The organism is Serinicoccus sp. CUA-874, from assembly GCF_001942225.1.
Taxonomy (GTDB): Bacteria; Actinomycetota; Actinomycetes; order Actinomycetales; family Dermatophilaceae; genus Ornithinicoccus; species Ornithinicoccus marinus.
In genome coordinates this window covers 277,814-330,682 of record NZ_MKJZ01000033.1, presented here as the reverse complement: position 1 = coordinate 330,682, position 52,869 = coordinate 277,814, and the positions used below count along the sequence as shown (strand labels likewise).

Annotated in this window: 66 protein-coding genes, 3 pseudogenes and 1 riboswitch (1 of these 70 running past the window's edge); of the genes and pseudogenes, 47 read left to right on the top strand and 22 right to left on the bottom strand. The window is 70.7% G+C overall.

All coding sequences use genetic code 11. The annotated features are described in order from the left end of the window. Positions 1 to 17: 17 nt before the first annotated feature. Together BJF80_RS10600 and BJF80_RS10595 are read right to left on the bottom strand one after the other, a co-directional pair. Entirely contained in the window at positions 18 to 1,016 is a 999-nt protein-coding gene (locus BJF80_RS10600; RefSeq protein ID WP_075813455.1) for an NAD-dependent epimerase/dehydratase family protein, read from the bottom strand. 45 nt (positions 1,017 to 1,061) lie between these two features. Continuing rightward, a complete protein-coding gene (locus BJF80_RS10595; RefSeq protein WP_075813453.1) occupies positions 1,062 to 1,469 on the bottom strand; it encodes a VOC family protein in 408 nt (135 codons plus the stop codon). 102 nt (positions 1,470 to 1,571) lie between these two features. Between BJF80_RS10595 and BJF80_RS10590 the strand changes: the two genes are divergently transcribed. Both BJF80_RS10590 and BJF80_RS10585 read left to right on the top strand, forming a co-directional pair. Further along, complete coding sequence (locus BJF80_RS10590) at positions 1,572 to 2,054, top strand: MarR family winged helix-turn-helix transcriptional regulator (RefSeq protein WP_075813451.1); 483 nt, start codon at positions 1,572 to 1,574, stop codon at positions 2,052 to 2,054. Positions 2,055 to 2,094: 40 nt separating this feature from the next. Then, entirely contained in the window at positions 2,095 to 3,495 is a 1,401-nt protein-coding gene (locus BJF80_RS10585) for an MFS transporter (RefSeq protein ID WP_237767542.1), read from the top strand. Between the two features lie 39 nt (positions 3,496 to 3,534). On the opposite strand, the gene BJF80_RS10580 is transcribed toward BJF80_RS10585, so the two are convergent. Further along, the gene (locus tag BJF80_RS10580) at positions 3,535 to 4,551 is read right to left on the bottom strand and encodes an LLM class flavin-dependent oxidoreductase (RefSeq protein WP_075813448.1); all 1,017 of its coding nucleotides are present in this window, start codon (positions 4,549 to 4,551) and stop codon (positions 3,535 to 3,537) included. A 23-nt stretch (positions 4,552 to 4,574) separates the two neighbouring features. Beyond that, a complete protein-coding gene (locus BJF80_RS10575) occupies positions 4,575 to 5,168 on the bottom strand; it encodes a rhomboid family intramembrane serine protease (protein WP_075813447.1) in 594 nt (197 codons plus the stop codon). A gap of 294 nt (positions 5,169 to 5,462) precedes the next feature. Between BJF80_RS10575 and BJF80_RS10570 the strand changes: the two genes are divergently transcribed. The 8 genes from BJF80_RS10570 to BJF80_RS10535 are packed head-to-tail and all read left to right on the top strand — an operon-like array spanning position 5,463 to position 11,144. Further along, complete coding sequence (locus BJF80_RS10570; protein WP_075813445.1) at positions 5,463 to 5,684, top strand: hypothetical protein; 222 nt, start codon at positions 5,463 to 5,465, stop codon at positions 5,682 to 5,684. A gap of 35 nt (positions 5,685 to 5,719) precedes the next feature. Then, positions 5,720 to 6,265, top strand: coding sequence for a stage II sporulation protein M (locus tag BJF80_RS10565; protein ID WP_075813443.1), 546 nt, complete (start codon positions 5,720 to 5,722; stop codon positions 6,263 to 6,265). 37 nt (positions 6,266 to 6,302) lie between these two features. Next, entirely contained in the window at positions 6,303 to 6,674 is a 372-nt protein-coding gene (locus tag BJF80_RS10560) for a hypothetical protein (protein ID WP_075813441.1), read from the top strand. Then, positions 6,671 to 7,051 carry a hypothetical protein gene (locus BJF80_RS10555; RefSeq protein ID WP_075813438.1) on the top strand — a complete coding sequence of 127 codons (381 nt, stop codon included), beginning with the start codon at positions 6,671 to 6,673 and terminating at the stop codon, positions 7,049 to 7,051. Before BJF80_RS10560 ends, BJF80_RS10555 begins: the two co-directional genes overlap by 4 nt. A 19-nt stretch (positions 7,052 to 7,070) precedes the next feature. Then, on the top strand, positions 7,071 to 8,594 hold the full coding sequence (locus BJF80_RS18875; protein ID WP_075813436.1) for a hypothetical protein: 1,524 nt from the start codon (positions 7,071 to 7,073) through the stop codon (positions 8,592 to 8,594). Continuing rightward, a complete protein-coding gene (locus BJF80_RS18870; RefSeq protein ID WP_075813434.1) occupies positions 8,591 to 9,238 on the top strand; it encodes an ABC transporter ATP-binding protein in 648 nt (215 codons plus the stop codon). Before BJF80_RS18875 ends, BJF80_RS18870 begins: the two co-directional genes overlap by 4 nt. After that, positions 9,235 to 9,942: an ABC transporter ATP-binding protein gene (locus BJF80_RS10540; protein ID WP_075813432.1), complete on the top strand. Its 708-nt coding sequence runs from the start codon at positions 9,235 to 9,237 to the stop codon at positions 9,940 to 9,942. The genes BJF80_RS18870 and BJF80_RS10540 overlap by 4 nt, the downstream gene beginning before the upstream one ends. Then, positions 9,933 to 11,144, top strand: a complete 1,212-nt coding sequence (locus BJF80_RS10535) for an ABC transporter permease (RefSeq protein ID WP_075813430.1) — start codon at positions 9,933 to 9,935, stop codon at positions 11,142 to 11,144. Before BJF80_RS10540 ends, BJF80_RS10535 begins: the two co-directional genes overlap by 10 nt. Before the next feature lie 2 nt (positions 11,145 to 11,146). On the opposite strand, the gene BJF80_RS10530 is transcribed toward BJF80_RS10535, so the two are convergent. After that, complete coding sequence (locus tag BJF80_RS10530; protein WP_075813428.1) at positions 11,147 to 11,833, bottom strand: response regulator; 687 nt, start codon at positions 11,831 to 11,833, stop codon at positions 11,147 to 11,149. 231 nt (positions 11,834 to 12,064) lie between these two features. Between BJF80_RS10530 and BJF80_RS10525 the strand changes: the two genes are divergently transcribed. Both BJF80_RS10525 and BJF80_RS10520 read left to right on the top strand, forming a co-directional pair. Further along, positions 12,065 to 12,304 carry a hypothetical protein gene (locus tag BJF80_RS10525; RefSeq protein ID WP_075813426.1) on the top strand — a complete coding sequence of 80 codons (240 nt, stop codon included), beginning with the start codon at positions 12,065 to 12,067 and terminating at the stop codon, positions 12,302 to 12,304. 126 nt (positions 12,305 to 12,430) lie between these two features. Beyond that, positions 12,431 to 13,486 carry a sensor histidine kinase gene (locus tag BJF80_RS10520; RefSeq protein ID WP_143554077.1) on the top strand — a complete coding sequence of 352 codons (1,056 nt, stop codon included), beginning with the start codon at positions 12,431 to 12,433 and terminating at the stop codon, positions 13,484 to 13,486. Positions 13,487 to 13,558: 72 nt separating this feature from the next. Here BJF80_RS10520 and BJF80_RS10515 read toward each other — a convergent pair whose 3' ends face one another. The 3 genes and pseudogenes from BJF80_RS10515 to BJF80_RS20840 all read right to left on the bottom strand — a co-directional run. Beyond that, complete coding sequence (locus BJF80_RS10515; RefSeq protein ID WP_075813422.1) at positions 13,559 to 14,548, bottom strand: aldose epimerase family protein; 990 nt, start codon at positions 14,546 to 14,548, stop codon at positions 13,559 to 13,561. 153 nt (positions 14,549 to 14,701) lie between these two features. Next, positions 14,702 to 15,427 carry a citrate/2-methylcitrate synthase gene (locus tag BJF80_RS20845; protein ID WP_269087401.1) on the bottom strand — a complete coding sequence of 242 codons (726 nt, stop codon included), beginning with the start codon at positions 15,425 to 15,427 and terminating at the stop codon, positions 14,702 to 14,704. Between the two features lie 122 nt (positions 15,428 to 15,549). Further along, positions 15,550 to 15,843 (bottom strand): annotated as a pseudogene (locus BJF80_RS20840) (citrate/2-methylcitrate synthase); the annotation flags it as partial. Between the two features lie 51 nt (positions 15,844 to 15,894). Here BJF80_RS20840 and BJF80_RS10505 point away from each other — a divergent pair. Further along, positions 15,895 to 17,190, top strand: a complete 1,296-nt coding sequence (locus BJF80_RS10505) for a citrate synthase (protein WP_083673605.1) — start codon at positions 15,895 to 15,897, stop codon at positions 17,188 to 17,190. 34 nt (positions 17,191 to 17,224) lie between these two features. Here the strand turns inward: BJF80_RS10505 and BJF80_RS18865 are convergent, their stop codons facing one another. Then, complete coding sequence (locus BJF80_RS18865) at positions 17,225 to 17,377, bottom strand: hypothetical protein (protein WP_158068521.1); 153 nt, start codon at positions 17,375 to 17,377, stop codon at positions 17,225 to 17,227. Then, the gene (locus BJF80_RS10500) at positions 17,353 to 17,802 is read right to left on the bottom strand and encodes a TIGR03086 family metal-binding protein (protein ID WP_083673604.1); all 450 of its coding nucleotides are present in this window, start codon (positions 17,800 to 17,802) and stop codon (positions 17,353 to 17,355) included. Before BJF80_RS10500 ends, BJF80_RS18865 begins: the two co-directional genes overlap by 25 nt. Positions 17,803 to 17,903: 101 nt before the next feature. Between BJF80_RS10500 and BJF80_RS10495 the strand changes: the two genes are divergently transcribed. The 7 genes from BJF80_RS10495 (at position 17,904) to BJF80_RS10465 (ending at position 21,619) form a co-directional block, all read left to right on the top strand. After that, on the top strand, positions 17,904 to 18,878 hold the full coding sequence (locus BJF80_RS10495) for a helix-turn-helix transcriptional regulator (RefSeq protein ID WP_075813420.1): 975 nt from the start codon (positions 17,904 to 17,906) through the stop codon (positions 18,876 to 18,878). A 217-nt stretch (positions 18,879 to 19,095) separates the two neighbouring features. Further along, a complete protein-coding gene (locus tag BJF80_RS10490) occupies positions 19,096 to 19,584 on the top strand; it encodes a DUF2087 domain-containing protein (RefSeq protein WP_075813418.1) in 489 nt (162 codons plus the stop codon). Positions 19,585 to 19,768: 184 nt separating this feature from the next. Further along, complete coding sequence (locus tag BJF80_RS10485; RefSeq protein ID WP_075813590.1) at positions 19,769 to 19,957, top strand: PspC domain-containing protein; 189 nt, start codon at positions 19,769 to 19,771, stop codon at positions 19,955 to 19,957. Positions 19,958 to 19,986: 29 nt separating this feature from the next. Further along, positions 19,987 to 20,226, top strand: a complete 240-nt coding sequence (locus BJF80_RS10480) for a type II toxin-antitoxin system CcdA family antitoxin (RefSeq protein WP_075813416.1) — start codon at positions 19,987 to 19,989, stop codon at positions 20,224 to 20,226. Between the two features lie 2 nt (positions 20,227 to 20,228). After that, positions 20,229 to 20,558: a type II toxin-antitoxin system PemK/MazF family toxin gene (locus tag BJF80_RS10475; protein WP_075813414.1), complete on the top strand. Its 330-nt coding sequence runs from the start codon at positions 20,229 to 20,231 to the stop codon at positions 20,556 to 20,558. Further along, positions 20,555 to 20,950, top strand: coding sequence for a VOC family protein (locus BJF80_RS10470; RefSeq protein WP_075813412.1), 396 nt, complete (start codon positions 20,555 to 20,557; stop codon positions 20,948 to 20,950). The genes BJF80_RS10475 and BJF80_RS10470 overlap by 4 nt, the downstream gene beginning before the upstream one ends. Before the next feature lie 36 nt (positions 20,951 to 20,986). After that, a complete protein-coding gene (locus tag BJF80_RS10465; protein ID WP_075813411.1) occupies positions 20,987 to 21,619 on the top strand; it encodes a sulfotransferase family 2 domain-containing protein in 633 nt (210 codons plus the stop codon). 10 nt (positions 21,620 to 21,629) lie between these two features. Here the strand turns inward: BJF80_RS10465 and BJF80_RS10460 are convergent, their stop codons facing one another. Beyond that, a complete protein-coding gene (locus tag BJF80_RS10460; RefSeq protein ID WP_075813588.1) occupies positions 21,630 to 22,331 on the bottom strand; it encodes a M50 family metallopeptidase in 702 nt (233 codons plus the stop codon). Positions 22,332 to 22,425: 94 nt separating this feature from the next. On the opposite strand from BJF80_RS10460, the pseudogene fdhA reads away from it, so the two are divergent. The 14 genes and pseudogenes from fdhA (at position 22,426) to BJF80_RS10390 (ending at position 32,175) form a co-directional block, all read left to right on the top strand. Continuing rightward, a pseudogene (gene fdhA / locus BJF80_RS10455) lies at positions 22,426 to 23,639 on the top strand (formaldehyde dehydrogenase, glutathione-independent). A 69-nt stretch (positions 23,640 to 23,708) separates the two neighbouring features. After that, complete coding sequence (locus tag BJF80_RS10450) at positions 23,709 to 24,278, top strand: mycothiol transferase (protein ID WP_075813409.1); 570 nt, start codon at positions 23,709 to 23,711, stop codon at positions 24,276 to 24,278. 1 nt (position 24,279) lies between these two features. Next, a complete protein-coding gene (locus BJF80_RS10445; protein ID WP_075813407.1) occupies positions 24,280 to 24,609 on the top strand; it encodes a TfoX/Sxy family protein in 330 nt (109 codons plus the stop codon). Then, on the top strand, positions 24,567 to 25,754 hold the full coding sequence (locus BJF80_RS10440) for a DNA glycosylase AlkZ-like family protein (RefSeq protein ID WP_237767541.1): 1,188 nt from the start codon (positions 24,567 to 24,569) through the stop codon (positions 25,752 to 25,754). The genes BJF80_RS10445 and BJF80_RS10440 overlap by 43 nt, the downstream gene beginning before the upstream one ends. 5 nt (positions 25,755 to 25,759) lie before the next feature. Next, positions 25,760 to 25,870, top strand: a pseudogene (locus BJF80_RS19340) (type II toxin-antitoxin system Phd/YefM family antitoxin); the annotation flags it as partial. Positions 25,871 to 26,015: 145 nt separating this feature from the next. Beyond that, complete coding sequence (locus tag BJF80_RS10430; protein ID WP_075813405.1) at positions 26,016 to 26,420, top strand: type II toxin-antitoxin system VapC family toxin; 405 nt, start codon at positions 26,016 to 26,018, stop codon at positions 26,418 to 26,420. 17 nt (positions 26,421 to 26,437) lie between these two features. Next, a riboswitch (cobalamin riboswitch) is annotated at positions 26,438 to 26,644 on the top strand. A gap of 41 nt (positions 26,645 to 26,685) precedes the next feature. Next, on the top strand, positions 26,686 to 27,768 hold the full coding sequence (locus BJF80_RS10425) for a homocysteine S-methyltransferase family protein (protein WP_075813403.1): 1,083 nt from the start codon (positions 26,686 to 26,688) through the stop codon (positions 27,766 to 27,768). Next, complete coding sequence (locus BJF80_RS10420; protein WP_022923582.1) at positions 27,765 to 28,283, top strand: acyl-CoA thioesterase; 519 nt, start codon at positions 27,765 to 27,767, stop codon at positions 28,281 to 28,283. The genes BJF80_RS10425 and BJF80_RS10420 overlap by 4 nt, the downstream gene beginning before the upstream one ends. Before the next feature lie 71 nt (positions 28,284 to 28,354). After that, entirely contained in the window at positions 28,355 to 29,170 is an 816-nt protein-coding gene (locus BJF80_RS10415) for a thioesterase family protein (RefSeq protein WP_075813401.1), read from the top strand. Between the two features lie 110 nt (positions 29,171 to 29,280). Then, a complete protein-coding gene (cobA, locus tag BJF80_RS10410; protein ID WP_075813399.1) occupies positions 29,281 to 30,516 on the top strand; it encodes a uroporphyrinogen-III C-methyltransferase in 1,236 nt (411 codons plus the stop codon). Continuing rightward, positions 30,513 to 31,223, top strand: a complete 711-nt coding sequence (locus BJF80_RS10405; RefSeq protein ID WP_075813584.1) for a sirohydrochlorin chelatase — start codon at positions 30,513 to 30,515, stop codon at positions 31,221 to 31,223. The genes cobA and BJF80_RS10405 overlap by 4 nt, the downstream gene beginning before the upstream one ends. A gap of 42 nt (positions 31,224 to 31,265) precedes the next feature. Beyond that, the gene (locus tag BJF80_RS21185) at positions 31,266 to 31,583 is read left to right on the top strand and encodes a LacI family DNA-binding transcriptional regulator (protein WP_083673601.1); all 318 of its coding nucleotides are present in this window, start codon (positions 31,266 to 31,268) and stop codon (positions 31,581 to 31,583) included. A 3-nt stretch (positions 31,584 to 31,586) separates the two neighbouring features. Continuing rightward, a complete protein-coding gene (locus tag BJF80_RS10395) occupies positions 31,587 to 31,976 on the top strand; it encodes a hypothetical protein (RefSeq protein WP_075813397.1) in 390 nt (129 codons plus the stop codon). Then, entirely contained in the window at positions 31,969 to 32,175 is a 207-nt protein-coding gene (locus tag BJF80_RS10390; protein ID WP_075813395.1) for a helix-turn-helix transcriptional regulator, read from the top strand. Before BJF80_RS10395 ends, BJF80_RS10390 begins: the two co-directional genes overlap by 8 nt. A 76-nt stretch (positions 32,176 to 32,251) precedes the next feature. Here the strand turns inward: BJF80_RS10390 and BJF80_RS10385 are convergent, their stop codons facing one another. Continuing rightward, positions 32,252 to 32,962 carry a B3/B4 domain-containing protein gene (locus BJF80_RS10385; RefSeq protein WP_075813393.1) on the bottom strand — a complete coding sequence of 237 codons (711 nt, stop codon included), beginning with the start codon at positions 32,960 to 32,962 and terminating at the stop codon, positions 32,252 to 32,254. 92 nt (positions 32,963 to 33,054) lie between these two features. On the opposite strand from BJF80_RS10385, the gene BJF80_RS10380 reads away from it, so the two are divergent. Genes BJF80_RS10380 through BJF80_RS10370 form a run of 3 tightly spaced genes read left to right on the top strand, consistent with a single transcriptional unit; the run spans position 33,055 to position 36,556 of the window. Then, positions 33,055 to 33,492, top strand: coding sequence for an MFS transporter (locus BJF80_RS10380; protein ID WP_083673600.1), 438 nt, complete (start codon positions 33,055 to 33,057; stop codon positions 33,490 to 33,492). Positions 33,493 to 33,533: 41 nt separating this feature from the next. Then, positions 33,534 to 35,822 (top strand): FdhF/YdeP family oxidoreductase, encoded by a 2,289-nt coding sequence (locus tag BJF80_RS10375; protein WP_075813391.1) that lies wholly within the window; start codon positions 33,534 to 33,536, stop codon positions 35,820 to 35,822. A 47-nt stretch (positions 35,823 to 35,869) separates the two neighbouring features. Further along, complete coding sequence (locus BJF80_RS10370) at positions 35,870 to 36,556, top strand: SDR family oxidoreductase (RefSeq protein ID WP_075813389.1); 687 nt, start codon at positions 35,870 to 35,872, stop codon at positions 36,554 to 36,556. Positions 36,557 to 36,725: 169 nt separating this feature from the next. Here BJF80_RS10370 and rimK read toward each other — a convergent pair whose 3' ends face one another. Beyond that, entirely contained in the window at positions 36,726 to 37,949 is a 1,224-nt protein-coding gene (gene rimK, locus BJF80_RS10365; RefSeq protein ID WP_075813387.1) for a 30S ribosomal protein S6--L-glutamate ligase, read from the bottom strand. A gap of 25 nt (positions 37,950 to 37,974) precedes the next feature. On the opposite strand from rimK, the gene BJF80_RS10360 reads away from it, so the two are divergent. Together BJF80_RS10360 and BJF80_RS10355 are read left to right on the top strand one after the other, a co-directional pair. Next, complete coding sequence (locus tag BJF80_RS10360) at positions 37,975 to 38,463, top strand: ATP-dependent zinc protease family protein (protein ID WP_075813385.1); 489 nt, start codon at positions 37,975 to 37,977, stop codon at positions 38,461 to 38,463. After that, positions 38,460 to 39,521: a succinylglutamate desuccinylase/aspartoacylase family protein gene (locus BJF80_RS10355; protein ID WP_237767540.1), complete on the top strand. Its 1,062-nt coding sequence runs from the start codon at positions 38,460 to 38,462 to the stop codon at positions 39,519 to 39,521. Before BJF80_RS10360 ends, BJF80_RS10355 begins: the two co-directional genes overlap by 4 nt. Positions 39,522 to 39,620: 99 nt before the next feature. Here the strand turns inward: BJF80_RS10355 and BJF80_RS10350 are convergent, their stop codons facing one another. Both BJF80_RS10350 and BJF80_RS10345 read right to left on the bottom strand, forming a co-directional pair. Beyond that, entirely contained in the window at positions 39,621 to 40,130 is a 510-nt protein-coding gene (locus BJF80_RS10350; RefSeq protein WP_075813383.1) for a putative immunity protein, read from the bottom strand. Continuing rightward, positions 40,127 to 40,615 (bottom strand): hypothetical protein, encoded by a 489-nt coding sequence (locus tag BJF80_RS10345; protein WP_075813381.1) that lies wholly within the window; start codon positions 40,613 to 40,615, stop codon positions 40,127 to 40,129. Before BJF80_RS10345 ends, BJF80_RS10350 begins: the two co-directional genes overlap by 4 nt. Before the next feature lie 113 nt (positions 40,616 to 40,728). On the opposite strand from BJF80_RS10345, the gene BJF80_RS10340 reads away from it, so the two are divergent. Then, on the top strand, positions 40,729 to 42,063 hold the full coding sequence (locus tag BJF80_RS10340) for a DUF418 domain-containing protein (RefSeq protein WP_075813580.1): 1,335 nt from the start codon (positions 40,729 to 40,731) through the stop codon (positions 42,061 to 42,063). Here the strand turns inward: BJF80_RS10340 and BJF80_RS10335 are convergent. Further along, on the bottom strand, positions 42,036 to 42,446 hold the full coding sequence (locus BJF80_RS10335; RefSeq protein ID WP_075813379.1) for a VOC family protein: 411 nt from the start codon (positions 42,444 to 42,446) through the stop codon (positions 42,036 to 42,038). The genes BJF80_RS10340 and BJF80_RS10335 overlap by 28 nt on opposite strands. A 707-nt stretch (positions 42,447 to 43,153) precedes the next feature. Next, on the bottom strand, positions 43,154 to 43,474 hold the full coding sequence (locus BJF80_RS10330; protein ID WP_075813377.1) for a hypothetical protein: 321 nt from the start codon (positions 43,472 to 43,474) through the stop codon (positions 43,154 to 43,156). 149 nt (positions 43,475 to 43,623) lie between these two features. Between BJF80_RS10330 and BJF80_RS10325 the strand changes: the two genes are divergently transcribed. Together BJF80_RS10325 and BJF80_RS10320 are read left to right on the top strand one after the other, a co-directional pair. Next, entirely contained in the window at positions 43,624 to 43,938 is a 315-nt protein-coding gene (locus BJF80_RS10325) for a hypothetical protein (RefSeq protein ID WP_075867890.1), read from the top strand. A gap of 80 nt (positions 43,939 to 44,018) precedes the next feature. Further along, positions 44,019 to 44,270 (top strand): hypothetical protein, encoded by a 252-nt coding sequence (locus BJF80_RS10320; RefSeq protein ID WP_075813373.1) that lies wholly within the window; start codon positions 44,019 to 44,021, stop codon positions 44,268 to 44,270. Positions 44,271 to 44,320: 50 nt separating this feature from the next. Here BJF80_RS10320 and BJF80_RS10315 read toward each other — a convergent pair whose 3' ends face one another. After that, positions 44,321 to 44,974, bottom strand: coding sequence for a hypothetical protein (locus tag BJF80_RS10315; protein ID WP_143554076.1), 654 nt, complete (start codon positions 44,972 to 44,974; stop codon positions 44,321 to 44,323). A 141-nt stretch (positions 44,975 to 45,115) separates the two neighbouring features. Between BJF80_RS10315 and BJF80_RS20835 the strand changes: the two genes are divergently transcribed. Further along, the gene (locus BJF80_RS20835; RefSeq protein WP_269087397.1) at positions 45,116 to 45,250 is read left to right on the top strand and encodes a hypothetical protein; all 135 of its coding nucleotides are present in this window, start codon (positions 45,116 to 45,118) and stop codon (positions 45,248 to 45,250) included. Between the two features lie 3 nt (positions 45,251 to 45,253). Next, complete coding sequence (locus BJF80_RS10305) at positions 45,254 to 45,607, top strand: type II toxin-antitoxin system death-on-curing family toxin (protein WP_075813367.1); 354 nt, start codon at positions 45,254 to 45,256, stop codon at positions 45,605 to 45,607. A gap of 65 nt (positions 45,608 to 45,672) precedes the next feature. On the opposite strand, the gene BJF80_RS18470 is transcribed toward BJF80_RS10305, so the two are convergent. Then, the gene (locus BJF80_RS18470) at positions 45,673 to 46,179 is read right to left on the bottom strand and encodes a DinB family protein (protein WP_075813365.1); all 507 of its coding nucleotides are present in this window, start codon (positions 46,177 to 46,179) and stop codon (positions 45,673 to 45,675) included. Between the two features lie 90 nt (positions 46,180 to 46,269). Here BJF80_RS18470 and BJF80_RS10295 point away from each other — a divergent pair, with 90 nt between their 5' ends. Then, complete coding sequence (locus BJF80_RS10295; protein ID WP_158068520.1) at positions 46,270 to 46,770, top strand: GrpB family protein; 501 nt, start codon at positions 46,270 to 46,272, stop codon at positions 46,768 to 46,770. Between the two features lie 58 nt (positions 46,771 to 46,828). On the opposite strand, the gene BJF80_RS10290 is transcribed toward BJF80_RS10295, so the two are convergent. Further along, complete coding sequence (locus tag BJF80_RS10290; protein ID WP_269087396.1) at positions 46,829 to 47,575, bottom strand: DUF6308 family protein; 747 nt, start codon at positions 47,573 to 47,575, stop codon at positions 46,829 to 46,831. Between the two features lie 199 nt (positions 47,576 to 47,774). Then, the gene (locus BJF80_RS18465) at positions 47,775 to 49,172 is read right to left on the bottom strand and encodes a CBS domain-containing anti-phage protein (RefSeq protein ID WP_075813577.1); all 1,398 of its coding nucleotides are present in this window, start codon (positions 49,170 to 49,172) and stop codon (positions 47,775 to 47,777) included. Positions 49,173 to 49,673: 501 nt separating this feature from the next. Between BJF80_RS18465 and BJF80_RS18460 the strand changes: the two genes are divergently transcribed. Beyond that, positions 49,674 to 50,879, top strand: a complete 1,206-nt coding sequence (locus tag BJF80_RS18460; protein ID WP_143554074.1) for a hypothetical protein — start codon at positions 49,674 to 49,676, stop codon at positions 50,877 to 50,879. A 459-nt stretch (positions 50,880 to 51,338) separates the two neighbouring features. Here BJF80_RS18460 and ald read toward each other — a convergent pair whose 3' ends face one another. After that, a complete protein-coding gene (gene ald, locus BJF80_RS10280; RefSeq protein WP_075813359.1) occupies positions 51,339 to 52,454 on the bottom strand; it encodes an alanine dehydrogenase in 1,116 nt (371 codons plus the stop codon). 127 nt (positions 52,455 to 52,581) lie between these two features. Between ald and hchA the strand changes: the two genes are divergently transcribed. Then, on the top strand, positions 52,582 to 52,869 hold the 5' end (the start) of the coding sequence (hchA, locus tag BJF80_RS10275; RefSeq protein WP_075813357.1) for a glyoxalase III HchA. Its footprint extends 570 nt past the window's final position; the window shows 288 of its 858 coding nt (coding positions 1-288); its start codon is at positions 52,582 to 52,584; its stop codon lies off the right edge, out of view.

Sequence of the window (52,869 nt, the reverse complement as noted above, 5' to 3'; positions counted from 1 at the left end):
GTGGTTGGCCGGTGGGATCAGGCGCGGGTGTCGGGGCTGTCCAGCCTGGCCCGGATCTCCTGCTCCTCGGCATCGGTGAGGCCGGCCGCGCGAGGGGCGTCGCGGGTCTCCTCCCAGGCCAGCGTGTCCGCGAGCGTCTCGGCCAGCGGCCGTAGCCGGAGCCCCGACGCGACGGCGCGCGAGATGTCCAGGGCCGTGGCCTGCCGCAGGTCCGGATCGTCGATCCACAGCGGCAGTGACCGTGGGCCCATCCACGCGTTGACCCCGAGCTCGGCGAGGGTCGGCAGGTCAACGGGCCGCGCACGGACCCTCGCGCCCGCCGCCCGGGCCGCGGCTGCGAGCACCTCACCCAGCGGCACCACCTCGCCGGTGACGTTGAAGGCCCCGTCCAGCCGCTGCTCCGCGGCGTCGACCAGCCACGCGGCGAGATCCCGGACGTCGATGACGGCCACGGGGAAGTCGGGGTCGTCCGGCACGATGACGTCAGGTCCGCTGGGGTGCGCGAACCGCCAGGGCCAGTAGCCCAGGCGCCCGGAGACATCGCCCGGCCCACCGATCAACCCGGCACGCGCCAGCGTTGCGCTCCCTCCGGCGGCGGCCATCCCCTCCCGCACCGCCTTCTCGCAGGCCACCTTGGCCGGGCCGTACTCCTCCATCGACCCCATCACGTCACCCGCCAGCGGCTCGACCAGCGCGTCGGTCTCGACCGGACGGACACCCGGCGCGGGGGCATAGACGTTGGCGGTGGAGACGAAGACCCAGTGCGGCGTGCGCAGCTCGGCCACCGCGCGCCGCACCTGGCCGGGCTGCCGCGTGACGTCGATCACGGCGTCCCACTCGTCCCGCACGTCGGCCAGGCCGTCCGGCTCGTCCCGGTCACCACGCACGAAGGTGACGTCGTCAGGTGGAGGTGCGCTGCCCCGGGCGAGGCAGGTCACCTCGTGGCCGCGACCCGCCGCCTCGATCGCGACGGCGCGGCCCAGGAAGGCGGTCCCACCGAGCAGCAGCAGTCTCATGGCTCAGGTCTACCAGCCCCGCCCCCTGGGCGGCCGGGGCCCCGCTCACCCCTCCCGCTGGATCACCGAGTGCACGTTGTCGGCCGGGTCGGTGAACCACGCGATGAGCGGGCCACCGCCGGTCATGACGCCGAGCTCGTCGTGCGGCATACCGTCGTAGCGCAGGAACTCCAACCCGCGGTCGGTGAGCTCCTGCACCGTCGCGCGCACGTCGTCGCTGGGGAAGTTGAGGACGGTATACGACGCCGGGGTGTGCGCCGGGCCCTTGGGGTAGACCAGGACGGACCGGGCGCCGAGGCGGAGCGAGAGCATGGCCATCGGCTCCTCGCTGCGCTCGACAGGTATGCCGAGCGTGTCGCGGTAGAACGCCTCCGCGGCGTCGAGGTCGTCGACGGAGAAGCCGTTGAAGGCGTCGTGCAGGCCGAGGAGGGCGGGAGGCAGATCGGTGCTCATGCCCCAGTGTGACCCCCAACTGGTGGGAGAATCATCGGTCGGGCCCGGGGACCGGGGCTGGACGCCGGGCGGTGATCCTGACAGTGCTTTTATATTACCGCTATGACATCACCCGACCCGACCCGTGAGAGCCGCTTCGAGCAGCTCTTCGCCGTGCTGGGGGACATGGATGCCGCGGTCGCTGCTGTCTATCGCGAGCGGGGCGAGGGGGAGGTGCGACCGCGCTTCGCGCTCCCTCTCATCCGGCTGGCCCGCCTGGGGCCGATGACGATCACCGCGCTCGCGGCCGAGGTCGACCGCAGCCACTCGGCCCTGTCCCAGACCATCGCGCAGATGCGCCGAGCCGGTCTCGTGAGCAGCGAGGCGGGTCAGGACGGCCGCACCCGCATCGTCACCCTGACCGATCGCGGTCGGGCGCTCGTCCCGTTCGCCGAGGCCGAGTGGCGGGCCACCGAGGCCGCGATCGCCGAGGTCGAGGCCGAGCTGCCGTATGCGCTCAGCCAGGCCGCCGCGGACCTGGCGGCGGCACTGGAGCGCCGGTCGTTCGCCGAGCGGCTGGCGGACCACCTGGGCGGGCCGGAGTGAGCCGCGCAGCCACCAGTCGCGACGCCCGGTGGGGCGGGAGGTGAGTCCGCGCGGCGCCCTGATCGACCTCACGCCGCTGCGGCACAGCCAGGCATACCGCCGGATCTGGGCGGGAGGTGCGCTCTCGGGGCTGGGTCACCAGGTCGCGGTCGTCGCCGTGCTCTTCCAGGTCTGGAAGATGACGCGCAACCCGTTCTCGGTGGCGTTGATCGGGGTGGCTCAGGCGGTGCCGATGATCGTCTTCGGGCTGGTCGGCGGGCCGGTCGCGGACGTCCTCGACCGGCGCCGGGTGGCGCTGGCCGCCACCACCGGCCAGGCCCTGGCGGCGGCAACGCTCGCCGCACAGCTGGTCGTCGGGCTCTACCCGCTCCCGCTCCTGCTCGGCGTCCTGAGCCTGCAGACGGCCTGCAGCGCGCTGGGCTCGCCGGCCCGGCGCACCTTCATCGTGCGGCTCCTGCCGCGCACGCTCGTCCCTGCCGGGATCGCGCTGCACATGATCAGCTTCCAGGCCGCGATGATGGTCGGCCCCGCGCTCGGCGGTCTCCTGCTCGGCGTGACCTCCCCGGCGGTCTGCTACCTCGTCAACGCCGTGGCCCTCGCCCTCAGCGCCTGGACCGTGTGGGCGCTGCCCGCGCTGTCGCCGGAGCGGGGCGAGTCCTCGGACCGGGGGACGCCGCCCGAGCAGGACACACCTCCAGAGCGGGGTACGTCCTCGGACCACGGCAGCGACGCCGCCTTGCATCGCCGCCCGGTGCCCCGCACCGAGACCGGTGGGAGGGCATACCCCGGAGCGCGGGGTGCCCGGCTGCGTCGACGCGTGCACACCGCCCTCGTCCTGCTCGCCGAGGGGGTCGCGCAGGTGCGGCGCGACCCGGTGCTGCGCGGGTCGTTCCTGCTGGACCTCGCGGCGACCTTGCTCGCGTTCCCCGTCGCGCTCTTCCCGATGGTCAACCAGACCCTGTTCGGCGGCGACCCGCGCACCCTCGGTCTGTTCCTCACCTGCATCGCCATCGGCGGGGTGAGCGCGGGCCTGATGTCCGGGCTGGTCACGCGGCGGCGTCGCCTCGGCGTCGTGCAGCTGCTGGCCGTCGGGGTCTGGGGGCTGGCTCTGCTCGGCTTCGGCCTGGCCGCGCTCACCGGGCTGGCGTGGGCAGCGCTCGGCTCGCTCGTCCTGGCCGGAGCGGCGGACACCGTCTCGGTCACCTCACGGGCGGCGATGGTCCAGCTCGCGACGCCGGACAGCCACCTGGGCCGGGTGTCCTCGGTCGAGCACGTCATCGGTGTCGCGGGCCCGGACATCGGCAACGCCCGCGCCGGCCTGGTCGCCGGGCTCACGACCCCGGCCTGGTCTGCGCTTGTCGGCGCGCTCACCTGCCTGGGCGCCGCCGCGTGGGTCGCGCTGACCCACCGCGAGGTCGCGGCCTTCCGGGTCGACGACTGACCCGATCACGATCCCGGGCTCGCCACCCCCGGCTTGCGCTCAGCGCCAGCCGAGCTCGGCCGCCACCTCCAGCACGCCCTCGATGACGTGCGCGCAGTAGTCGACGCCCAGCTGGTTGGGCACGGTGAGCAGCAGGGTGTCGGCGGCGGCGATCGCCTCGTCGGCGGCGAGCTGGCGGGCCAGCTCGTCCGGCTCGGCGGCATACGTCTTGCCGAAGGTCGAGCGTGAGCCGTCGATGATGCCGACCTGGTCGGTGCTGCGCCGCTCGAGCCCGAAGTAGGCGTGGTCCTGCTCCGAGCGCAGCGGGAAGACGCTGCGGCTCACCGACACGCGCGGCTCGCGGGGGTGCCCGGCGGCGGTCCAGGCGTCGCGGTAGCGCTGGATCTGCTCGGCCTGCAGTTGGTGGAACGGCACGCCGGTGTCCTCGGTGAGCAGGGTCGAGCTCATGAGGTTCATGCCCTCCCCGGCCGCCCACTCGGCGGTGCCGCGGCTGCCGGCGCCCCACCAGATGCGCTCACGCAGGCCCTCGCTGTGCGGCTCGAGGCGCAGCAGCCCGGGCGGGTTGGGGAACATCGGTCGCGGGTTCGGCTGGGCGAAACCCTCACCCTCGAGCGCGTCGAGGAAGCGCGCGGTATGCCGTCGCGCCATGTCGGCGTCGCTCTCACCGTCGGCGGGGTGGTGGTCGAAGTGCCGGTAGCCCTCGATGACCTGCTCGGGGCTCCCCCGGCTGATGCCCAGCTGGAGCCGGCCGCCGGAGATGAGGTCGGCCGCGCCGGCGTCCTCGACCATGTAGAGCGGGTTCTCGTAGCGCATGTCGATGACGCCGGTCCCGATCTCGATCCGCTCGGTCCTAGCGCCCACCGCCGCGAGCAGCGGGAACGGCGAGGCGAGCTGCCGGGCGAAGTGGTGGACGCGGTAGTAGGCGCCGTCCGCGCCGAGCTCCTCCGCGGCGACCGCCAGGTCGATCGACTGGAGCAGGACGTCCGAGGCCGACTGCGTCGCCGACTGGGGGTGCGGCGTCCAGTGGCCGAAGGAGAGAAAGCCGATGCGCTTCATACCCTGCTCAACGCGTCAAGGTGTCAGACATTCCGCCGGTCGCGGCGGCCGAGCCACATCGCCATCGCGACCCCCGCGGCCGCGCCGAAGAGGTGCCCCTGCCAGGAGACTCCCTCGCGCAGCGGCAGCACGCCCCAAATCATCGACCAGTAGACCGCGATGACGAGCACCCCGAGCAGCGCCTGACCGATCCTGCGCGCCACGAAGCCGTAGACCGCGAGGAAGGCGGCATACCCGTAGACCACGCCGCTGGCGCCGATGTGCACGGTGTTCGGGCCGCCGAGCAGCCACACGCCCAGCCCGCCGAGGAGCGCGACGCCGGCCGTGACCAGCCACAGGTGCCGGGTGGTCAGCGCCAGCATTGACCCCAGCACCAGCAGCACGATGGTGTTCGCCATGAGGTGCCCGAACCCCAGGTGCAGGAACGGGCTCAGCACGATCCCCTGCAGGTGCCCGAGGTCGCGCGGGCGGATCCCGAACCGGTCCAGGCTGAGCGGGAGCACCAGGTCGACGATCTCGGTCGCCCACATGAGAGCAACCAGCACGAGCACGGGTATGACGCGGCGCACCCAGGTGGGTGCGTCGACGCGGCGTCGGGCCGGGCTGGCGGTGGTCACGTCTCCCAGTGTGGCACTGCCGCGCCGGCTACCGGGGTCGCGGGCCCCCGCGACTGATGAGGGCTGGAGGGCAGGAGGGCGGGGCCCTTGGCATCCCCTCCCAAAGGAGGAGGCGCGGGCGGCCAGGAGGATGAGGCCATCAGGGTCAGGCAGAGGCGAGTCTTTCTGATGTCAGCACCACAGAGCTGACGCCCACCGAGCAGACGCTCGACAACGAAAGGACACCTCCATGACCGACAACACCATGAGCATCAACCGGACCGCCGCGAGGGCGGCCTGGCCACCACCCTCGTCGTGGTCGGCCTGATGGTCGGCGGCTTCGCCTCGATGCAGGCCCTCGGCTACCTGGGGATCTACGGGACGCAGGCCAACAGGATCGCCAACGCGATCCTCAACGGGATGAGCATCGCCAGCGCCATCGCCCTCTTCGCCGGCCCCATCGCGATCGGGGCCTGGGTGATGTTCCTGCTGCGCAACGCGCTGAAGAACGCCAGCAAGGCCGCCCTGGTCTTCTGAGCACGCCCCGTCATCACGTCGTGCAGGTCGTTGCCATGTCGCCCCGAAACGTCAGTCACCTCGTCTCCCTCGCGGTCTCGGTGCTGGTGCTGGGTGCCATCGCCGGGGCCACCTACGACCTGCACGGCGTGATCACGGACCACGCCGAGCCCGGCCCGCCACCGTCGACCGGGGTGCGCTTCTTCGGACAGATCGTGCTCGCCAACGCCGGGGCCGTCGCCCTGGTCGCCACCGGCATCTTGACGGCGGGATTCGGCTCGCTGATACTGGGGCCGGTCGTGGCGGCGAACCTGTCCATCCTGGTGGCCACGGGCCGTCACTGGCTCACGACGGAGCAGTTCCTCGGTGGCTTGGCCATCCACGGGACGGGTGAGGCGCTCGCGGTGCTGCTCGGCATGATGGCTGGCCTACACCCCGCCGTGCGGGTTCTGACCGCGCCGCGGGAGCGGCGCACCATCCGGAGTTACCTTCGTCTCTACCTCACCGGGATAGCCGAGACCGTCCCCCTCCTCGCGGTCGCCCTTGTCGTCATCGTAGCGGCCGCCACCTGGGAGACCCTCGTCTCCGTCCAGCTGCGCTGAGCAGCCCCTTCGTCAAGAAAGTCAGAGGAGAACACCCATGTCCACCCTCGTCGCCACCTCGGCCTCCCCGCCACGGACCCTGGTCGTCAGTCGCTGGTCCGCCTTCTTCGCCGCACTCGTGACGGGCGTCCTCGCGAGCGTGCTCAACCGCGACCTCATCCGCGACACCGCTCTCGGGCAAGGAATCACCGACGCTGCGGAGCTGGACCTCACCGTCACCTTCGCCTCCTGGTTCGGGGCGGTGGCCAATGTCATCACCGTGGTCGGGGTGAGCCTGCTGGTGGGCGTCGTCGCCGCCCTCGCCCTGCGCTCGGTGGCGTCCGGCCGCCGGGCCGTGGTCCGCCATACCCTGCAACTGGCCGCCTCCCTCGCCCTCCTCGGGGTGTTCGTGCTGGGACTGCTGCGATGAGTCGCGTCGTCCCGGGCCTGTTCCTGGCCGGCGTCGCTGCGGTCGTGGCAGCCGTCCTGTGGTGGCGGCCACCGGCGCAGCTGCCGCCGCAGGCTGACTCCTTCTGGACCTTCCTGGTGCTCGTGTGGGCCGCCCTGGCGGTGATCCTGCTCGGCCTCAGCGCCTTCCGTGCCGCCACCCGGCTGGGCGGCGCGTCGCTCCTGGCGGTCGCCCTGCTGGTGGGCTGCCCGGCCGCGCTCACCACGGTGGCGCTCGCCGCCCGGACCGGCAACGGACCGTCCACCTACGTGGCGATCGGCTGGCTGCTCGCCTTCCTCGTCGTGGGCGCTCTCGCCCTCGCGGGTCAGCCCCGTCGCCGGCTCAGTCCCCCGAGCTGACGGGAAGGAGGTGGACATCATGCCGAGCCTGAGCTCCGTCGCCCGCCTGGGCTACGTCACCCGTCTGGTCGACATCCGCGCGATGTCCCCCGACTTCCGGCTCACGCGCGGGGTCAGAGCGGTGCTGCTGGGGGTTGCCGTGGTCGCGGTCGTCGCTGCCGGCGCTGTCCTCGCCCTCGTCGACGCCATCGCCCCCTCGGTCCTGGATATCCTCGGGCACCCTGGACAGATCGTCTCGGCCGTCCTGCGGCTCGCCGCGGCGGCGTATGCCGTGCACGTGGTGCTGTCGACGACCGGCGCGTCGGCGCGTGCGCTGACCTCCCCACCCGATGCCAAGATCCTGGGTCACGCCGGCTACTCCCGCGCTGACGTCTATGTCGCACGGGAGCTCGCGCCGGTGCTGATCGGGGCGCTGGCCACGATCCTGACACTGGTCCTGCTGACGGTGCTGGCGACCACGCGCTGGGCCGTCGACCGGGCAGAGGTGGGTCCGGACCTGGCGCTGGCGCTCTGCGCGGTCATGGGGGCACTCACCCTGCGCCTGGGGCTGACGGCCCGCCTGAGCTCGCTGCAGACCGGCCCTTCACGGTCCGTCCAGACGGGGTTGCTCCTGGCAGCGGTCGTGGCGGGTGGGGTGACCGGGGGCCTGCTGCTCCCCGTCTACGCCGGGGACGTCGGCCTGTCGGAGATCTCCGCCGCCGCCATCGGCTGGATCACCTCCGGGCCGAACGGATGGATCCTGTGGATCGTGACGGCGGGCAGCGCGCTGACGGGCGTGGCGTTGCTGGTCCTCTCCCGTCACGCCGGGTGGAGCGAGTCCGTGGACAGCACCCGACGGGGTGCCCTCAGGCGGGGACCCACCCTGCCACGCAGCCCATGGGCGCGACTGGCGACGTTGCCACTTGTGGCCCGGCGCGACCGCGGCCGCTCGGACGCCTCGGAGCTGGTGATCGCGCAGGGGGTCGGGCTTGTCCTCGGTGTCTTCGGCCTCGGGTTGGCCAGCTTCGGCCGGACCGGTCTGGACCTGCCCCACGAGCTGGCGGTGGGTCTGGTCTTCGGCACGCCGGTGGCCAGCGCCGGACTGCTCTTCGGGGTGACCTCGCTCCCAGCGCTCCGGGGACTGCTCCCGGTGCTCATCAGTTCCCCTCTCGGCGCGGCCGGGGTGTCCAGCGCGGTGGCGGTGGCCAGCTCCTGGACCCTGGTGACCGTGTCCTGGCCCAGCCTGCCGCTGGTCTGGGCGTTCAGCGATCTATCCTTCCCGACCGTCGTGGCCGTCTGGGCCAGTGGTGTGCTGCTCGCGCCCTCGCTCTTCCACGTGGCCGAGTGCGTTCTGCCCACCCGGGCAACCACCGGGTCGGGCGAACGGCTCCGGCAAGGCACACCGGCGTCGTTGCTCGTCGCCGTCCTGGCCCTCCTCACCGGCGGCGCCACTTGGGCCTCGCTGCACCTGGAGGTCCCACTACCCCTCATGGTCATGGCCTCGGCCGCGACCACCCTCACGGCGGTCCTGCTGGTCCGCCCACCGATCGGAGGATACCGATGAGTCTGCTCGACGCCGACCACGTCTCGTTCTCGTGGTGGCCCGACGTGCCCTTCCTGCAGGACGTCACGCTCACCCTGGACGAAGGAGAGGCACTCGTGGTCTCGGGCCGCAACGGAGTCGGCAAGTCCACGATGCTCCAGCTGATCGCGGGGTTTCGTCGACCCAGCTCCGGGAAGGTCGAGATCGGAGGCGTCCGGGCCGACCGCCCTGCGGGCCGCCGACTGCGGTGGTTCATGGAGGCACAGCCGGCCCTCTACCGGCTCCTCACCGTCCGCGAGCAGCTGGAGTTCTACAGCACCGCACATGGCCGGCGCCCTGACCGGGTGCTCGAGCTGACGGCCGAGCTGACCGGCTCGGCAGTGCTGGACACCCTGTGCGCGGAGCTGTCGACAGGCCAGGCGCAGAAGGTGTGGTTCGTCGCAGCCATGGCAGCGCACCGGGCTCCCCTGGTGCTGTTGGACGAGCCCTTCTCGGCCATCGACGACGAGTCCGTCCCGGTCATGCTTGGCCTGCTCGAGGACTTCCGGGCCAGTGGTGGCGCTCTGGCGCTGGTCACTCATCCGCACCGGGGCCTGATCCCTGCCGGGTGGCGTGAGCTGCGCATCGGCACCCTGCCCGCACCGGCCGACGTGGTGGGAGCATGAGCACCACACCTGTGCTGCAGGCACAGGAACTGGGCAAGGTGTATGGCGATGGCGATGCCAGGTGCGTCGCGCTCGCCGGTGCCGACCTCAGCATCCTGCCGGGGGATCAGGTCGCTCTCGTGGGCAGGTCGGGCTCGGGCAAGTCCACGCTGGCGCACCTGCTCGCCCTGCTGGACACCCCGAGCGAGGGCCGGGTCCTGGTCGACGGCGTCGACGTCTCCGGCGTGCGCGGGAAGGCCCGGGACCAGCTGCGGAACGAGAAGTTCGGGTTCGTCTTCCAGCAGTTCTTCCTCAACCCGAGGCAGACGGTGGCCGAGAACGTCTCGCTGCCCCTCGTCATCCGCGGCACCGGACGCCGACGGATCCGGCGTCTGGTGCGTCACCAGCTGCAGTCCCTGGGCCTCGACGGACTGGCCGACCGGCTGCCGACCCAGCTCTCTGGGGGACAGCGACAGCGCGTCTGCGTCGCTCGTGCGCTGGTGGGCAGCCCCGCGGTCCTCCTCGCCGACGAGCCGACCGGCAACCTGGACCGGGTCAGCGGCGAGCTGGTGGAGCAGGCCATCTTCGGCCTGGCCGCCCATCTCGGGACCACGCTGGTCCTCGTCACCCACGACCAGGAGCTGGCCGCACGATGCGACCGGCAGGTCCTGGTCGACGACGGGACCGTCCACGAGCTGGAGCGGAGGCCGCTGCGATGCGCCTGAGGACGCTGTGGACGACGGCCTGGCAGAACACCCGAGGAGGCGGGATCCGCAGCATCCTGACCGTGCTGGCCGTGGTGGTCGGCGCCTTCACCCTCACCCTGACCACGGGTGTGGGAGCCGGTGTCCACGGACACATCGACCGCGCGGTGGCGGAGCTGGGCGACCCGGACGAGCTGCACGTCAGGCTCGCCGATGACGGCTCCCAGGCTGCTCGGGGGCCGACCACCTACCGGGGTGCGGACGCCGCGCCACGCACCGAGAGCGGTCAGCTGCTGCTACGCGAACAGAACCTGGACACCATCGCCGGGATCCCGGGAATCGTCGGGGTCAGACCCGTCATCCAGGTCGATCCCGAGTACGTACAGGGCCCGGACGGCCAACGCTGGGACCTCGATCTCGATCTGCTGAGCACGCTGGAGGACGACCGGTCGACGATCGCCATCCCCCCGGACTGGGTTCCCCTGCTGGGAGGAGTCGGTTTCGAGCTCTCGGTCGGGGTGCTCACGCTCGACGGTCAAGAGGTCGTCGTGCCGGTGGACGTCACCGAGGTCCTCGACGCGCAGGCCCCGCCCGGAGCCCTGCCGGTGCCCTCTCGAGGGTTCGTCGAGGCGCTCGAGGACGCTCGCTACCAGGGTGCGGCCGACGTGCCGCGGACCTACGCCACCGCCGATGCCTGGGTCGCCGACGTCGCCGACATCCCAGCCGTCGTGGCGGCGCTGGAGGAGGCCGGCTTCCTGGCCACCACGATCGAGGACGAGCTCGGTCTGATCGGGACGATCGTCAACGGGATCGTCGGCACCCTGAGTGGCTTCGCCGCGATTGCCTTGATCGCCGCCGGGCTCGGCATCGTCAACGCGTTGGTCATGTCGACCCACGAGCGCACCCGCGAGATCGGTCTCATGCGGGCCCTCGGTCTGGGCACGGGAAGAGTCTTCACCGTCTTCTGCCTGGAGGCGGTCATCATCGGGGGCCTGGGTGCGCTCCTCGGGATCGGCGCCGGCATCGGGGTCGGACTCGCCAGCGCGACGCTCATCGCCGGCGCGGCGCTGAGGTCGCTGCCCGCCTCGGCCCTCTTCGCGGTAGACCCTACGGTCGTCGGCTCCATCTTCCTGGCCGTCGTGACGCTCGCCTTCCTGGCCGGGGTGTCACCGGCACTCCGCGCCGCCCGTCGTCCACCGATCACCGCGCTGCGCCACGAGTGAAGTCAGCGGAGCAGGTCGTGCGTGAACGCCATCACCACGACCTGCACCCGGTCCCGGGCACCGAGCTTGGACATGATCGCGCCGATGTGCGTCTTCACCGTGGTCTCCGAGAGATTGAGCGAGCGGCTGATCTCCCGGTTGCTCCGGCCTTGGCACAGCACCTCGAGCACCTCGCGCTCTCGCCGGGTGAGATGCTCGGCCCGCTCCTGGACCACCGGGTCGGCCTTCTGGACGGCACCCGTGCTGTCGAGATGGCCGATGAGCAGCCGGGTGATCTCCCGTGACACCACTGACTCACCCCGGGCGACGGAGCGGATGCCTTCGAGGATCACCTCCGGCTCCTCGCTCTTCAGCAGGTACCCTCCAGCGCCGGCACGGAGCGCGGGGAGGGCGAACTCCTCGGTGTGGAAGGTGGTCACGGCCAGGACCGCCGTACCGGGGGAGCGTTCCAGGATGAGGGCGGTCGCCTCGATGCCATCCATCCCCGGCATCTGCAGATCCATGACGACCACGTCCGGGCGTAAGCCCTGCACCTGGAGGACGGCGGACCGCCCGTCGGTGGCCTCACCGACCACCTCGATGTCGTCCGCCTCCGCGATGTAGGCGCGCAACGCGGTCAGCATGATCCTCTGGTCGTCCACGAGAAGCACCCGCAGCGGCGTTCCCGGGCTGCTCACTGAGTGCCCCATGACGGCACTCTACGGGGCGCCGTCGGACGCCTTGCCCGGGCCCGCGCCGAGGCATACCCTGGCCGGGCCCACGAACCCATCATCCGGATGGGCCCCTGTCCCCGGACTCCTCCGAAGGAAGGGTGCGACATGGGCCGATGGAGGGAGAGGCAGTGGTGCACCCGCAGGTGAGACTTGGGTCATCGCAAGGAGCTTCAAGCGCCCTTCCCCAGATGCACTCAGGAGAGTCCCATGTCCCAGCAGCTCCACCTGACTTTGGCCCGTCGTTCCGCGGCGGCCGCCTGCGCCGCGCTGGTCGGGGTGACCCTTCTGGCCGGACCGGCCAGCGCGACCGTGAACACCATCACCGTGCCCCAAGACAGCACCGTGCCTACTACTGCGCAGGTTCTCGTATCCCCGGTCGACTCCATCAAGGCCCCGTGGAGCGAAGAGCGCTGGATGTTCCGCTGGGTCAGGATCTTGTGCTCCTGACGGGTCGTGGGCGGTGGGCGGGCCCGAGGTAGCGCGGTGCCGGGCCGTCAGTTTCAGTCCTGGTCGCGCACGCTGGGCGAAAACGAGCGTCGTTTCCCTCCAGTAATCCGGTGGCTGGCCTTGGCCGTGGTCGGCTATCTCCTCTACGACAACCTGGTCAACACCCCTGACGACGTCTCGGCAGAGGGGTTGGCGGCCCTTTGGGGCGCGATGGTCGGCGCAGTCGTCGTGCAGCGACCGCGCCTGTCTCATTTCGCCTTGATCCCCTTCCTGGTGATCTTGACCGCGGACGCGGGCGTCTTCGAGCAGGGGCCGTACGTCCTCCTGCTGGTGGCGGTCATCGCCTACTCCGCGCCGGCTACAGTCACTCTGGTCTGCGGTGTGGCCGTAGCGGGCTGGCTGGTGGTCTGGGCCGCCGCCGGAGACCTGGGTGTTGCGGAGTTGCCTGTGACGGTCCTGCTGTTCATGCTGTGCGTGGTGCCCGGGCTGACCATCCGACAGCTCAGCCGACGCCTGGTCGCCACCGATGAAGCCTTGGCTCAGCGGATGGTCGACGAGCGCAAGGCCGTCGCCCGGGAGCTGCACGACGTGGTGGCGCACGAGCTCACCGTGATCGCCATGCAGGCCCGGGTGGCTGAGCGCAGCCAGGACCCCGACGTGCGCGACGAGTCCCTCAGAGCAGTCGGTGACCACGCGCGGGACGCCATCACCGAGCTGGGACGGTTGCTCCAGGCGCTGCGGGCCGAGCAGGCGGTGGGCGAGGCGTCTGAGGAGTGGGCCGCCGACAGCGTCGGTGCCGGTGCCCCGGTGTCCTTCTTCGTGGAGTGGGCACGTCAGCGTCTCATCGCCGCCGACGCACGGGTCGAGGTGGACCTCCAGGGTGACCCGGAGGAGATTCCTAGCGGCCTGAGGCCCACGGTGCGGGCGTTGCTGCTCGAGGGGACCACCAACGCCATCAAGCACGGAGGTGCTGGCATGAGCGTCCGGCTGAGCCTGGAGACCACCCCCGACATCGTCCGTGTCGGGGTCCGCAACACCACGTCCGCCCCGTTACGGCTCCCGCCGTCCGGGTTCGGCCTGACCGGACTTCGCGAGCGGGTCGCCACGCTCGGCGGCACGATGGTCGCTGGTCTGCAGGGAGCATACTTCGAGCTCCGTGCTGAGCTCCCGCGCCGGTCCTGACCCACCGAGGCCTCCCGCCCGACGACGGCCGACGGGCACGACGGCCACCCGGGCCTGCGCGACTTTCGCGAATCAGCGTTCGCTGCTGAACCGCCACTGCGTCGTGGACGCGAACCTCTCACCCGGCCGCAGGATGACCGAGGGGAAGTGCGCGTGGTTGACCGCGTCGGGGTAGCCCTGCGTCTCCAGCGCGACCCCCGCGTAGTGGCCGTAGGGCCGCCCCGAGGTCCCGACGATGCTCCCGTCGAACTGCGCGCCGGTGTAGACCTGCACCCCGGGGCGGTCGCTCCAGACCTCCAGAGTCAGCCCCGAGCCGCCGACGAGCCGGGCGTGCCGGCGCAGTCCCTCGCCACACACGACGAAGTGGTGGTCGATGCCGCCCGCGATCTGCGCCTGCTCGTCCGGCGGCGGAGGGAGGAGGGTGGACAGCTCGACGGGCAGGCGCAGGTCGAAGGCGGTGCCCGCCACCGGGCGGATCTCGCCGGTGGGGATCTGGTCGGGGCGGGTGGGCAGGAAGGCGTCCGCGTCCACGCTCAGCAGGTGGCCGGTGACCTCGCCCGTGTCCTCGCCCTCGAGGTTGACGTAGCCGTGGTGGGTGAGGTTGAGCGGGGTCGGCGCCGTGGTCGTGGCGGCGTAGTCGAGCGCAACCGTGCCGCCCGCGAGCGTGTAGGTGAGGCTCACCCCGACCTCGCCGGGGAAGCCCTGGTCGCCGTCGGGCGACACCAGGGTCCAGGTCGCGTGCTCGGGACCGGCGTCGGCCAGGGTCCATTCGCGCGCGTCGAAGCCGTCCGGCCCGCCGTGCAGCGCATTGGGCCCGTCGTTGGCGGGGATCTCGTGCGTCGTCCCGTCGAGGGTGAACCGCCCCTGGTCGATCCGGTTGCCGACCCGCCCGATCACGGCGCCGAGATACCCGCCCACCTCCCGGTATGCCGTCCCGCTCGGGTGGCCGAGGGCGATGTTGGTGCCGTGCACCTCGAGTCTGGCGACGGCCGCCCCGGTGCTCACCAGCTCCAGGCGCAGGACGTCGTTCTCGAGGGTCAGGGTCCGCGGCGTGGCAGTCATCGGGCTCCTCCGGTCGGCCGCAGGAACCTTACCGCCCGGTGTGCTGGCGTGCTTCGTGGCCATTCACGGCGCCCGGTGGGGCTGGGGGCGACCATTCGCGGCGCCCGGTGAGGGCAGGGGCGACCATTCGCGACGCTCGGTGGGAGTGAAGGCTCAGGGCAGGGGCGCCGGCGCGGGCGGCCCGACATACTCCGCGGCGGGCCGGATGATCCGCGGGTCCCGCGTCTGCTCGAGGATGTGCGCGCCCCACCCGACAACCCGGGCGGTCGCGAAGGTCGGCGTGAACATCTCGCGCGGGATGCCGCACTGCTCCATGACGACTCCGGCGTAGTACTCGACGTTGGTGTGCAGCTCACGGCCCGGCTTGAGCTCGGCGAGGGCCTCGATGACCTCCTGCTCGACCTGCACGGCGAGCGAGGCGAGCGGGCCGCCGAGCTGCACGGCATACTCCCGCAGCAGTGCCGCCCGGGGGTCCATGGTGCGGTAGACGGGGTGACCGAAGCCCATGATCCGCTCGCCGGCGGTGACCCGCTCGCGCACCCACTCGCGCGCCCGGTCCGGCGTGCCGATCTCGTCGAGGGCGTCGAGCGCCCGGTCGGGTGCTCCGCCGTGCAGCGGCCCGGAGAAGGTGCCGAGGGCGGCGCACACCGCGGCCGCGACGTCCGCACCCGCCGACGTCACCACGCGGGCGGTGAAGGTCGAGGCGCTGAAGCCGTGGTCGACCGTGCTGATGAGGTATGCCGTGACCGCCTCCGCGTGCTCGGGTGCCGGCTCCTGCCCGGTGAGCATCCACAGCCAGCTGCCGGCGGCGCCGAGGTCGGGGCGGGGCTCGAGCGGCGGCATACCCGCGCGCAGCCGGAAGAGCGCCGCCTGCAGCACCGGGACCGCGCCGACGAGCCGGAGCACGCCGCCCGAACCTGCTCATGGGTGGCGCCGTAGGTGGCGGGGAAGTCCTCCACCGAGCCGAGCAGCGACACCGCCGTGCGCAGCCGGGCGAGCGACGCACGGTCCGGGCCCGAGCGGGCGATGGCCAGCAACTGCTCGAGCAGCTCGTGGGGGAGCATCGAGGCGGCGGCGAGCTCGTCGGCGAAGGCGCGTGACTCCGCCGCGTCGGGCAGGTGCCCCTCGATCATGAGGTGGACGACGTCCTCGAAGGACCGGTGCCGTGCCAGGTCGAGCGCGGAGTACTCCCGGAAGTGGTAGAAGCCCTCCTGCCCCTCGACACCCCCGGTGCGGGTGCGGGCGACGACGAGGCCCTTGAGGCCGGGCGGGGCGTGCTGCACGGTGCTGGTCATGAGGGGAGACTGCCGCTAGGTTGATCGGGTGTCAACGTTGATCGGATCAATGTGAGCGGGCCGGTCGCGCTGCTGACCACGGCGCAGGCGGCCGACTACCTCGGGGTCAAGGTGCAGACGGTGTATGCCTACGTCAGCCGTGGCGTGCTGACGCCGGTGCGGCGCGAGCCGGGGGTGGGCAGCCTCTTCGACGTCGAGGAGGTGAGCGCGCTCGCGGGCCGTCCTGGGCGCTCCGGGCACCGGGGGAGCCGCGGCGTGGGGCGCGCCACCAGCGATGACGTGCGAACCCGGATCACGCAGCTCGGGCCGGGGTCGCTCGCCTACCGGGGTCACGACGTGCGAGACCTGGCGGGGTCGCGGACCTTCGAGGAGGTGCGCGACCTGCTCACCGGCGTGCCGCTCGCCGACGCCTCCGGGGCGTCGGACGGAAGCGGTGCCCGGTCGGGTGAGGGACCGGACGGGAGGGGTATCCGGTCGGGGGTGCTCGCGGCGCTGCCTGAGGGGACGCCGTCGCTCGACCGCATGAAGCACGCCGTGCTCCTCGCGGCGCAGGACGACCTGGGCCGGCACGACCGCAGCGCCGAGGGGTTCGCGGCGGCCGGGGCCCGGGCTGCGGCAGCGATGGCCGGCTCGCTCGCGTCATCCGGCGCCGGTCCGGCGCGGGCCAGCTCTGCGCCGAGCGCTGCGTGCGGGTCGGACCCGTCCACGGGGTCACCGGGGGCGGGTGCGCTCGCGGCGGGTGCGCTCGCGGAGGCGCTGCGGGCATACCTCGACCTGCCGAGTGACCTGCTCGACGTGGCGCTGGTGCTGCTGGCCGACCACGACCTGGCGGTGTCGACGACGGCCGTGCGGGTCGCCGTGTCGGCGGGTAGCGATGCCTACTCGGGGCTGCTCGCGGGGCTTGCCGCCGCCGACAGCCCGCTGCACGTCGGCGCGTCGATGCGCGCTGTCGACTGGCTGCGGCCGGCGCTGCAGGACCCTCGCTCCGCCCTCGACGCCGCGCTCACCGGCGGGCCGCCGCCCGGCTTCGGCCACGTCGTCTACACCGAGCAGGACCCGCGGGCCCAGCTGCTGCTGGAGCGGATCCTGCCCGGCGCTGCCCCGGAGGTTCGTGCTTCGCTGGAGCTGCTGGAGGGCGAGCTGCTCGAGCGACGTGGCTGGGTCCTCACCGTCGACGTCGCACTCGCGCTGCTCACCCTGGAGCACGGCCTGCCACGCGACGCCGGCGCCGTGATCTTCGCCTGCGCCCGCACCGCCGGCTGGACCGCGCACGCGATCGAGGAGCTCGCGGAGCCCGGCATGCGCTTCCGGCTGCGCGGGATCTACACCGGACCGCGTCGGCCCTGACAGCTCCGTCCCCGGAGGTCCGACGACACCTTTCTCAGCGGGTCGTGCGCCCGAGCCAGTTGGCCAGCCGCTCGGTGGGGCCGGCGTCGGAGGCCGGCTGGACCGGCGCGTCGAAGGGGATCCAGTCCTCGGGCCGCGTCTCCGCGGGAAGGAACTCCTTGATCATCGGCAGCACCTGCTCGGACACCTCGGCCAGCGCCTCGCCGTCCTGGCCGGTGGCGACGCGAGATCCCACCCGTGCACGAGGTGCTCCTGCACGTAGCCGCCCAGCACCGCGCGGCCCGGCATGGTGCCCCACGGCGGCGAGAGCTCGGAGTCCATCACCGCGTCGTCGGCCCACGCGTCCTGGGCCCGGCGCACGGCGTCGCGGAACCCCGCGGAGATGTCCTTCGGCAGCGGGATGGCGACCGGCTCGTCGTCGACGGTGCCCTTCTCGGGCAGGACCGCGACGCGGTGCTCGACGGCGAAGAGGTGCTCGACGAGCTCTGCGACGTTCCACTGCGCGCACGGCGTCCGGGTCTGCATCTGATCGGCGCGCACGCCGTCCACGAGGTCCGCCACCCATTCCTGGGTGCGTGCCAGGACGGGGCGCAGGTCGGGCTGCTGGGCCATGGTCGTCTCCTTCGTCTCGGTGTCGGGAGGTCCCCCGATGCACCGAGTCTCGACCGGTATACCTGACACCTGGTGTCACCTTTCCGTGCCATTCTCGACCCGTGCGCACCGAACGCCTGCTCCAGCTCGTGGGGCTGCTGCGCGCCCACGGGAGGCTCAGCGCGACCGAGCTCACGCGTCGCCTGGAGGTGAGTCGCCGCACCGTCATGCGCGACGTCGAAGCCCTCTCGCTCGCCGGCGTCCCGGTGTATGCCGAGCGCGGGCGGGGCGGCGGCTACGCCCTGCTCCCCGGCTACCGGCCCGACGTCGAGGAGCTGACCGACGCCGAGTCGCGCGCCCTCTTCGTCGCCGGCGGCGCGGGGGTGGCGGACGCGCTCGGGATGGGGCAGGACTACGCGACCGCGCTCCGCAAGCTGGCGACGGGTCTGCCCCAGCGCCGCACGGGCGACATCGGCCACGCCCTGGAGCGCGTCGTGGTCGACCCGGGCGGGTGGTCGGGCAGTCGGCACCAGCCGGCGCGGCTGCGCGAGCTGATGGCGGCGGTCGAGGCGGACCGCCGGATCAGGGCGTTCTACCGCGCGGCGTCCTCGGGCTGGAGCGGGCGACGCACGCTGGACCCCTGGGGCCTGGTCCTCGCCGGGCAGAGCTGGTACCTCGTCGCCGCCCACCGCGGGCGCCCGCACACCTACCGGGTGGACCGCTTCGAGCGGCTGGAGGTGCTGGACGCGCAGGCCCGCCGGCCGGCAGGGCTGGACCTGCTGGCGACCTGGCACGAGCTGCGGGACACCTGGCAGCAGCGCCCGAGCACGCCGGTGACGCTGCGGGTGCGGGCCGACCAGGCCGACCTCGCGTGGCGGCAGCTCGCGATGGTGCTCCGCGGACCCGTCGAGCGGACCGACGACGGACCCGGGCACGTGCTGTTGCGGGCCCCGGTCGGCTCGCTGCGCGGCCTGGTCGGGATGATGGCCGGCTTCGGCTCATGGGTGCAGGTGGTCGAGCCCCCGGAGGCGGTGGCGCTCATGCGCGAGGTCGCGCGGGAGGTGCTGCAGGCACACCCGGCAGAGTCGACCAGCTGACGGTGCAGGGCGCCGCCCACGGCGGGCCGGGCCGTGCCGTCATCGGTCGGTATGCTCGGACCCACGGCGGCGCTGCACCGCCGAGCCCGACCCGCCCCCAGCCGGCCGGTCACCGGGGCGAAGGGGAGCGGATCCTCGCAGGCGAGAGACGGCATACCTGTCTGGAACCCGCAGCAGGATCGGCCGCGGCTGGGGCGACGATCCGGGAGCGAGTGACATGACGACCGATGCCGACCTCAAAGCCCGGGTGCGTGAGCGGATGGCCCGCACCGGCGAGAACTACACGACCGCCCGCGCGGCGCTGCTCGCTGCCCCACCGCCCCGCGCCCTCGTGGTGGAGACCGACCTCGCCGCGGACCGGGCCGTGGGCTCCTTCTTCGACGGCGAGCGGCTGCGCTCCATCCCCACCCGGCGACGGTCCCGGGCGGCCGTGCTCATGGAGCTGCTCACCCGCTTCGAGCGGGGCCGCGAGTATGCCGAGCGCGAGGTCAACGCGATCCTCGCCACCGCGCACGACGATGTCGCCTCGCTGCGTCGTGAGCTCGTCGACTACCGGTGGTTCACCCGGGCCGACGGCGTCTACCGGGTGGCCGACGAGGTGCCGCAGCGCCACCCCAACGAGGCCCAGGAGGTGCCGACCGACGAGGTCGCCCGGCTCGCCCGGGTGCCGAGGGCAGCGGCCCGGCACACCCCCACCCGGGACTGACCACGGGATAGCACGACCTCCATCGGCGAACGTCCCGATGGAGGTCAGGCTAGGCCGACGTCGGTCCGGCCGCGGGGTGCCCGGAAGCTCGCCCCGTGGGGCTGCTGGAACGGGGGACAACCCCACCGCGGTCCGGTGGCGACCCCGATGGCCGCCACCCCGCGGCGCGCCTAGCGTGGTGGTCATGGCTTCTGCACCCGCCCTCGCCCGTCCCCGCCACGACCGCGTCATCGCCGGCGTCTGCGCCGGCCTCGGCCGCCGCTTCGGCATGAGCCCGACGCTCGTCCGGGTCCTGTTCGTGCTGTCCTGCCTGCTCCCTGGCCCACAGATCCTGGCCTACCTCGTGCTCTGGGTGGTCATGCCGTCCGAGTGACCGTGCCACGTGCGTGGCATACTGGTGGCATGGCACGGGTGAGGATCAGCACGACCGTCGACGCCGCCCTGCTGGCGCGGGCGCGAGCGCTGGGCACGGGCACCACCGAGTCCTCGCTCGTGGAGCGGGCGTTGACAGCGCTGCTCCGTGAGCACCGTGCCGCGCAGATCGACCGCGAGTATGCCGAGGGCTATGCCCGGCTGCCCGCGGACGTCGCCGACGAGTGGGGAGACGTGCCGGCCTTCCTCGACGCCGCGAGCCGGAGCTGACAGTGGACCTGCCCGAGCGCGGCGAGGTCTGGTGGGCCGACGTCGAGGTGGGCGCCCGCCCGGTGGTCGTGCTCAGCCGCGACGCCGCGATCCGTGGCCGTCGACGCAGCATGGTCGCGGCCTGCAGCACCACGGTCCGCGGCCTCCCCAGCGAGGTGCGGCTGGAGCCTCAGGACGACCCAGTCTCCACCTCCTGCGTGGTGCAGCTCGACGCTGTGGTCGACGTCGCGACCCAGGTGCTGACCCACCGTCTCGGACGCCTCGGCTCCGCCCGGATGAGCCAGGTCTGCCGCGCCCTCGCCGTCGCCACCGGCTGCGAGGGGCCAGCATGAGGAACCCGGTCCACCACATCGAGCTCTGGACCCACGACCTCGACCAGGTCGAGGCGTCCTTCGGGTGGCTGCTGCCCCGGCTGGGCTGGGCGGCCGACCACGACCCGGCGTGGCCGCAGGGGAGGGTGTGGCGTCACGCCAGCGGCGCCTACGTCACCCTGGAAGAGTCGCCTGCCGTCACCGGCCCGCACGACCGGATGCGCGCCGGGCTCAACCACCTCGCCCTGTGCGTCGAGGACCGCCCGACGCTGGACGCCCTGCGTGCGGAGGCCGCCGGCCATGGCTGGTCCGAGCTCTTCGCCGACGCCTACCCGCACGCGGGCGGCCCCGGGCATACGGCGCTCCTCGTGGAGAACGTGCAGGGTTTCGAGCTGGAGATCGTCGTAGCCTGAGCCCTGCTGCCCGACCCCGACCGTGAGGAGACCCGCGTGCCCCTCTACCGCAAGGACGGCCGGTCCGTGCTGTTCGTCCACGTCCCGAAGACGGGTGGCACCTCGGTCGAGCACCTCTTCCGCGCCAACGGCTGGCAGCAGTCCTTCTTCGACGCGAAGTACGGCCCCGGCACCCGCAACGCCCTGATGTGGTGCGGCCCGCAGCACCTCCACGGGGAGCCGCTGCAGCAGCTCTTCCGGGTCGAGCGCTTCGACCTCGTCTTCACCGTCGTCCGCGACCCGGTGGCCCGCTTCCGCTCGGAGTATGTCTGGCGGCACCGCAAGAAGGACGAGGTCGACCTGGGCGGCCGCGCGGTCCAGCAGTGGTTCGAGCGGGTGCAGAAGCGTTACGCGAAGAACCCCTACCTCTTCGACAACCACGTCCGGCCGCAGCACGAGTTCCTCGTCCCCGGCACGACGGTGGTGCGACTCGAGGACGGTCTCAGCGCCGCGATGAGGCGGCTCAGCCGGGAGCACGACCTCGGGCTGGAGGGCGGTCCGGAGCAGTTCAAGGACAGCAGCACCGGCCCGCGCCGCTCGGCCGACGTCGAGATCACGAGGGGCACCCGCCGGATGATCCGTCGCTTCTACCGCGGCGACTTCCGCGAGCTCGGCTACCCCAAGCCCTGACCGTCCACCCTCACGACAAAGGCACGAGCTCCCGGGCACCGAGCACGAGCGCGGCGACGCACACCAGCCAGAAGATCCCGAACCACACCGTGCCCGGCACCCCCGTCAGCCGGGCGAGCTGGTCGACGTCGCTCCCGCGCGCCCCCCGGCGCCGCTGCCGCTGCACCTCGACCACGGCCCGTGGCGCGGCGAGCAGGACCGACCACACGACGAGGTATGCCGCCGCGGACAGCACCGTGCCCGTCGCCGACCACGACAGCAGCGCGACGCTGGCCCCGGTCGCGGCGACCACCCACAGCCCGTAGAGGTTGCGGATGAGCACGAGCATGAGCGCGCAGGTGAGCACGAGCGCCCAGAGCAGGCCGGCGGCATACCCCTGGCCCAGCAGCAGCGCCCCACCGAGGCCGACGAGCGCCGGTGCGGGGTAGCCGGCGAGCACCGTCGCCACCATCCCCGGGCCGCGGGGCCGCCCGCGCGAGACGGTGACCCCGGAGGTGTCCGAGTGCAGCTGGATGCCGGTCAGCCGCCGGCCCACGAGCGCGGCGACCAGGGCGTGCCCCGCCTCATGGACCAGGGTGACCAGGTGTCTCACCAGGCGATAACCCGCCGGGCTCCACGTCAGCAGCAGCGCGAGCACTCCCAGGAGCAGGCTGACCTGCCACGGCAGCGGCGGCTGCGTGGTGGTCGCCCGGTCCCACAGGTCGAGGAGCACGCAGGTGAGCGTGCCAGAGGAGGCTGAGCGGTTGCGGGGAGCGTGGGCCGGGTCCAGGCTGGATTTCCCACCCCCGACACAGGAGTCGAGAGCCATGGCAGAAGGAAATCGCGTCGTCGTCTACACCGGCCCGGGGGAGGTGGCCGTGGAGTCGGTTGACTACCCCAAGCTCGAGATCCCCGGGGAGGTCGCCGACCACTTCGGGATCGCGAAGGCCGCCCCGCACGCGGCGATCCTCAAGCTCGTCACCACCAACATCTGCGGCTCGGACCAGCACATGGTGCGCGGCCGCACCACCGCCCCGGTCGGCCAGAGCCTGGGCCACGAGATCACCGGCGAGGTGGTGGAGAAGGGCGACGACGTGCTCTTCGTCGACGAGGGCGACATCTGCTCGGTGCCGTTCAACATCGCCTGCGGCCGCTGCCGGATGTGCCACGAGGGGCATACCGGTGTCTGCCTCAACGTCAACCCCGCCCGTGCCGGCGCCGCCTACGGCTACGTCGACATGGCGGCTGGGTCGGCGGGCAGGCGGAGTACGTCATGATCCCCTACGCCGACTTCAACCTGCTGAAGTTCCCGGACCGGGACCAGGCGCTGGAGAAGATCCTCGACCTCACGATGCTCAGCGACATCTTCCCGACCGGCTACCACGGCGCCTACACCGCCGGGGTGACCACCGGGTCGACGGTGTATGTCGCGGGCGCCGGTCCGGTCGGCCTCGCGGCGGCGCACGCCGCGCAGCTGCTCGGCGCGGCCGTCGTGATGGTGGGCGACATGAACGCCGACCGGCTCAAGCAGGCGGAGAGCTTCGGCTGCGTCGGACTCGACCTGTCCTCCGGCGGTGAACTCGTGGACCAGATCGAGGCGGTGGTCGGAGAGCGCGAGGTCGACGCGGCCGTCGACGCCGTCGGGTTCGAGGCCCGGGGCCACGGCGAGGGCGCGGACGAGGCGCCGGCCACGGTGCTCAACGACGCGATGACGGTGACCCGCGCGGCCGGCGGGATCGGCATACCCGGCCTCTACGTCACCGGTGACCCGGGCGCTGTCGACGACGCCGCCAAGGAGGGCACGCTCGGTGTCCGCCTCGGTCTGGGCTGGGCCAAGTCGCACCACTTCACCACAGGTCAGTGCCCGGTCAAGCGCTACAACCGGCAGCTGATGAACATGATCCTGCACGACAAGGCCCAGATCGCGAAGGCCGTCAACGCCCAGACGATCAGCCTGGACGACGCGCCGCGCGGCTACGCAGAGTTCGACCAGGGCGCGGCGACGAAGTACGTCATCGACCCGCACGGCATGGTCGCCTGACCCTGCCCTGACACCTCAGGATGTCCGCGGCGGACACCGCCTGTCCGCCGCGGGCACTACTGTCCTGTCATGAGCGATGCACCTCCCTGGGAGCCCCCGGTCGCGGGCGACGAGATCGGCCACCTCCTCGGCGCGCTGGACCGGCAGCGCATGACGTTGTGGTGGAAGGCCGAGGGCCTCGACGCCGCGGGGCTGAGCGCCCGGGTGGGGGCCTCGTCCCTCACCCTCGGCGGGCTGCTCAGGCACCTCACCGGCGTCGAGGTGACGGCCGGGACCTGGCGGATGGACGGCTCCTCGCCCGGCAGCCCGTGGACCGACGTCGACTGGGAGGCCCAGCCGGACTGGGACTTCACCAGCGCCGCGGACGACAGCCCCGAGCAGCTCTACTCGGGCTATGTCGAGGCCGTGGCCGCGACGCGGGCCCGGCAGCGGGCCTACATCGAGGAGCACGGCCTGGATCACATCATCGAGTGGGGCAAGCAGTGGGGCGTCGACATGAGCCTGCGCCGGATGCTTTTCGACATCCTCGAGGAGTATGCCCGGCACACCGGCCACGCGGACCTGCTGCGCGAGGCGGTCGACGGCCGGGTGGGTGAGTACCCACCGCCGGACTGGGCGCCGCCCGCGGAGTGGACCTGAGGTGGCCTACGACGAGGGGCTGGCGCAGCGCATCCGCGACCTGCTCGCGGGGGAGCCGGGGGTCACCGAGAAGGCGATGTTCGGCGGTCTGGCCTTCCTCGTCGACGGGCGCATGGCGGTCGCGGCCACGGGGGACCAGGGGGTGATGATCCACGTCGAGGAGGCGATGGCGCGCGAGCTGTGCGCCCGTGAGGGCATCGCGCCCATGGAGATGCGCGGCCGTCCGATGCGGGAGTGGGTGCGCAGCGAGGACGTCGGGGCGGACGACCACCTGCTGGAGGAGATGGTGTGGATGGGGGTCGGGTGGGCGCGGGCGCAGCCGCCGCGGTGAGTCCCGGCCGCGACGTGGTGCACCGGCTCTCCCGCCGGGACGCCCGGCGCATCGCGGTGCGCGCCCAGCTGCTGACGGCGCAGCGGCCCGGCGACGTCGTGGAGACGGTGCGTGAGCTCACCCTGCTGCAGATCGACCCGGTCAAGGCGGTGGCCCCGGCCCAGCACCTCGTGCTGTGGAGCCGGCTCGGCAGCGCCTACGACCCGGGCGAGCTGGACCGGCTGCTGGCCGAGCGCACCCTCGTGGAGATCCTCGGCTTCGTCCGGCCGGGCGAGGACGTCGCGCTCTACCGCGCCGAGATGGAGCGGTGGCCGACCCCGTCGCGGCGGGACGGCTCGCTGCGCCCCTGGCAGGAGTCGAACGCCCGGTGGGTCGAGGCCAACGACCGGGCCCGGCGCGAGATCCTGGTTCACCTGGAGGCCGAGGGGCCAACCCCCACCGGCGCGCTCCCGGACGCGACCGAGGTGCCCTGGCGCTCCAGCGGGTGGACCGACGACAAGAACGTCCAGCGGCTGCTCGACTTCATGGTCGCCCGCGGGGAGGTCGCCGTCTCGGGCCGCGAGGGAGGGCAGCGTCTCTGGGACCTGGCGCAGCGGGTCTACCCTGACGTTCCCACGCTGCCGCTGGAGCAGGCGCGGGCCGAGCAGGACGCCCGCCGGCTCGCGGCCCTGGGCCTGCTGCGCTCCCGGGGTCCGGAGTGCCCGGTCGAGCCGGGCGACGCGCGCGTGGCCGGGGAGGAGGCGACCATCGACGGGGTCACGGGGACCTGGCGGGTGCACCCGGCATACCTCGACCCGGACGACCGCTTCACCGGGCGCGCGGCGCTGCTGTGCCCGATCGACCGGTTGGTCTTCGACCGCGACCGGATGGCCGACCTCTTCGCCTTCGACTACGTGCTGGAGATGTACAAACCGAAGGCCAAGCGGCGGTTCGGCTACTACGCGCTGCCCGTGCTCGACGGCGACGAGCTGGTCGGCAAGCTCGACGCCACCGCGGAGCACAAGCGCGGGGTGATGCGGGTCGACGCCCTGCACGAGGACGGCGACTGGAGCGCGGCGCGGCGCGAGCGGGTGGTCGCCCAGGTCCACGACCTGGCCACCTGGCTGGGGCTCGACCCCGAGCTGCCCGCCCACCTCGGCGGGTGACGGGTATGCACTTGGTCAACTGGACTAAGTCCATGACATCGGACATGGTGGTCAACGTCCATGAGGCCAAGACCCATCTGTCGAGGCTGCTGGAGCAGGTGAGCGCCGGCCGGCGGGTGACGATCGCGCGGGCCGGCACGCCGATCGCCGACCTGGTCCCGCACCACGAGACCGAGCTGGTCCTCGGGACCCTCGAGCTCGACTACTCGGACGAGCCTTCCATGAGGCCGACGACGAGGTTGCCAGGCTGCTCGGTTCGCTGTGACCCGCGCCCTGCTGGACACCCACGTCCTGCTCTGGCTGTTGACCGACGACGCGCGCCTGGGTGGAGCTGCGCGAGCGGTGTTGGAACGCGCCGAGTCGGTGCTCGCTTCGACTGCGAGCCTGTGGGAGTTGTCGATCAAGCACTCCCTCGGCACGTTCCCCGACCCGGGGCCACTCGTCCCGGCGATCGAGCAGGCAGGCATGCGGCTCGTCGCGATCGAAGCCGAGCAGGTCCTGGGGGTCCGATCGAGCCCGCTCCGGCACCGTGCCCCGTTCGACCGCCTGCTGCTGGCCCAGGCCCAGTCCCTGGGGGCGACGTTCATGACGGCGGACGAGCAGATCCTTGCGGCTGGGGTGGCAGGTGTCCTCGACGCCGGGACCGAGGGCCCTGGCGGCACCTGACGACGGCAGGCGCTGGAGTAGCATCGTCGCGTCGCGGTTCGACCCCCTCCGGAGGGTCGTCGCAAGAGGGAACCAGGTGCGAGTCCTGGACTGCCCCGCAGCGGTATGTGGGAACGAGCGCGTCACGAAGCACTGGGCGGATGTGCCTGGGAAGCGACGCCGGTAGGTGCCTTGCACGAGGCGAGCCCGCGAGTCCGAAGACCTGCCGTGACCGCAGGGCCTGCCCGGGCCCGGTGCCCGACGAGCTCGCGAGGGATGAGCACGGATGACCGACACGCATACCCCCAACGACCCCACCACCCCTGCACCCGGCCTGGTCGAGCGCCTCGACGAGGGCCCGGTGATCTGCGCCGAGGGCTTCCTCTTCGAGCTCGAGCGGCGCGGCTACCTCACCGCTGGGGAGTTCGTCCCCGAGGTGGCCCTGGAGTTCCCCGACGCGCTGCGGGCGCTGCACCGTGACTTCCAGCGCGCAGGCAGCGACATCGTCGAGGCGTTCACCTACAACGGCCACCGCGAGAAGATGCGGGTCATCGGCAAGGAGGAGCTGCTGGAGCCGCTCAACCGGGCTGCCCTGCAGATCGCCCGGTCCGTGGCCGACGAGTTGCCCGGCAACCTCGTGGCCGGCAACATCTCCAACAGCAACCTGTGGGACCCGAGCGACCCCGACGCCCAGCGCGAGGTGCGCTCGATGTTCGAGGAGATGGTCGGGTGGGCCGTCGAGGAGGGCGCCGATCTCATCGTCGGCGAGACCTTCTACTACGCCGGCGAGGCGCAGGCCGCGCTGGAGATCGCGAAGGCCAGCGGCCTCCCCGTGGTCCTCACCGTCGCGCCGATGGCCGGCGAGCAGATGCGCGACGACGTCGGGATCGTCGAGGTGTGCCAGCGGCTGGAGCAGGCTGGCGCCGACGTCGTGGGCATGAACTGCTTCCGCGGCCCGGCCACGATGCTGCCGTGGCTGCGGCAGATCCGGGAGGCCGTGAGCTGCCACGTCGCTGCGCTGCCGGTCCCCTACCGCACCACGGACGCCGAGCCCACCTTCTTCAACCTCACCGACGACAACGGTGTGATGGTGCCCTCGCCGCACGGCCGCACCTTCCCGACCGCCCTGGACCCGCTGTCCTGCAACCGCTACGAGGTCGGGGCCTTCGCCGCCGAGGCCTTCGCGCTCGGCATCAACTACCTCGGCGTGTGCTGCGGCGCCTCCCCCATGCTCGTGCGCCAGGTCGCCGAGGCGGTCGGCCTGACCACCGAGGCCAGCCGGTTCTCGGAGAACATGCAGAACCACTTCATGTATGGCGACAACGTCCGGCTGCCGGAGCACATCAAGGCGCTCGGCGGGACCGCGTGACGCCTGCCGGCAAGGCGCCGGAGGAGTCGCGGCTCACCCTGTCGCAGATCATGGGTGCCACCGACACCAACCTCCTCGGGACGGTGCACGGCGGTGTCCTCATGCGCCTGGCCGACTCGCTCGCCGGCGTCGTCACCGCACGTCACAGCGGTGGCCCGACCGTCACCGTGGCCATCGACGAGATGGTCTTCGTCACCCCGGTCCAGGTCGGCGACGTGCTGCACCTGCACTCCCAGGTCAACTGGGCGGGGACGAGCTCGATGGAGGCCGGGGTGCGGCTCATGGCCGACCGGTGGGACCGCACCGACCCGCCGATCCACGTCGCGAGCGCCTACCTCGTCTTCGTCGCGGTCGACGAGGAGGGCAGCTCGCGCCAGGTCCCCCCGCTGCTGCCGCAGACCGAGGAGGAGCGGCGGCGCTTCCGGGAGGCGGAGATCCGGCGTTCGCACCGCCTCGCGCGCCGCGACGCCATCGTGAGTTCGCGTGCGATCGACCCGGAGCCGGCGCAGGGGTAGCGGGGTTCGTCCCGCCGACACGCCCGTCCGGATCGGCTCCAGCGTTCACGTGAACGCTGGAGCCGTTGGCGATGGGCGCGTCGCCGGGACGAAGCGGCTGCCGGGGCGCTGGAAGGGCTCGGAGGTGGCCCAGGGGGTATGCCGCCGACCTCACCGACGGGTGGGCCGTCGGTGGCGGCCTCAACGGTGGCTATCTGCTGGCCGTCAACGGCAACGCCCTGCGGGCAGCCAACCCGACGAAGCCGGACCCGATCTCGATGTCGGCGTACTACCTCTCGGCCTCGGTCGCCGGCCCGGCGACCGTGCAGACCCGCACCGTGCGCGAGGGCCGGAGCACCACCACCGTCGCGGCCGACCTGGTCCAGGGCGAGGAGGTGCCCATCACCGCGCTGGCGACCTACGGCGACCTCTGCCGGCTCGCCGACGAGGTCGCCACGACCGCCGACGGGCTCGTCCTGCCCCCGCCCGAGGAGTGCGTGCCGAACACGATGGCACCCGAGGAGCTGCGCCGGTTCGCGCCGCTCATGGACCGCTTCGAGATGCTCTTCGACCCGGCCTACGCCGGCTGGGCGGTGGGTGAGCCGAGTGGTCGCGGCGCGCTGCAGGCGTGGTTCCGCCTGAAGGAAGGGCGCGAGCCGGACCCGGGCTCGCTGCTCACCGTCGTCGACGCGCTGCCCCCGGTGACCTTCGACCTCGGCCGGACGGGGTGGGCGCCGGCCATGGAGCTCACCGCGCACGTCCGCGCGGTGCCGGCACCCGGCTGGCTGCGGGTGCGGCACGCGACCCGCACCATCGCGGGCGGGATGTTCGAGGAGGACTGCGAGGTCTGGGACTCCGCCGGTCGCCTCGTCGCGCAGTCCCGCCAGCTCGCCCGGGTCCCGCGTTAGGTGTGCCGACCGGGGCGCCGGGCCAAGGGGTGGCAGGCGCCGCCCGACGGCGCGGCCCCAGGCATACCCAAGACTTGGTGACCGTTTCGGTAACGGTGCATGATGGTCCTATGTCGCCCGGTCCCTTCCTGCTCGGCCTGTCGCTGGGCGGGCGCCGGGTCGTCGCGGTCGGCGGGGGAGCCGTGACCGTGCGCCGCGTGCGCGACCTGCTCGACGAGGGCGCCGTGGTCGAGGTCGTCGCGCCGCAGGTGGCGCCCGAGCTCTCGGCGTGGGCGGAGCGCGGGGAGATCACCTGGACCCCGCGCCGGTATGCCGGTGCCCCCGACCTCGACGGCGCCTTCCTCGTGCACACCGCGACCGGCGACGCCGGGACCGACCGGCGCGTGGCCGCCGACGCCGAGGCGACGCAGACGTTCTGCGTCCATGCCGGTGACGCGGCGGCCGGCAGCGCCCAGGTCCCGGCCCGGGCCGTCGTGCCGACGCCCACCGGAGAGGTGCGGGTCGCCGTCCACGCCGGCGGCGACCCGGCCCGTGCTGCCGCCGTGCGCAGCGGGCTCGAGGAGCACCTGACCAGCGGCGTCGTCAACCTGCGGGGCCGCCGCCCGCACGGCGGCTGGGTCGCGCTCGTCGGCGCCGGACCGGGCGACGAGCAGCTGCTCACCCGCCGCGCCGCGACGCTCCTGGCCGCCGCCGATGTCGTCGTCACCGACCGGCTCGTGCCCCGCGCCCTCCTCGCCCGCCTCCCGGAGAGCACGCGCGTCGTCGACGTGGGCAAGTCGCCGCACCACCACCCGGTGCCGCAGCACGAGATCAACCGGATCCTCGTCGAGGAGGCGCTCCGGGGCCGGGGCGTGGTGCGCCTCAAGGGCGGGGACCCCTACGTGCTGGGACGTGGCGGCGAGGAGCGGGCCGCCTGCGAGGCCATGGGGCTCGCCGTCGAGGTCGTGCCCGGCATCACCAGCGCGGTCTCGGTGCCGGCCGCGGCGGGCATCCCCGTCACCCACCGCGGCCTGGCCCGCGGCTTCACCGTCGTGACCGGCCACGAGGAGCTGCCCGGCCTCCCGACCGGCGGCGACCACACGCTCGTCGTGCTCATGGGCGTCGCCGGGCTGCGCGAGACCGCCGCCCGGCTGGTCCGGGCGGGGCGTCCCGCGAGCTGCCCGGTCGGCATCGTCGAGAACGGCTGGACCCCGCAGCAGCGGGTCACCCTGGGCACGCTCGCCGACATCGCGGACCGCGCCGAGCGCGTCGGCGTCGCCTCGCCTGCCGTGGTCGTCGTCGGCGACGTCGTCACCCTGGCGCACGGGTGGCCGGCCCGGGCGGAGGGCGCCGGGGCGGTCGCGTGAGCCGGCCGCTCGTCGTCGCCGCGCACGGCACCGCGAGCCCCGAGGGGCAGGCGGTCGTGCGTGCCTGCGCCGCCCGAGCGGGCGAGGTGCTGGGTATGCCCGCCCCTCCCGTCGTCGGCTTCGTCGACGTCTGCGGGCCGACCCTCGCGGAGGTCCTCGTGGGCCTCGAGGACCCCGTCGTCGTCCCCTTCTTCCTCGCCTCGGGATACCACGTCAACCACGACGTGCCCGCGGCGCTCGCCGACGTCCCGGGCGCGACGGCGACCCCGGCGCTCGGGACCGCCGACGAGGTCGTGCAGGCCCTGGCCGCCCGGGTGCGCGAGACGCTGCCCGCGGGGGAGTCGCCCGACGCCGTCCTCGTCCTCGGCGCCGGGAGCAGCGACGACCACGCGCGGGGCGAGGTCGCGACGGTCGCCCAGCGGGTCGCGGAGGACCTCGGCTGCGCGGCCGGCACTGCCTTCCTCAGCGGACCCGGCCCCCGCCCCGAGGAGGAGCTGGCCCGGCTGCGGGAGGACGGGCATACCCGGGTCGCGGTCGCCGCGCACCTGCTCTCCCCGGGTTTCTTCCTCGACAAGGCGCACGCGGTCGCCGACGCCGCCGGCGTTTCCCGGACCCAGCCGCTGGCCACCCACGACCTGTTGGCACGCCTCGTCGCCCGGCGCTACCGGGAGGCGCGGCTCCCAGACGTGGGTCCGAGGAGCTCCTAGAGCGCTCTCCCGGCGACCAGTCGCCGACCCTAGGACGGGTCCGTGAGTGCTGCACGCCGATCGGGGACGGAGCGACGACCGACACTGGATCAGGTCGCCCGGTATGCCGGGGTGTCCCGCGCGACCGTCTCCCGGGTCGTCAACCGGGCGAGCACCGTGGACCCCGCGCTGCGCGAGGTCGTCGAACATCGGGTCGGTCGAGGCCCGCTGAGTGGCCCCTCCCTGCGACCGGACACCCCTGGTGTGCACCTCCCCGGACGGAGACCAGTGGGGCCGGTCGCCGGATGGCGGAAACCAGGGCTGTCCGGTCTGGCAAAGTCAAGCACGCTTGACACTCTCGTTCTTGTCAAGCACACTTGACACATGAGTACCCGAGCGCTGTGGATCGTCGCGGGCCTGTGCGCCGTCGTGGGCATGGCCCTGCTCTACCTCGTCACCGATCCGGCGTTCTGGGTGCAGCTGCTCGGCATCTGGCTCGTCGCCGGGCCCCTCGGCATCGCGCTCAACCTCACCCTGGGCCGGCGCAGACGCGAGCGCCGGGAGGACTCCCCGGACAGCATCGAGCACCAGGCAGCCATGGCCGCTCGCAGCGACACCTTCGAGGTCTCGCTGATCCTGGTGCTCCTGCTCCTGCTCGCCCTGGTGGTGGCACCGGGCCAGCTGCCCTGGCTCTGGGCGCTGCTGTGCCTGACGGTCATGCTGGCGACCTTCTGGGTGCGCTACACCGTGCGGCTGGACCGGCTGCGTGGCTGAGACCACGAGCATCCTGCGCGCGCTGCGCACCGAGCGCGGGTGGAGTCAGGCGACCCTGGCCGAGCAGGTCGGTGTCTCCCGGCAGACCGTCAACGCCATCGAGACCGGCCGCTTCGACCCGAGCCTGCCGCTGGCCCTGCGGATCGCGCAGCTCCTGGACCTCCCGGTGGAGGAGATCTTCGCGCTCGCCGACCGCTGACCAGCACCCGTGTGCAGGACGGTGTGTCACATCCGTGGTCCCGGCGACGCATGTGACACCACGTCCCGCACAAGCATCACCTCAGCAGTCGCTGCGCGGAGCGCACGTCGGGTCCCAGGCGCGCGAGCTCGGCGACGAGGTCCTCGCCGGCAGCCATCAGGGCGTCGTCGCTCACCGGCTCGAGCGCGTCGAGGATGAAGAGGGCGGCAGTGGTGTCGTCGGTCAGCGCGGTGCGCCGCGTCTGCCGCCAGTTCCACCGCCGGCAGGTCACCCCCTCGTCGTCGCGCCAGACGACCTCGCCGGGCAGCGGGTGCTCGACGGCGGCCTCACCGGAGGCCAGGGTCTCGAAGTGCTCGTCCCCGGCCGCGCGCACCAGCCGGGGCGGACCGGCATACCGGTCCAGGTCCTCGCCGCCGAGCGGGATCTGGTGCTGCACCGAGACCGCGTTGTAGAGGTCGGTGAGGCGGTTGACCCGCGGCAGCCCGCCCTCGACCCGACGCAGCAACGCCTCCAGGCTGGGGCGGGTGCGCTGCGGCTTGGCGCCGAACGCCCGGTATGCCTCCCGCCACGCCGCGACGTGCGGCAGGTCCAGCAGGTCGGCTTCGGCCATCGCCTCGGACGCCGCGGCCTCGGCACGCCGGAGCCGCGCCTCGCTGTGCTCGTCAGCCGGCGCCGGCACGATGCCCACGGCGACGACAAGCAGCGCGCGGTAGTCGGGGCGCAGCCGACGCACCTCCGCCTCGATCTCCGCGTCGGCCAGGAATCCCTCGAGGTCGTGTCCGCCCATACTCGCATCCTGCCCCACCTTCGAGGTGCCGGACCGAGGACGGTGTGTGACTCTGGGAGACCACCGCTCAGCTCGACGACGCGAGGAGCCTCATGCTCGCCATGCTCGACCGGGAGGGCACCGTCGCGGGTCCCGGCTTCAACCGCTGGTTCGTCCCCCCTGCAGCGCTCGCCGTGCACCTGTCCATCGGTCAGGTGTATGCCTTCAGCGTCTTCAACTTCCCGCTCGAGGAGCGCTTCAGCGCCTCCGCGACCGCGGTCTCCATCATCTTCTCGATCTCCATCGTCATGCTCGGGCTCTCCGCCGCGATCCTCGGCACCTGGGTCGAGCGCAGCGGCCCGCGCAAGACGATGGCCGTGGCGGCGGCGCTCTGGGTCGCCGGCTTCCTCGTCTCCGCGCTCGGCATCGCCACCGGGCAGCTGTGGATCGTCTACCTCGGCTACGGCGTGCTCGGCGGCATCGGCCTGGGGCTGGGCTACATCTCAGCGCCGGTCTGCTCTACGGCGTGGGCGAGACCATCGCCCGCGTGACCCAGCTCTTCGACTGACCCGAACGCGAGAAGGAGGCGGACGTGGCGACCGACGCACCCCGCAAGGATTTCACCGACGACGACCTGGAGATCCACGAGCGCAAGGACTGGGCCGCCGGCGTCCCCGGGGTCTACCACGCGCTGAAGATCTCCTACGAGCAGATGGGCGCGACGCGCACGGTGCGCACCCTGACCCGGCTCAACCAGAAGCACGGCTTCGACTGCTCCGGCTGCGCCTGGCCCGACCCCGACCACCGCTCGCCCGCCGAGTTCTGCGAGAACGGCGCCAAGGCGGTGGCCGAGGAGGCCACGCTGCGGACCATCGGGCCCGGCTTCTTCGAGGAGCACGACCTCGACGACCTCGCCACCCGCAGCGACTGGTGGCTGGGCCAGCAGGGACGGCTGGTCCACCCGGTCGTCAAGCGGGCCGACAGCAACAGGTACGAGCCGATCAGCTGGGACGACGCGTTCCGGATGATCGCCGACCAGCTGACCTCGCTCGCCGACCCGGACGAGGCGATCTTCTACACCTCGGGACGCACGTCGAACGAGGCGGCCTTCGTCTACCAGCTCATGGTCCGCGCCTACGGCACCAACAACCTGCCGGACTGCTCCAACATGTGTCACGAGGCCTCCGGCGCGGCCCTCGGAGACACCATCGGGCTGGGCAAGGGCACCGTGCTGCTCGAAGACCTGCACGAGTCCGAGCTCATCATCATCGCGGGGCAGAACCCGGGCACCAACCACCCGCGCATGCTCAGCGCGCTGGAGAAGGCCAAGGAGAACGGCGCGGCGATCGTCGCCGTCAACCCGCTGCCCGAGGCCGGCCTCCAGCGGTTCAAGAACCCGCAGAACCCGATCAAGGCCGTCGGGTCGGGCACCGACCTCGCCGACGACTTCCTGCAGATCCGGCTCGGCGGCGACATGGCGCTTTTCCAGGCCCTCGGCGCGCTGCTGCTGGAGCGGGAGGACGCCGACCCGGGCTCGGTGCTGGACCACGAGTTCCTCGCCGAGTACACCGAGGGGCTCGAGGCATACCGCGAGCACCTGGCCGACCTCGACTGGGACGAGGTGCTCACCGCGACCGGCCTGGAGCGGCAGCAGATCGAGGACCTCGCCGACCGTCTGGTCCGCAGCCGGCGGACCGTGGTCTGCTGGGCGATGGGGCTGACCCAGCACGAGCACTCGGTCCCCATGCTCACCGAGATCGTCAACGTGATCCTGCTGCAGGGCAACATCGGTCGGGACGGTGCAGGGCTGTGCCCGGTCCGCGGCCACAGCAACGTGCAGGGCGACCGGACGATGGGCATCTGGGAGCAGATGCCCGACGACTTCCACGACCGGCTCGATGCGGAGTTCTCCTTCGAGAGCCCGCGGGAGCACGGCTACGACACCGCGGCTGCGGTCGAGGCCATGCGTGAGGGCCGGGTCAGCTTCTTCATGGGGATGGGCGGCAACTTCGCCAAGGCCGCGCCGGACACCGACGTCACCGAGGCGGCGCTGCGCCGTTGCGCCATGACGGTGCAGGCCTCGACCAAGCTCAACCGCTCTCACGTCGTCACCGGCGAGACGGCCCTCATCCTGCCCGTGCTCGCTCGGTCCGAGCGGGATGAGCAGGCCAGCGGCCAGCAGCGGGTGACGGTCGAGGACTCGATGTCGGCGGTGCACGCGAGCCACGGGCCGCTGCCGCCGGCCTCGCCCTACCTGCTCAGCGAGGTCGCGGTCATCTGCCGCCTCGCGCGCTCCATCGAGCGGGTCGCCGCGGTGACCGACTGGCAGGCCTTCGAGGACGACTACCGCACCATCCGCGACGCGGTCTCCCGCGTGATCCCCGGCTTCGAGGACTACGAGGACAAGATCAACGACCCGGGGGGCTTCGTGCTGCCGCACGTGGCGAGGTCGCGGGAATGGGGGGACACCCAGCTCGGCAAGGCGCAGCTCAGCTGCAACGAGCTGGTCTACCCCAAGGTCCCCGAGGGTCGGCTGCTGCTGCAGACGCTGCGCAGCCACGACCAGTTCAACACGACGATCTACGGGCTCAACGACCGCTACCGCGGCATCGAGAACGGTCGCCGGGTCGTCTTCGTCAACCCCGCGGACCTCGATGAGCGGGGCCTGCGGGACGGGCAGCACGTCGACCTGGTGAGCCACTGGGAGGACGGCGAACGGGTGGCCGAGGAGTTCCGGATCGTGTCCTACGACACCGCCCGGGGCTGCGCCGCCGCCTACTACCCGGAGACCAACGTGCTCGTGCCGCTCGGGCAGCGCTCGAAGCGGAGCGGGACGCCGGCCAGCAAGTCGATCGTCGTGGAGCTGCGGGCCCGGGCCTGAGGCATACCGGTGGAACATCGGGGCGGGGTGCCGCTGTTGGACCAGGTATGCGTATAGCCATCATCGGAGGACACGGCAAGGTCGCGATGCTGCTCAGCCCGCTGCTGGGCGAGCACGAGGTGAGTGCGGTGATCCGCAACCCGCAGCACGCGTCCGAGGTCGAGCAGACGGGGGCGAGGCCCGTCGTCGCCGACGTGCAGGACATGAGCACCGAGGACCTCGCCGAGCTGCTCGGCGGGCACGACGTCGTCGTGTGGTCGGCTGGTGCCGGCGGCGGTGACCCGGAGCGCACCTACGCCGTCGACCGCGACGCCGCCACCCGCACCATGGACGCGGCCGAGCAGGCCGGGGTCGGGCGCTACCTCATGGTCAGCTACCTCGGCGCCCGCCGCGACCACGGGGTGCCCGAGGACAACGCCTTCTTCGCCTACGCCGAGGCCAAGTCCGCAGCCGACCAGCACCTGCGTGACTCCGGCCTGGGCTGGACGATCGTCGCGCCGGGCCAGCTGAGCCTGGACGAGCCCACCGGCTCGATCGAGGTGCGCGGCTCCGGGCCGGGATCGGACCCGCAGCCCTCGGACGGCAGCGAGCTCGCCTCGGTGCCCCGCGCCGACGTCGCGGCCGTCATCGCCGCGGTCGTCGGGCGCGAAGACCTCACCGGGCGGATGATCGAGTTCGTCGGCGGGGACACCCCGATCGACCAGGCCCTGGACGAGGTCGCCAAGGGCGCCTGAGGGCATACCCGGGCAAGGTGGGCACGTCGTGCTCGAAGGTCTGAACCTGTGCACGCTTATTCGGTCGGAGCGTAGGAAATAACCTGCGCTCCGGCTGAATAACTGTGTTCAGACTTGTGAGGGCCTGAGATGCCGTGCACAGGGGCACTCAGGGCGACCCGGGGAGAACTCAGCTGCCGGACGCTGGGACCGAGACGCCGGGCACGTCCGCGTGGATCGGCTGCTTGGGCAGCTTGCGGACGCGCCGGGGGCGGCGGGAGCGCGCGGGGATGAGCGAGCGCATGTTCTCGTGCTTGCCGAAGCAGAGCAGCCGGTCGCCGTCCTCGAGCACCTTCTGGCCCGAGGGGTTGGGCACGACGCGGGTGCCGCGGTGCAGGGTGAGCACCTGGATGTCCTTCTCCCACAGGCCGGAGTCCTGGAGCGACTGCCCGACCATGTCGGAGCCGGACATGACCGCGATCTCGGCGACGCCATACCCGGTCGACACCGCGAGCCGCTGCCGCACGTCGATGTCGGGGAAGCCGGACTGGTCGGCGATGTAGTCGACGATCGCGCCGGCGACGTCCAGCTTGGTCGCGGCCTCGATGCCCTCCAGCCCCGGCGAGGAGTTGACCTCCATCACCAGCGGGCCGTCGTTGCCCTCGAGCATGTCGACGCCGGCGACGCGCAGGCCCATGATCTGCGCCGCGCGCACCGCGATCTCCTGGTATGCCGGGTCCAGGTCGACCGGCTCGACCCGCCCGCCGCGGTGCACGTTGGAGCGGAACTCGTCACCCTGCGCGACCCGCCGCATCGCCGCGACGACGCGGTCACCGACGACGAGGGCACGGACGTCCTTGCCCTTGGACTCCTTGACGAAGCGCTGGATGAGCACCTGCTGGTTGGTGCCGTGCAGGGTCTCGATGATGGCCTCGGCGACCTTCATCGTCGGCGCGAGGATGACGCCGATGCCCTGGGTGCCCTCGAGCAGCTTGACCACGACCGGGGCACCCCCGACCATCTCGATGGCGTGCGGGATCTCGGCGCGGTTGCGCACGAAAGCGGTCGCGGGCATACCGATGCCGTGGCGGGACAGGATCTGGCTCGCGCGCAACTTGTCGCGGCTGTTCATGATCCCGTTGGACGTGTTGGGGGTGTAGACGTCCATCTGCTCGAACTGCCGCACGACCGCGGTGCCGAAGTAGGTCACCGACGCGCCGACCCGGGGCAGGACCGCGTCGTAGCTGGACAGCGGCTTGCCGCGGAAGTGCAGGTCGGGCTCGTCGCCGGCCAGGTCGATGCCGAAGCGGAGGGTGTCCAGGACCTTGACCTGGTGCCCGCGGTCGAGCGCCGCGGTGCGCAGCCGTTGGGTCGAGTAGGCGCGCAGGGACCGGGAGAGGATGGCGAGTTTCATGGGGACGTCCTGAGAGGATGCGCGGGTGACAGGGTCCAACCATTCCATCACGGAGCAGACGGTCGTCGGGTGGCGCGAGTGGGTGCAGATCCCGCAGGTCGACGTGCCGTGGATCAAGGCCAAGATCGACACCGGCGCCAAGACCTCGGCGATCCACGCCTTCGACCTGCGCTCCTTCGACCGTGACGGGCGCGACTGGGTCAGCTTCGCCGTGCACCCGTGGCAGGCGACCGCGCAGGACGAGGTCGCCGTCGAGCTGCCGGTGCACGACTCGCGCTCGGTCCGGTCCTCCTCGGGGCACGAGGAGCAGAGGTATGTCGTGCGCCTGCCGGTGGTCCTCGGCGGTCGCGAGGTGCCGGTCGAGGTCACGCTGACCGACCGTGACGAGATGGGCTTCCGGATGCTCATCGGGCGGGAGGCGCTGGTGCAGGGCTACGTCGTCGACCCGGCGCTGAGCTATGCCGGGGGCCGGCCCGAGCGGGCGGTGCGCCGCCGGAACTGGGGGAAGCGATGAGCGGGACGGTGAGCACGCCGACCAAGGAACGCTCACGGGCGCGCAAGCTGCGGCCCTCCTTCCCCATCGGCACGGTCAAGGTCCGTTCCGGTAGCCGACGCGAGGTGTCGCTGCCGATCTCCCGCCTGGTCACCGGGGCTGAGGTGAGCCTGCCGGTGCACGTGCTGCACGGCCGCGAGGACGGGCCGACGGTGTGGCTCAGCGCCGCGATCCACGGCGACGAGGTCGTGGGCATCGAGGTCGTGCGCCGGGTCATGGCGGTGCTCGACCCCAAGACGATCCGCGGCACCGTGCTCGCGGTGCCGATCGTCAACGTGCTCGGCGTGATGTCCGGCGACCGCTACCTGCCTGACCGCCGCGACCTCAACCGCAGCTTCCCCGGGTCGGCGCGCGGATCGCTCGCCGGGCGCATCGCCCACCTCATGATGAAGGAGGTCATCGGCCCGTCGGATGTCGGGATCGATCTGCATACCGGAGCGGACCGGCGCACCAACCTCCCGCAGATCCGCTGCGACCTGGAGGACCCGCAGACGCGGGCGCTGGCCGAGGCCTTCGGCGCGCCGGTGATGTATCACGCCAAGCTGCGCGACGGCTCGCTGCGGTATGCCGCCCGCGAGCGGGGCGCGCGCGTGCTGCTCTACGAGGGCGGCGAGGCCTGGCGCTTCGACGAGTGGGCGATCGAGGCCGGCGTGGTCGGGGTGCTGCGGGTGCTGGCGCTCCTGGGGATGATTGACACCGACGAGGTCGACGTGGAGCCGGTCGGGACGCCGAGCGAGGTGTGCTGGCGCAGCGGCTGGGTGCGGGCGCGCCGCACCGGCATCGTGCACATGGACGTCGCGCTGGGGCAGCGGGTGAGCGAGGGGGAGAAACTCGGCGAGCTCTTCAACTCCTTCGGCAAGCGGTTGGCCATCGTCAAGGCCGACCGTGACGGCGTCGTCATCGGTCGGGCCGAGGCGCCGCTGGTCAACCGGGGCGACGCGCTCGTGCACATCGGCGAGATCGACTCGACCGACCGGTCCGGGCTGGACGAGGACGCGAGGGACACCGACACCCCCTGACGCGACGCGGTCGACCCTGTCGGAGATCGGGAGTAGGTCGCCCTCACCCTGACGGAGGAGCCCTCAGCGACCCAGGAGGCGTGCTCTGACGCTGCTGGCTCAGTCGGCGAACACCGACCAACAGATGTCGTCGCGCCGAGCCTGATCCTCGACGACGAGGGCAGACAGGTGCTCGGGGACCTGGGCCCGTTGCCAGTCGCGTTCCGCGCGGCGCACGCGGGGATCGTGAGGGTGTGCCGCCTGGACCGCCCTGATGGCGTAGGCGGCGGCCCCGAGGTCGTGCTCGGCGACGTGCCCGACGCAGGCGGCCTGTCCGGCGGCGTAGGCAGCGAACCGGGCCGGCCCGCGCAGCTCTCGGGCGGCACCCATGGCATGACCGCCCGCCGACCTGGCCTGCATCATCCCCACGCCGCCGACCGCCCACGAGCGAGTGGCGGTGATGGCGTCTCGGGGTCTGTGGTCCTCGGGCAGCTGCTGCTCGAAGAGATGGAGCACGTGTTCGGCGCACTCGGCGGCCCAGAGGGCGAGGAGGGCGTGATCGGTGTCGGTCAGGAGTCCGCCGCGCCTGACCGTGACGAGACGAGGGTCACGCACCTCGGGGAGGATCATCGGCCCCCTCCTGTCACCGTCAACCCCTCGTGGCCCTGCTGTGTCGTCGCCCTGTCCAGGCGGGAGCGCAGCCGGTCCAGCCCACCGCGGATCATGTCCCCGTAGCTGTCCGCAGGAAGGTGGCGCCGTTGCCGCAGCCCCGCCTCGAGCTCCGCCGTGGCCTCCGGCAACCGTCCCTGATGGAGGTATCCGTCGCCGAGGTTCAGATGGAGGCTCGGTGCCATGTCGGCGGCCGAGGTGATCCCCACAGGCGTCAGGTCGGCGTCAGCGACATGGGCGTACTCGGCCAGCGCGACCTCGTCCCACCGCACCTCGTCGTCCAGATCGGGCTGCAGGTCGGCCAGGTAGTGCGCGACCACGCACCGGTGCGCATGGTCGCTCTCGCGCGTCCCCGCCCAGGTGCTCAGGAGGCCTTCAAGGCCGGTCTCCCGGTCAGCGCTCAGCGCCAGTCCCACCGCCGCCAGGATGTCGTCCCACTCAGCCATGGGTCCACGCTAGAACCGACCTCTGACAACCCGCGAGGTCGTCCCGGCTGCGCCGTCGAGGTCGTGACAGACGTCAGTCCCGGCCGGGCGACGCCGCTGCCATGCTGAGACGCATGACGGACAATCCAACCTCGGTGCGGGTGGCCGACACCGCTCGGGTGGGGCCACCGCGGGCCCTGGCCCCGGACCTGGCGCGGGGCTTCATGCTGCTGCTGATCGTGCTGGCCAACATCCCGTGGTTCCTCTACGGCGCTCAGCACGGGTTGTCGGTCGGCCACCCGGTCGGCGCGACGGGGGTGGACCGGGTGGTCCAGACCCTCATGATCGTGCTCGTCGACGCGAGGGCCCTGCCGATGTTCGCGCTGCTCTTCGGCTACGGGATGGTGCAGTTCGCCCGCGCACAGGAGGCCCGTGGCACCCCGGTCGCCGGATTCCGGGCCATGTTCCGGCGCAGGCACGTCGCGCTCGTCGTCATCGGCACGCTGCACGCGGCGCTGCTCTGGTACGGCGACGTGCTCGGGCCATACGGGATCCTCGGGCTGGTCCTGGTGCCGCTGCTCTTCTGGCGCAGCACCCGCGCCATCAGGATCGTCCGTGGCGTGCTGGTCGGCCTGCTCGCGGTCTTCGCCGCGCTGTCGGTGGTCTCCGGCGTGGCGCTGCTGTCGGTGCCGCAGGAATCGTGGGACACGGCGATGTGGATGCCGGCGACGACGGACGCGAACGGCATCTCGTCCTACGCCGCGTCGGTCCTGCCGCGCCTGGGCGAGTACGCCTTCATCCTCGGGTTCAGCGTCTTCTCGCTCAGCGTGCCGGCCGCGATCCTCACCGGATGGCTCTGGGCGCGGGAGGGCGTGCTGGACCGGCCCACCGAGCACCTGCCCCGGTTGCGCCGCACCGCCCTGGTCGGGCTGCCCGTGGCGTGGCTGGGCGGGGTGCCGCTCATGCTCGTCCACACCGGCGTCTGGCTCACGCCGGAGCTGAGCTTCATGTTCATCGGCGTCCAGATGCTCACCGGGCTTGCCGGCGGCCTCGGGTATGCCGCGGTCTTCGGCCTGGTCGCCGCCCGCCTGCAGTCCCGGTCCGGGGCGGCCGAGCCCGAGTCCGCAGGCAGGGGCGCACCGGGGCAGGTGGCCGGGGCGCTGGCGGCGGTGGGTCGGCGCTCGCTGTCGGCATACCTCTGGCAGTCGGTGGTCATGGCGCCGCTGATGGCGGCCTGGGGGTTCGGGCTTGGTGGTCGCATCGGGTCGGCCGGAGCCGCGGCGGTCGCGATCCTCATCTGGCTGGCGTCGGTGGGGTGGTGCGCCTGGCTGGACCGCGCCGGTCGGCCAGGTCCGGCGGAGGTGGTGCTGCGCCGGGTGACCTACGCGACCGAGGTCGCTCCGTCGCCCCGGTCGGCGAGGCGCGCTGACGGACCCGTCTGTCAGGCGACGAAGATGCAGAACGGGTGACCGGCCGGGTCGGCGTAGACGTACAACGGTTCGTCCGGGTCGTCGGTGCGGTCGAGGAGGAGCTCGGCGCCCAGGTCGAGAGCCCGTCGGTGCTGCGTCTCGAGCGCGTCACGGTCCGGCACCGTGAGGTCCAGGTGCATCTGCATCGGCACGTCGGGCCGCGGCCACGTCGTCCGCTCGAGGCGGTCGACCTGCTGGAAGGCCAGCTTGCGGTTGCCGTGCGCATCGGTGAGCACCAGCCAGTCGACGCCGTCGTCCCCGTCCGCTGAGGGTTCGTCGCCCGGTCGGTACTGCAGACCGAGAAGGAGGCGGTAGAACTCGGCGAGCTGTCGCACCTCAGGGGTGTCGAGGACGGTATGCAGCATCTGCGGGTAGTCGGCCATGACGTGGACCGTAGCGGTCCCGGACGGAGTCGGCACGTCCACCGACGTGGCAGAGTCGCGTCATGCGGTTGAGGGTGCACTGTGGGGAATGGGTGCTGGGTGATCGCGGCTACGGGGTGGTCGTGGGGGACTCGTTCTCGGAATGGTTGGTGCTTGACGATGACGAGGGTCGCCGGCCGAGCTGCGGGCGACCTACGAGCAGTCGTGACCCCGCTGGAGCCGTGGGAGGGGTTGGCGTTGGGCTACCACGCCTACCGCCTGGACATCGGCCCGGTCCCGGTCTACTGCGAATGGCCGGAGGAGATGGACCCTGGTCCTGGGGTGGTGACCGGGGTGCTGTCGGTCGACACCTACGTCGCCCCGCCTGACTGGCCCGAGATCAAGGGTTTGGTGGTCCGGATGTGGACCGAGCACCGCTGGTACGTCCAGGACCTGCCGGGGACGGAACGTGGGTCTTCGAGTCCCCGAGCGCACGGTACGAGGAGGTCGAGCGCTGCGGCGTGGGACGGCAGGTGGCTCCGACGGCTGAGCACCCCAGGACAGAGGAGTTCACCGGCGTCCTCCTCGAGATCGACGTCGATCTCGCTGGTGGGGCCTCCCTCGCCTGATCGTGCGCGCTGGCGATGCCGCAGACGAGCGGTCAAGGGGCATACGCGCGAGAGGTGTTGACTGCCTGAGAGGACCGACCGGCACACGGCGATGCTGGCTCAGTCGCAGGCCCGCTTCGCTTCGCTCGCCCCCGCACGGAGGACGAACTCCTCTCGGTGTCCCACCTCGTCGGTGAAGACGAGGGTGGTCTCGTCGACCCGGGTGAGGGTGCCCGTCTGTTCCGGGTTGTCCCAACCGTCGGGCGGGTTCCCGGAGCCGTCATCGAGAGGGCCCTGAGCGCGTTCGTACCACTGTCCTTCGACGTGGAGCTCGTCGATCCCGCAGTGGGTGTCGAGCACGTGGTCCTGCCCCTCCGACTCGGAGCAAGCAGTGGCAAAGACGAGAACAACGATCGAGAGCGCGAGCCGGTAGCAGCGCATCGTCGGCCTCCCTGGTCGTCCCTGTCCTACGCCGTGCTCGCAGCAGACTCACGTTGTCCTGGATGCTTATCCTGGCCATGCGGTTCCCCACCCGCAACTGGGCCGGCGGCATCCGGCGGGACCCTCACCGGAGCGGTACGGTGATCGATATGACGGAGAAGGGCCCAGGGACCGGGGACGAGGGTGCCACCATCCTGAGTTTCCCCATGGAGCAGGAGGCCCCCCGCAGCCGGGAGGTCGAGCTCGAGGGCGAACCGGTCACGGTCATCTATCTCCCGTGGCGGCACGAGGTCGACGGTGCCGACCGCCCAGCCGGCCTCTACTACCGCGCCAACGACACCTCCGGGTTCTACCCCGACCCAGCGGTGCGCGGCCTGGACGCGGTGCTCGAGGAGGCCCGCCCTTGGCTGCAGCGCCACCTGCGGCTCATCCGCGAGCCCGAAGAGGGCCCCGCGGGCCGGTGACGCCCTCCGCCTGCCACGGCAGGGTAGGCACGATCCCGGCCCCGCGCCCTGGACGCACGTGAGCGGCGGGTGTGGCTGGTATGGCGCTGGAGCGCATACTGAGGGTGATCACATCGAACCGGTGCGGATCCCAGCGGCGCCACCTTGTCCGCAGCCCCTTCAAGCCGCGAGTCGAGCCGGACATCGAGCATTTCGAGGTCGACGACCGGGTCTCGCACCAGGCCTTGGGCCTCGGACGTGTCGTGGGCATGGAGAGCTCGGCGGTCACCGTGAACTTCGGCACCCGCACGATGCGCATCCCGAGTCCGTTCCACAAGCTCGAGAAGCTCTGAGGTACGGACTGCTCGTCGCTGCCTGACCTCCGGGCGAGGCAGGGCGGGCGTCACGCACCGTTGGTCGCGGCCGGAAGCGCGGTGAGCAGAGCGGAGTACAAGCTCTTGGCCTTCGTGAACCACGACGCCCACCTGTGGAGTTCGTCGAACTGCTGGGCGAAGCCCCCGATGTCACGCAGCGCGACCTGTAGCGCCGTCCTGGCCTCTGTCACGTCGACCTGTGGTGCTCTGAGGCCCTCCGCCGACGAGCCGTGCGAAGACACTGACCAGATCCGGGAGTCCGGGGCGGTGCGGTCGCCGACCTGCCAGCCGAACGCCCATACCGTCGGCGCTGACGTGCCCGTGGCGAGCAGGGCCCAGCTGCCAGACTTGGAGAATCCGGAGGCGACATGCGAAGGCAGTGGACCTGTGGTGGGCAGGTCGATGACCAACGAGAGATCCGTGACTCCACGGGACTGGAGGCCGGTGAGCCATTCCTCTGGACCCGTCACCGCCGACGTGCGCCTCAGGAAGCCGCGCGGGGGCAGTGTGGCGGTGAACGACCCCACGTACTGGAAGGCTGAGTTGCCGCTCGACAAGTCGGGTATGGGTGCACTCGCCCCTCCCCGGAGCCAGCTCCCTCCGATCGCTGCTAGCGCCGCTACGAGGACCAGTTGTCCGTTCACGGAAAGTGTGTAGGAAGCGGCCAGTTCCGTCTGCTTCACGACGCGACGGGTGGCAGCCCACCGCATGAACGGCGGTATGGACGCTAGATACCAAAGTGGTACCATGATCGCATGGCGATGACTCTGCGATTGTCTCCAGAGGATGAGCGAGCGTTGGCGGCTCTGGCCGAGGCTGAGGGTGTGAGCAAGCAGGAGGCGACCGTTCGGGCCATCCGGGAGGCGGCTGCACAACGCGGGCATGAGGAGCAGGTACGCGAGCTGTCCGCACGGGGCCGAGAGCGGTACGCCGACCTGCTCGAGCGTCTCGGGCGCTGACACTTGAAGTACCTGACGACCGAGGATCTGCTCACCCTGGCAACGGACCTGGGCGTAGGTCCGATCCAGGACCTTGGCCTGCTGGACTCAGCGGCCCACCGCCCCAGCTCCAGTGTCTTCGGACGTGACGCCTACCCAGACATCGACGCCAAGGCGGGCGCGCTGCTGGAGTCCATCGTCGTCAACCACCCGCTCGTCGATGGCAACAAGCGCCTGGGATGGCTCGCAGTAGTCGTGTTCTACGGACTCAACGACATCGATCTACATGCGCCCGACGACGACGCGTACGACCTGGTCATCGCCGTCGCCAGCGGCGCCGCCGACCACCGAGTAGCAGCCCGCGAATTGGCCCGATAGCACTAGTTTTAAGCTGCCGGCCCGCGGCATGAGAGTGAAGCCCATGTCGGTCTGGCGGCGGTGCGCTAGGCGTCCCTATTGGTTTGCCGCATCCTCAGCTGATTGATCTCTGCGAGATTCTTTGTCAGTTCGACATTGACCCAGGAAGCGACGAACCAAGCAGGTTGGGGGTCTGGCGTCAGCCAGTCGACGGGGTCATCGAGGTCGGTCGTGCCAAGCAGTTCGTCCCAGTGCTGCTTGAGCGTTGCAATCTGGGCTGTGCCCCCGCTCCAGCGGTGCTCCTGGGGCTCGGTGGGAGGTTGGCCGTTGATGCGCGAGATGGTGTCGCTCCACCACCACTCGATGTGCCACAGTAGCCACGCGATGGTTACCTCCGGCAGCGGTGGGTTGTCCTCGTCGGGCCAGTCCGCGACCCACCCGTCGTCGCATTGGTGGACGGTGCACACGTTGGTAGAGGGCTCCCAGAGTGCGAGCCTCTCGTCGATCTTGTCGAGGACGAACTCTTCGGCGAAGCGCCAAATGATGTTGAGCTGGCGCTGGAGAAGGAGCCGGCGGTCCGCGTCGCTGTCCATGTCTTCATCCAACGCGATAGCCAGGCGCCACGCCCAGCGACCCGCGGCAGAAACACGCTTCACGCGTGCGTGCGCACCCGTACTGACGAGGTGGACGCCGAACGTGTGCAGCTGGTGGAGAGTCGGCCCGCCGAATGGGCTGAGCGTTTTGAGGCGCTGCTCGAAGAGCTGCTTGGGCTGCTCGGCGCCGAGGTCAGGATCGAGCACATCGGGTCTACAGCCGTCCCAGATCTACCCTCCAAGGATGTCGTGGACGTCCTGGTCGGCGTGGCGCCGAATCTAGTTGCAAGCGTGAGCAATCGCCTCCGCGCGACTGGGTTCGTTCTCGAAGGGCAGCGCGACGAACATGCATGGCTGACTCGGTGGAAGTCCGGTCGGCGGGTCTGTGTGCTCCATGTCGTCGAGACCGGTGGCAGACAGTGGCGTCGGCGGATTGCCTTTCGTGACCTCCTGCGCCGGGACGCCAACGCCCGGGCCGTGTACCTCCAGACCAAGCGAGCGGCCGAGGCCGAAACATCGGGATGGGACGACTACACGCACGCCAAGACCGAGACTGTCCACCGCCTACTCCGCACGACGTCGAGTTACTGACCCGCGGCATGGTCGGACGCTACGCATTCACAGCGGCAGTTGAGGATGGGTATGCCCCCTAACCAGGCTGCGCCACGGATGCTCTCCGCTGGCGGCGGAGACGCTGGCCACGCATCCATAGGACAGTGTCCAGGTGCTTGAGCAAGAGCGCCTCGTCACCAAGCTCAGCCTCAGCGGTATTTGCATGGGCTACCAAGCTTTGAAGTTTCTCCATCACAGTTGCATCGTTCAGGATGTCCGCGAAGACCGGCCAGTCCTCCGCATAGAAACCGGTGAGGCCGAGATCGGTCACGACGACCGAGTCCCGGACCGGGTAAAGACGGGGGCGCTTGCGGGCGCAAATTTTGGAGGCGGTGACCCATGCGTTTGAGGTCTCTGCCCCATGGCGGCGCAGTTCTCGCTTGATCAGCTCGTAGAGATTCGCCATCAGGGGCGCCACAACAGGGGCCTCAATGGTCGACAGCTCCAGATCTGGACCCAAGTCTTGCAGAAGTGAGGCGATCCGCTCGGCCGTCTCAGCGCTCAACAACCGGCGGATAGCCGGCGGTGGGATGTCTACCGACAACGTCGTGACCGCTAGCAGATCTGCGACGCCGAGTACGTAGGGGTGGTTGGGCTTCAGTTCCGTGAAGGTGGCACCGGCAAAGTTGCTCTGCACCGCGTAATAGGCTCTCAGATCATCGAGTGCTTTCGGGTCGACTACGGCAGACCGGGCAACCGCGATGGCCCTTGACGAGTGGCGCTTGTCCGGCCTCCAAGAGGCGCTCGCATCTCCCACACTCGAACTAGCAACACCGTTCCGCATGGCGCCATCCCATCATGGTGTGGCCGTGGTTCTCTGCATCCCTGCGCGTCCAGGCTCGACAGCGATACGTCGATGGTCGGAAGGCGGCAAAGTAGGACGAGTGCAGCCGTCCTCCAAACGGCAGGGGGATGCGCGACGTAGCTGCGCTGCCGCCGCTGGCGACAACACACTTTCGACAGCGCCGAGGAGAACCGCGGCATCAGGCGAATCGTTTGAGAAGGCGAATCATCATGCGCAACTGCGCTACCACTTGTTCCGGGATGGGGTCAGGATTAAAATGCATGATGTCGTTTCGCACCTGCCGAAGCTCGTCGAGCCTGGCGTCAAACACGCTCCGATCCAGCGGCCAGTCGAGGGCTTTCCAGTTCTCGTCGTTCTGCAAGATGCGTTGGTAGTCACCCATCGTCAGCTCATCATGAGACCGCAGTTTTCTTCTCCCATCCTCATCACAAAGGGAGCGGATGATATCCATGCTGAACGCATCACGAACGATGCGTCTCAGGAGCTGGTCGAGTTCGCCCATGAGGAAGAAGGGTGTGGCGAGTTGCCCGTAGGCCTGCACAACATCCGCTGCGGTAACTATTCCCGTGATTCTCTTTTGTGCGTCCTCAACGAAGACAAAATCCTGCTCTTGGAGAGTGGGCAGTACGTCGATGAGTTCAGTGTCGAAGGAAAAAACCTTGGCGGGAGTGACAGCATCTACGAGCCTGGACCCCGGGTTGCTGTGTTGCTCCCTGGCTATTGACTTCCAGGTCACTGCACCCTTGTACCCGCGCGGTGGGGCGTTCATAACGGCCAGCTGCGAAAAGTCATTCAGAAGCATCAAGGTGATGGCTTCTTCATAAGTCGCGCCGGGGTTCACCGCTACGACGTCCGTGCTGGCGGATGGAATGTTGCCGAGAGTTATGCCGACTTCGTCGGGCAGTGTAGCGCCTCTAAGTTCAAGCGGAGATTGCACTGAGTCGGTCTCGGAATGCGAGGCTTCGGCACCTTCCCGTAACTCATCGGCAACGTCCTCAGCAACATGCTGCGCCACAGCAACGCGGGAATCCAGGCCCACCTTACGAAATTGTGGATCCGTGATGAGACCATAGTTATCGAGGTCGTTTTCGATGCGCTCGGTTACTACCTGTCCGCGTGTCTTAGCGCTCCAGTACGAGATGAGCTCCCGGACGCTCATTTCTAGAGGGCACCCACTCTCCGCCGCCTCACGCGCCCGCCGCAAAAAATCGTGCCGTGCGAGCGCCACAGGATGTGCCACAGTCTCTGGGGCGGTCCCGTCAACCCCACTCGCGCTGTCAAGCAAGCGCTGACGCAAGTGGGCCAAGAGGTCGCCCGTTTCTATCACGCGCCAGGCGTACCATCCGTCGACAGCACCACCGATCGCAGCTCCGGCCGCTCTAGATGGGGAGGCGAAGGTCCTGCCATCCTCGAGCGCGAGACGCCCGTCCGCGAGAACCTTGGCGTGGTGACGCTCCGCGAGCCGGGGCCGATGAAACTCAAGGTCTGTGCCAGCTCCTAGGAGGTTGGCCTGAATGAGGTCGGCGACGCGCACGCGACGTCCCTCAAGGAGGAACCTACTACGGTCCGTCGTCATTTCCATTGTGTTCAAACCCGATCCCTTTGGGTGTCGATCGTCCAGCCCTTGTCGCTGCGCGACTCGGCGCGGTCGCGCCCGCCCTACGCTTGGGCGCGCCACGAACGACTGCTCCGATAAGGCCATGCCACGGCACCGTACACTTCGCGCACCCCCCTGTGGTCCGACGACCAGCCGTAGTGCCCGTCATCCGGACTAGGGGGCAGCCACGTGCATTCAGTAGGCTCGGAGTTGGGAGTCCGCCCGCTGCGCGGCAGAGTACTGCGTCTGTCCGTGAAGGTGGATGGCCGCGTGGTGACCGCCGCTGTCAAGCCTGGCGTCGCACTATGCACCGTCCAGCTGTGGGTCCGGTTCGTGGCGTGAACTACTCCAGTTGCCAACACGACCTCGGGGGCTCGTGGTGGCGCGGCGAAGACGATGCTCGGACGGTGCCTCTGAGCCCAAATGAGGATCATCTCCTAGACTTTCAAACGAACTGCTTCGGACGCTCGGGGAGATGTCATGCTGATCAGCACGCTAACGGCCGCCGCTGGTTCTTTCGCGCTGTATGTTTTCTATGGCGCCTTCAGTCACAGATGGCCTACGAACTATTCACAGATCAAAAGTGAACTGGATGCTCACCATAGGCGTGGAATTGTGCGCTTTCTTGGTGTGCGTCTGGGACCGGTCGTACTGGTCGCCGCGTCGGTGGCGCACGTGGCGCGAACACTAGAAGGAGACCCACTACTGGCCGCCTTGTTCTTGGCACTTGCGCACGTGGCGTTGACAGACGGTAGGGCTTTGATGCGGGCAAGGCCAATGCCGCCCCGACGATTCCTCTATCATTTTGGAGCGATTGTTGCCGTTATTATTGCATCCATAGTGGGGGCAATAGGTGGCTTGGCTTACCCCTCAGTGTTTCCTCAAATGCAAGAACTGAAGGCGGCTATATGGACAGCGGCAATTACAGCGATACTGGGTGCTGCCTACCTTCGAATGAGCTCCCAGAGGGACAACTCCGAGGAGTCGGACCTGGAATGGATTCGAGACGACATTGGGGCGGATGTTTGGGATCAAATTCCCGAAGTCGCCCTAACTGCTCATGCTGACCCGCAACTGGTACAGGCTGTCGTGGCAGCTGAGGTTATGCAACGCCCACGCTGGTTGCGCAACATCGAGACGCGCTGGCCGGGGGCACGGACCTTTGGTGTGGCCCAGATGGCAAGCGACAAAAGACTCACGGATATCGAGTCTGTTGAGTTATTGAGTCGCAACCTGGCGGGTGTTCAGGTGGACACGGAGTACGGCTATTTCCAATCGACGCCCGTCCTCGAAGGGAGGTTAGAGCTACACAATGAGAACCCGGCTTTCATCTCGGATTGCTTGAAATTTCTGCGTGATTTGAAAAGAGTAGATGGTCGCGGTTCGGAAGTGGTCGGCGCTGACGGGCTTCCCGCTATTGTTGTCTGTCGAGTGAAAAGGGCGGGTCAAGAACTTTTGGTCACTGGTACTTACTGCTGGGATGCAGATAGAATCGATGTTGCATCATCAGTTGGTTACGAGGCACTTGCGTCTGTGGAGATTCCTGAAGGGCGGGCGCGGCGCCCCTGGTCCTTCACGACTCGTTTGGATGTAGATGACGTAACAATTTCTGCTGCGCCTAGTCCGGGTGCGGGCGAGACCCCATCTGTCGAAGTCTCCTTGCGCGAATATTCGCGGCTCAGGTGATCACCGATCGCATGCGTGATCGGGCCCGTCGCCTGAATGATGTTGGCTGAGTGGCGTGGCGGGGGGAAGTCACCCGCGCCGCCGGGACTGCTGCACGGATAGGTGACACCTTCGGCGCGAACCTGCCCGGCGAGTATGTATGGCGCCTTTCTGTGGCGCAGGACATACTCGAACGCGGTGTTCCGGGGCGACTATTCGAGTAGGTCGACCTCCCGCTCGGCGCCAGGCGCAGCCCGTCGATCTTGCGCTCATCGGCATGACAGCGATGTACCGGCCCTCGGCGCGGCCGATCACTCATACATCCCTGATGAGGGCGAGCCGATCGGTGAATCCGGTCTGTCACGAGCGTCGGACTAGCCTGGAAAAGGAGGACCCTGCCCGGGCAGGCGTGGTGGGACCGCCACCGGGAGAGTCGCCGGGGTGCGGCCAGTCGGCAGTGTCTGGCACAGACACCCAGCCTCAGGCGAGCACTTCCTCGACGGCGACCGACTCCATACCGAAGGCCTCGCCCACAGCGCCGTAGGTGAGCCGGCCCGCGTGGGTGTTGAGCCCCTTCGCCAGCGACGCGTTGTCGCGCAGTGCCTGCTCCCACCCCTTCTCGGCAAGCTGCACGGCGTACGGCAGCGTCGCATTCGTGAGCGCCCAGGTCGACGTGTGCGGCACGGCGCCGGGCATGTTGGCGACGCAGTAGTAGAGCGAGTTGTGCACCGGGAAGGTCGGGTCGGCGTGGGTCGTCGGCCGCGATCCCTCGAAACAGCCGCCCTGGTCGATGGCGACGTCCACGAGCACGGAGCCGGGCTTCATGGTGGCGACCATGTCGTCGGTGATGAGCTTTGGCGCCTTCGCGCCGGGGATGAGCACGGTGCCGATGACCATGTCGGCCTCCGGCACGAGCTCGCTGATCGTCAGGTTGTTGGACGCGAGCTGCTTGACCTGGTTGTCGAAGCGCCAGAAGAGCGTGCGCAGCTTGTCGAGATCGGTGTCCAGGATCGTCACGTCGGCCCCCATGCCGAGCGCGATGTTGGCGGCGTTCTGCCCTGCGACGCCGCCGCCGAGCACGAGCACCTTGGCGTTGGCCACACCGCCGATGCCGCCCATGAGCACGCCGCGTCCGCCGGAGGCCTTCATCATCGTGTGCGCCCCGACCTGCGGTGCGAGGCACCCGGCGACCTCCGACATCGGATAGAGCAGCGGCAGCATCCCGCTCGGCAGCTGCACCGTCTCGTAGGCGATCGCCGTCGTGCCCGCCTCCACCAGACGCCGGGTCAGCGGCTCGTCGGCGGCCAGGTGCAGATAGGTGAAGAGCGTCAGGTCGTCGCGCAGGTAGGAGTACTCCTGCTCGATCGGCTCCTTGACCTTGAGCACCATCTCGCCCGCAGCCCACGTGTCGTCCGGACCGTCGACGATCGTGGCACCCTGAGCGACATACTCCTCGTCGTTGATTGAGGAGCCGAGCCCCGCGCCCTGCTGCACGAAGACCTCGTGCCCACGTCGCACCAGCTCGTGCACGCCGACCGGGGTGATGGCCACCCGGAACTCGTTGTTCTTGACCTCTGTGGGCACCACGATCTTCATGGGCCCCACTATGCCCTGTCGCGCGTGCGAGCGACAGGTCTCGCTCGCGCACCACTCCCTCGTGATGCACACTGGCAGACCCTGTCCACCGGGCAAGGGAGTCAGGCATACGAGACAGGGAGCACCGATGTCGCAGACCGAAGACCGTCAGCCCACCGCAGACCCGGCCGAGGACAACGCCTTCTTCCCCTCGCCCTACTCGCTGAGCCAGTACACCGCCGACACGACCAACTTCGACGGTCTGGGGACCGAGCAGACCTACACGGGCGACCGGTGGAAGGTGCTCGTGATCGCCACCGACGAGCGCTACATGCTTATGCGCAACGGCACCTTCTTCTCCACCGGCAACCACCCCGTCGAGACCCTGCTGCCGATGCACCACATCATGCAGGCCGGGTATGCCGTAGACATCGCC

What these genes read in the sequence shown, in the direction of transcription:
- BJF80_RS10560 (WP_075813441.1), top strand. Translation starts at nt 6,303, where the DNA reads ATGTCCACCCTCGTCGCCACCTCGGCCTCCCCGCCACGGACCCTGGTC.
- BJF80_RS10515 (WP_075813422.1), bottom strand. Translation starts at nt 14,548, where the DNA reads ATGACTGCCACGCCGCGGACCCTGACCCTCGAGAACGACGTCCTGCGC.
- BJF80_RS10415 (WP_075813401.1), top strand. Translation starts at nt 28,355, where the DNA reads ATGGGCGCGTCGCCGGGACGAAGCGGCTGCCGGGGCGCTGGAAGGGCT.
- BJF80_RS10345 (WP_075813381.1), bottom strand. Translation starts at nt 40,615, where the DNA reads ATGGCTGAGTGGGACGACATCCTGGCGGCGGTGGGACTGGCGCTGAGC.
- BJF80_RS10395 (WP_075813397.1), top strand. Translation starts at nt 31,587, where the DNA reads ATGAGTACCCGAGCGCTGTGGATCGTCGCGGGCCTGTGCGCCGTCGTG.
- cobA (WP_075813399.1), top strand. Translation starts at nt 29,281, where the DNA reads ATGTCGCCCGGTCCCTTCCTGCTCGGCCTGTCGCTGGGCGGGCGCCGG.
- BJF80_RS10340 (WP_075813580.1), top strand. Translation starts at nt 40,729, where the DNA reads ATGACGGACAATCCAACCTCGGTGCGGGTGGCCGACACCGCTCGGGTG.
- BJF80_RS18875 (WP_075813436.1), top strand. Translation starts at nt 7,071, where the DNA reads ATGCCGAGCCTGAGCTCCGTCGCCCGCCTGGGCTACGTCACCCGTCTG.
- BJF80_RS10485 (WP_075813590.1), top strand. Translation starts at nt 19,769, where the DNA reads ATGGCTTCTGCACCCGCCCTCGCCCGTCCCCGCCACGACCGCGTCATC.
- BJF80_RS10500 (WP_083673604.1), bottom strand. Translation starts at nt 17,802, where the DNA reads ATGGCCCAGCAGCCCGACCTGCGCCCCGTCCTGGCACGCACCCAGGAA.
- BJF80_RS10370 (WP_075813389.1), top strand. Translation starts at nt 35,870, where the DNA reads ATGCGTATAGCCATCATCGGAGGACACGGCAAGGTCGCGATGCTGCTC.
- BJF80_RS10335 (WP_075813379.1), bottom strand. Translation starts at nt 42,446, where the DNA reads ATGGCCGACTACCCGCAGATGCTGCATACCGTCCTCGACACCCCTGAG.
- BJF80_RS10325 (WP_075867890.1), top strand. Translation starts at nt 43,624, where the DNA reads ATGACGGAGAAGGGCCCAGGGACCGGGGACGAGGGTGCCACCATCCTG.
- BJF80_RS18470 (WP_075813365.1), bottom strand. Translation starts at nt 46,179, where the DNA reads ATGGACAGCGACGCGGACCGCCGGCTCCTTCTCCAGCGCCAGCTCAAC.
- BJF80_RS10385 (WP_075813393.1), bottom strand. Translation starts at nt 32,962, where the DNA reads ATGGGCGGACACGACCTCGAGGGATTCCTGGCCGACGCGGAGATCGAG.
- BJF80_RS10290 (WP_269087396.1), bottom strand. Translation starts at nt 47,575, where the DNA reads ATGCGGAACGGTGTTGCTAGTTCGAGTGTGGGAGATGCGAGCGCCTCT.
- BJF80_RS10535 (WP_075813430.1), top strand. Translation starts at nt 9,933, where the DNA reads ATGCGCCTGAGGACGCTGTGGACGACGGCCTGGCAGAACACCCGAGGA.
- BJF80_RS10525 (WP_075813426.1), top strand. Translation starts at nt 12,065, where the DNA reads ATGTCCCAGCAGCTCCACCTGACTTTGGCCCGTCGTTCCGCGGCGGCC.
- BJF80_RS10540 (WP_075813432.1), top strand. Translation starts at nt 9,235, where the DNA reads ATGAGCACCACACCTGTGCTGCAGGCACAGGAACTGGGCAAGGTGTAT.
- BJF80_RS10320 (WP_075813373.1), top strand. Translation starts at nt 44,019, where the DNA reads ATGGCGCTGGAGCGCATACTGAGGGTGATCACATCGAACCGGTGCGGA.
- BJF80_RS10590 (WP_075813451.1), top strand. Translation starts at nt 1,572, where the DNA reads ATGACATCACCCGACCCGACCCGTGAGAGCCGCTTCGAGCAGCTCTTC.
- BJF80_RS10530 (WP_075813428.1), bottom strand. Translation starts at nt 11,833, where the DNA reads ATGGGGCACTCAGTGAGCAGCCCGGGAACGCCGCTGCGGGTGCTTCTC.
- BJF80_RS10480 (WP_075813416.1), top strand. Translation starts at nt 19,987, where the DNA reads ATGGCACGGGTGAGGATCAGCACGACCGTCGACGCCGCCCTGCTGGCG.
- BJF80_RS10595 (WP_075813453.1), bottom strand. Translation starts at nt 1,469, where the DNA reads ATGAGCACCGATCTGCCTCCCGCCCTCCTCGGCCTGCACGACGCCTTC.
- ald (WP_075813359.1), bottom strand. Translation starts at nt 52,454, where the DNA reads ATGAAGATCGTGGTGCCCACAGAGGTCAAGAACAACGAGTTCCGGGTG.
- BJF80_RS10565 (WP_075813443.1), top strand. Translation starts at nt 5,720, where the DNA reads ATGTCGCCCCGAAACGTCAGTCACCTCGTCTCCCTCGCGGTCTCGGTG.
- BJF80_RS10470 (WP_075813412.1), top strand. Translation starts at nt 20,555, where the DNA reads ATGAGGAACCCGGTCCACCACATCGAGCTCTGGACCCACGACCTCGAC.
- BJF80_RS18460 (WP_143554074.1), top strand. Translation starts at nt 49,674, where the DNA reads ATGCTGATCAGCACGCTAACGGCCGCCGCTGGTTCTTTCGCGCTGTAT.
- BJF80_RS18870 (WP_075813434.1), top strand. Translation starts at nt 8,591, where the DNA reads ATGAGTCTGCTCGACGCCGACCACGTCTCGTTCTCGTGGTGGCCCGAC.
- rimK (WP_075813387.1), bottom strand. Translation starts at nt 37,949, where the DNA reads ATGAAACTCGCCATCCTCTCCCGGTCCCTGCGCGCCTACTCGACCCAA.
- BJF80_RS10355 (WP_237767540.1), top strand. Translation starts at nt 38,460, where the DNA reads ATGAGCGGGACGGTGAGCACGCCGACCAAGGAACGCTCACGGGCGCGC.
- BJF80_RS18465 (WP_075813577.1), bottom strand. Translation starts at nt 49,172, where the DNA reads ATGACGACGGACCGTAGTAGGTTCCTCCTTGAGGGACGTCGCGTGCGC.
- BJF80_RS10425 (WP_075813403.1), top strand. Translation starts at nt 26,686, where the DNA reads ATGACCGACACGCATACCCCCAACGACCCCACCACCCCTGCACCCGGC.
- BJF80_RS10350 (WP_075813383.1), bottom strand. Translation starts at nt 40,130, where the DNA reads ATGATCCTCCCCGAGGTGCGTGACCCTCGTCTCGTCACGGTCAGGCGC.
- BJF80_RS10600 (WP_075813455.1), bottom strand. Translation starts at nt 1,016, where the DNA reads ATGAGACTGCTGCTGCTCGGTGGGACCGCCTTCCTGGGCCGCGCCGTC.
- BJF80_RS10555 (WP_075813438.1), top strand. Translation starts at nt 6,671, where the DNA reads ATGAGTCGCGTCGTCCCGGGCCTGTTCCTGGCCGGCGTCGCTGCGGTC.
- BJF80_RS10580 (WP_075813448.1), bottom strand. Translation starts at nt 4,551, where the DNA reads ATGAAGCGCATCGGCTTTCTCTCCTTCGGCCACTGGACGCCGCACCCC.
- BJF80_RS10490 (WP_075813418.1), top strand. Translation starts at nt 19,096, where the DNA reads ATGACGACCGATGCCGACCTCAAAGCCCGGGTGCGTGAGCGGATGGCC.
- BJF80_RS10380 (WP_083673600.1), top strand. Translation starts at nt 33,055, where the DNA reads ATGCTCGCCATGCTCGACCGGGAGGGCACCGTCGCGGGTCCCGGCTTC.
- BJF80_RS10330 (WP_075813377.1), bottom strand. Translation starts at nt 43,474, where the DNA reads ATGCGCTGCTACCGGCTCGCGCTCTCGATCGTTGTTCTCGTCTTTGCC.
- BJF80_RS10450 (WP_075813409.1), top strand. Translation starts at nt 23,709, where the DNA reads ATGAGCGATGCACCTCCCTGGGAGCCCCCGGTCGCGGGCGACGAGATC.